Source organism: Bradyrhizobium forestalis (genome assembly GCF_002795245.1).
GTDB classification, from domain to species: domain Bacteria; phylum Pseudomonadota; class Alphaproteobacteria; order Rhizobiales; family Xanthobacteraceae; genus Bradyrhizobium; species Bradyrhizobium forestalis.
In genome coordinates, this window is the sequence record NZ_PGVG01000001.1 from 342194 (window position 1) to 399214 (window position 57021).

Sequence of the window (57021 nt, forward strand, 5' to 3'; positions counted from 1 at the left end):
GACGCCAGCGCTCGAGATCGTCAACAGCTGGCGAGCCGCGGCCTTGCCGGTCGGCATCGGTTTGATGCTGATCGCTGCCGTTCTGAGGCTCGTCCGCATCTCGGGCTTGCGCAGCCTGCTCGCGGCCGTGGCGCTCGTCGCCGGCGTCATTGCAGCGCTTGTCCTCATCGGGCCGGTCCTGAAGCCGCTCGGCAATCTGAATCTGCTGATCTTCTTCGTGATCATTGTCGGCGCGATGGTCCTGGCGGCGGTGCCGATCGCGTTCGCCTTCGGCCTTGCCACGGTCGGCTATCTGGCACTGACGACGAACACGCCGGATGTCGTCATCATCGGGCGCATGGACGAAGGCATGAGCCATCTGATCCTGCTGGCGGTTCCCCTCTTCGTATTCCTCGGCCTGCTCATCGAAATGACCGGCATGGCGCGGGCCATGGTCGGCTTCCTCGCCAGTCTGCTCGGGCACGTGCGCGGCGGCCTGCATTATGTGCTGGTCGGGGCGATGTATCTGGTGTCGGGCATCTCCGGTTCGAAGGCGGCCGATATGGCGGCCGTGGCGCCCGTGCTGTTTCCCGAAATGACCAAGCGCGGTGCCAAGCCCGGCGATCTCGTCGCGCTGCTTGCGGCGACCGGGGCCCAGACCGAGACCATTCCGCCGTCGCTCGTGCTGATCACAATCGGCTCGGTGACGGGCGTGTCGATCGCGGCGCTGTTCACCGGCGGCCTGCTGCCCGGCATCGTGCTGGCGATCGGCCTGTGCGCCGTTGTCTGGTGGCGATACCGCGGGGAAGACCTGTCGCATGTGGAACGTGCGACGGGGAGGGAGATCGGCCGCGCCTTCGTCATTGCCATTCCTGCGATGGCGCTGCCCTTCGTCATCCGCGCTGCGGTGGTCGAGGGCGTTGCGACCGCGACCGAGGTGTCGACGATCGGCATCGTCTACTCGGTTCTCACCGGGCTTCTGATCTATCGTCAGTTCTCCTGGCGCCGGCTTTATCCGATGCTGGTGGAGACCGCGTCACTGTCAGGCGCGATCCTGCTGATCATCGGCGCCGCGACCGGGATGGCGTGGGCCCTGACGCAATCGGGCTTCTCGGCCTCGCTCGCGAAGTTCATGACGGCGCTGCCGGGCGGAACGCCTGTCTTTCTCGGCGTGACGATCCTCGCCTTCGTCATTCTCGGCAGCGTGCTCGAGGGCATCCCGGCCATCGTGCTGTTCGGGCCGCTGCTTTTTCCGATCGCCCGCCAGGTCGGCGTGCACGAAGTGCACTACGCGATGGTCGTCGTTCTCGCGATGGGCATCGGCCTGTTCGCCCCGCCGTTCGGCGTCGGCTACTACGCGGCCTGCGCCATCAGCCGCATCAGTCCCGACGAGGGCATCAAGCCGATCGTCGGCTATATCGTCGCCTTGCTGATCGGCACGCTGATCGTCGCGGCGATCCCGTGGATTTCGACCGGCTTCCTGTGAGGCGGAGACGGGCGGCGCGTCAACGCTGCCCGTCGTGCACGGAGATCTCGGACGCCTTGAGGCCGCCGATGCGCGCGTGCGGGCGGCCGCCGGTTGCCATCACGAGGCCGAAGGCGATCTCGTCACGTCGCGGGGCATCCCACAGCGTCATCTCGGCGGTGCCGAAATGGCTGCGGACATAGGCGGCGTGGATATGACCAAGCGGCACCATCAGGCGCGTGCCGGCGCCGCCGATGGTCTTTGCGGCAGGCACGATCGCCTTGGGGTGACCGAGCACCTCGCGCATGCCGTGGCCGCCGGCCTCGTGCCAGACGGCGCCGTGCTCGAGCTCGCCGTCCTCGCCGACGATGATGCCCTTGCCATAGGCTTCGATGCGCTCGGCGCCGCCGAGCTGCGCGATCAAGCGTGTTGTCAGCTCGCGCCCGAGCTCACGCAAGGACGCCTGGAACGGCATCAGGTCAGGCTCATAGCGGCCGGCGAAGGGATTGCGGATCACTGCGATGGCCGTGCCCACCAGCAGCGGCTTCTCCAGCCGGGGCCCGCGCTCGTGCCAGATGGTTTCGACGCTGAGCGCGGTCTTGCGAATGTCGTGGGACATGCGGTGCTCTAGGCCTCGTCCACGACGGGATTAACGAGCACGCCGATGTTCTCGATCTCGACCTCGACCACGTCGCCGGCTTTAAGGAAGATCGGCGGCTTGCGGGTGAAGCCGACGCCGGCGGGCGTGCCAGTGGCGATGACGTCGCCGGGCACGAGGTCGAAGATGGTCGAGCAATATTCGATCAGCCGCGGGATCGAGAAGATCAACATCGACGTGTCGGAGGACTGCACGGTCGCGCCGTTGACGCGCGTCTCGAGCTTCAGCTTGGTGGGATCGCCGATCTCATCCGGCGTGACCAGCCATGGTCCGAACGGGCCGGTGCCGATGAAGTTCTTGCCCGAAGCAATCTGTTGCGCGTGGCGCTGCCAGTCGCGCACGCTGACGTCGTTGTAGATCGAGTAGCCCGCGACGTGATTCCAGGCATCGGCCTGGCTGATGTGACGGCCGCCCTTGCCGATGACGACGGCGAGTTCGCCCTCCCAGTCGAAATTGTCGGAGACCTTCGGCCGGATCACCGGTGCGTTGTGCGCGACCTGGGAGCGCCAGACCCGCAGGAAGATCGGCGGAAACTCCGTGATATCGCGTTTCATGCCGAACGCCACCGCCTCATTGTGGTGGTCGAGATAGTTGCGCACGGCGCAGATGATCTTCTCCGGGCGCGGGATCACGGGCAGGTATTTGATATCGCCAAGCGCCAGGGTGGGTTTTTGCGCGGCAACGAAGGCTTGGCGGTGCGCATAGTCGTCGCTGCCGAGGAAGTCGGCGAGGGTCGGGTACTGGGGCAGGGCGCGGCCGAGATCGACGACGGCATTTTCGACAACGGCGCCCCAGCTTTCCCGGTTTCCGTCCAAGAACGACAGCAGCTTCATGGTTTCGCCCCAAGGGTTTCGATTTTCGATGATGTGTATTATTTTCGAAAATCATCCGCGACGCAAGCCTGGCGAGATGAAAATGCCCGCACCGCTATTCGGCGTCGAGCAGATGGCCCGCGTATTTCGTCACGTTGTCGGAGGTCGAGCGGATATGCGCCTCAATCAGCTGCACGGCGAGATCGGCATTGCGCGAGATTGCCGCCTGCATGATCGCCTGGTGCTCGCCGGCCTTGTCGCGCGGCCGCGGCCGGAAATTGGCCGACAGGTGCCGGTAGCGCTCGGCGCGGTCGAACAGCTCGGCGCGGATCGCGAGCAGCGTCGCCGAGCCGCAGGCGGAGACCAGCGCCTGGTGGAACTGGCGATGGGCGATCTTCCATTCGGGGTCGCGCAAGGGATGCTCGGGATCGCGCTGCTCGATCCGCTTCAGGCGGTGCAGCGTCGAGATCACGGCGATTTCCCAGTCGTCGTCGCCGCGCTCGATCGAGCGGCGGATCAACTCCACCTCGATCAGCACCCGCGCATCGGTGACCTCCACCAGATCCTGGCGGCTGACCGGCGCGACGCGAAATCCGCGCTGCTCCTGCGCGTCGACCAGGCCTTCGGCGGCCAGCGCGGTTAGCGCCTCGCGCAGCGTCGTAAAGCTCGCGCCGAACCGCTCGCGCAACACGTCGAACCGCAGCGGCTCGCCGGGCGCAAGGCCGCAGGCGATGATCTCCTCGCGCAGGCGATGGGTGATGTCGGCGGCGATGGTCTTGCCGAATTCCTTGCGGGGGCGAATGGCGCTGTCGGACATGGCTCAGCCGATGAATCGATGCCTCAACATGCCGCGGCAACGACCATCTTGCAATAATTTTCGTAATCGGTATGATTTTCGAAAATATGGTCTGGGGAGCGTGAACTCATGAGGGCGGTGCTGGTACGTCAGCCGGGCGGGCCGGATGCACTTGAGGTGGTCGAGCTTCCGGTGCCCGTGCCGGGCGCAGGCGAGGTGCAGATCCGGGCCGAGGCGTTCGGGGTCGGACAGCCCGACGCGCTGATCCGGCGCGGCGTCTACAAATGGATGCCGCCGCTGCCGGCCAATCCCGGCAACGATGTCGCCGGCCGCGTCTCCGCGCTCGGGCTCGGTGTCGAGGGACTTGCCGTCGGCCAAAAGGTGCTGCTGAGCGCGCGCGATCTGTCCCAGCGCGGCGGCTGCTATGCCGACTATGTGGTCGCGCCCGCGGATGCCGTGCACGCGCTGCCCGACCATGTCGATCTGCAAGCCGCCGTGTGCCTGTCGAATTACCAGGTGGCCTACGCGCTGCTGCACGAGTGCCGCCATCCGCGCGCGCCCAAAAGCGTGCTGGTGATTGGCGCCGCCGGCGGCGTCGGCACCGCTCTGGTGCAGCTGGCGAAACTCGCCGGGATGACCGTGATCGGCACGGTCTCGACCGAGGAGAAAGCCGCGTTCGCGAAGGCGAACCGCGCCGATCACATCATCTTCTATCGGAGCGAGGATGTCGTGGCGCGGACGCGCGAGTTGACGAAGGGCGAGGGCGTCGGCCTCGTGCTCGATCATGTCTGCGGGCCTGAGTTTACCGCCTATCTCGGCGCGCTCGGTAAATGGGGCACGCTGCTGTCGTACAACGCCTTCGCAGGCCTTCCGGAAGAGAATCTGATGGCGGCGATGCGCAACCATCTCGACATCTGTCCGGCCGTGCGCTGCTTCTCCTTCCACATCTACGACCATGATCGCGACGGCCGCCGCGCCCTGATGCGCAGTGTGATCGAGGCGCTGAGCCGCAATGCGATCAAGCCGGCGATCTCGGCCGTGTTGAAGCTCGACGAGGTCAGGAAGGCCCATACGCTGCTGGAGCAGGGCTCCGCGCTCGGCAAGATCATCATGACGCCATGAGGGGGGGACCGCACGATGACACAAGCACCCATTGCACGCTTCACCCGGCTGCGGCACGCGACCTTCACCTCGCCCGATCCCGAGCGGCTGCTCGATTACTACCGCGGCGTGATCGGTCTCGGCCTCGTCGGCCGCGACGGAGGCCGCCTGTTCCTCGCCAACGACTCCGAGCAGCTCTCGCTGGTGATCGAGCCCGGTGACGCCGAGCTGAAGAGCATCGCCTTCGAGATATCTCCCGATGCCCAGCTGGAGTCGCTGGGCGCCGCGCTGAAGCAGGCGGATCTGCGGCCCGAGCTCCACAGCGATCCCCTGCCTGGCGTGTCCCGGCTGCTGTCCTTCAGCGATCCCGAAGGCACGCGCTTCGAATTGATCCAGGGCTGGACGCCGACCCCCGCGCAGGAGCGGATCGGAGGGTTCGCTGTCGCCAAGCTCGGCCATGTCGCGCTGCGCACGCCCGATCCGAAAGCCGCTTCGGAGTTCTATGCGAGCGTGATGGGCCTGCGGGTCTCCGACTGGATCGAGGACCGCTTCGTCTTCATGCGCAGCGGCTTCGAGCATCACACGCTGAATTTCGCCCGCGCGCCCGTGCGCGGTCTTCATCACTTCGCCTTCGAGCTGCGCGGGCCCGACCACATGCATCGCGCCTGCGATCACCTCGCGCGGCACAAGCTGCCCGTGCTCTGGGGGCCGGTGCGTCACGGCCCCGGCCACAACACTGCGATCTATCACCGCAATCCCGACGGTCATCTGGTCGAGCTGTTCTGCGATCTCGACCGCATGACCGACGAGGCGCTCGGCTATTTCGATCCGCGCCCGTGGCACCGCGATCGTCCGCAGCGGCCAAAGGTCTGGGTCGGCCTGCCGCGCGATGTCTGGGGCATGCCGCCTTCGCCTGAATGCACGGAGTTCGCGCGCTAGCGCACTGAGTACGGAAGAACGCCGCACGCGCGGCCAAAGACATAACAATCAAAGGGGAGAAGCATCCATGCTCTGGATGAAGCGGATTGCTGCGGCCACTTTTCTGCTGGGCGGTTGTCTTGCAACCACTCTTGCGGCGGCGGACAACTATCCGTCGCGCCCGATCCGCCTGCTGCACGGATTTGCCGCGGGCGGTGCGGCCGACACGCTGTCGCGCATCATCGCCGACGGGCTCTCGAAGAAGCTCGGGCAGCCCATCATCGTCGAGGCCAAGCCGGGCGCCGGCGGCAACATCGCCGCGGATGCGATCGCGAAGGCCGCGCCCGACGGCTACACGCTCGGGCTCGTCACCGGCGCCCACGCGATTTCCGCGGCGACCTACAAGAGCCTCGCCTATCAGCCCGCCGAGAGTTTCGAGATGATCTCGACGCTGGTCTATTACGCGCTCGTCATCGCCGTGCGCAACGATCATCCCGCAAAATCGCTCGGCGAGCTCATCGCCATCGCCAAGGAGAAGCCGGGCGCGCTCAGCTTCGGATCGGTCGGCTTCGGCTCTACGCATCATCTTGCGGGAGAATTGCTGAACGCGGCGGCCGGCATCGAGATCGTGCACGTGCCGTATCGCGGCGATTCGCAGTCCATCACCGCGCTGCTCGGCGGCGAAGTGCCCATCATCGTCGGCACGCCCGTCCTGCTCGCGCCGCAAATCCAGGGCGGCGCGATCCGCGGCCTTGCGGTGACCTCGCCGACGCGCACCGCGTTGTTGCCCGATGTCCCCACGGTTCAGGAAGCCGGCATCAAGGGCTACGACGTGCGCACCTGGGCGGGCCTCCTGGCTCCGAAGGGCACACCGCCCGCGATCATGGCCACGCTCAATGCAGCGACACTCGAGGTGCTCAGGGACCCCGACATCAAGCGGCGCCTGGAGATGGCCGTCGGCGGAGAGGTTCGCGGTAGCTCACCGGAGCAGATGAAGGCGCTGATCGAGACCGAGATCGTCAAATGGACCGGCGTGGTGGAGCGGGCGAAGCTCCCGAAGATCTGAGGTGAGGGAGCTCGCCCGCTGCCGGCTATGCGCCCGGATGCACCTCCGCAGTTCGGAGCATGCGTTGCTTCACCGTCCGCGCGATCGCCGTCGTTGATCTGCGCAACGCCTGGAATTGCGGTGCGTCAGGATCGAGCATGATGCGCGGGCCCGTGGTTCCACACGGAGCGTAAAATTCTTTGTGAGGACTCCGAGGGAGGTGCGAGTTGACAGCTCGGCTACCCCGGCTTCTACTCGGCTTGTCGGGGATGTGCGATCTCCCCGTGAGGCGACATGCCCAAGAATCGCGTCCTGATTTTCACCAGGGACGCAGCATGTCATCCAACACCCGATGTCATCCCACATCATTTTCGGCTTGTTGGTCCGGCGCGACGCGCCGGCCTTGTCGATGCGTAACCTTGCGAAACGGACTTCACCTGGGGCGGGGACACAGGAGAACGACCATGCGCACACGGACAATCCTTCAGGCTCTCCTCGTTCCGGCGCTGATTGGCGGCGCCTCGGCCGCACACGCGCTGACTGAGGAGGAGCTCGTCGCCAGGATCAAGGCGGCTGGCTACACCGAGGTCAGCGACATCAAGTCGACTGCGGAGGGGACGACCGCCAAGGCGATCAAGAACGGCAAGCAGGTACGGCTCGTTGTCGACAGCAGTGGCCAGATCAAGGAGCGGAACTGAGACGGCTCCAGAAACCGAATTCACGCTCAAGGGAGCAGATCAATGCGAAAGACAATCTCGGCGCTGATCGGCATCGGTGCCTGCTTCATCGCAAGCGCTCACGCGCAGGACGTCGATTGGCAGAAAGTCGACGACACGCTGGAGCGGAAGCCGGTCGTCACCGGCGACGTGCATCGCTACGGCTTTCCGCGCACCGATCTCACGGTGACGCTTGATGGCGTCACCATCAAGCCCGCGCTGGCGCTCGGCGGCTGGGTCGCGTTCAAGCCCGCGCATGGCGGCGTCATGGCGATGGGCGATCTGGTGCTGCTCGAATCCGAGATCAACCCGGTCATGGCGAAGATGATCGCGAACGGGCTGGAGATCACCGCCGTGCACAACCATCTGCTCGGCGCGAGCCCGGCGACGTTCTACATGCACGTGGCCGGCCACGGTGATCCCGCCAGAATCGCCGCGGCCATCAAGGACGCGCTTGCCGAAAGCAAGACGCCGCTGTCGGCGCCCGCTTCGACGGCCGCTCCGCCGGCCGTCGAACTCGACACTGCGCGGCTCGACAACATCATCGGCGTCAAGGGCCAGGCGAACGGCGGCGTCTACCAGTTCAACGTCCCCCGCCGCGATCCCGTCACCGAGCAAGGCATGCCGTTGAGCCCGGTCGGGCCGCTCGGCGTTGCAACCGCCGTCAACTTCCAGCCGACCGGCGGCGGCAAGGCCGCGATTACCGGCGACTTCGTGCTGACCGGCGACGAGGTGAACCCCGTGATCAAGACGTTGCGGTCGCATGGCATCGCCGTGACGGCCCTTCACAGCCACATGCTGGACGAACAGCCGCGCCTGTTCTTCATGCATTTCTGGGCCAACGACGATGCGATCAAGCTCGCGAGCGGCGTGCGTGCCGCACTCGACAAGACCGCCAGCACCAAGAGTTGAGTGAGGACCCAGCAAATGACTAGTGGCGACGGGAGGTAGGCCGGAGAAGCACGATATCATGCCAATGACGAGGTTGGCCGAAGGATGCCGAGCGATGAGTGTCCCGCAAATTGGAGTAAAGCCGCTCGCCACGCCGACAGACAGGATGTCGATGATGCGAAAATTGATGATCTGCCGAGCCGTCCTTCCGCCCCGACCTTCTGGGCGGGCGAGGCTTGCCTTGACGGTCATGCTGGTTTTGTTGACGGGAGGGAACGCCGTGGCCAAGACCCTGAATTTTGACAACGCTCCTGCCGGAATGCCGCCGGACGGGTGGACCTTGACGAAGACCGGTCAGGGACAACCGAAATGGACCATTGAGGCCGACGCCACGGCGCCAAGCCAGCCGAACGTGCTCAAGCAATCCGGCCGGGCGACCTTCCCAGTCGCCATCAAGAGCGATACCAGCATCGGTGACGGCTTCGTGGAGGTCAAATTCAAGGCCATCGCCGGCTCAGAGGATCGCGCCGCGGGGATCATCTGGCGCGCGAAGGACGCGGACAACTACTACGTCGTCCGGGCCAACGCGCTGGAGGACAACGTGGTGCTCTACAGGACGATCAAAGGCGTTCGAACGTCTTTGGAGATTGTCGGACGCAAGGGCGGCTATGGAGTCAGCGCGCCGGTAGCGTCCGCGCAATGGCACGCGCTGCGTTGCGACTTCGCGGGAAATCGGTTCAAGGTGACCTATGACGGAAAGCCGTTATTCGAGGTCGAGGACGCTACGATTACAGACGCGGGCATGATTGGCTTGTGGACCAAGGCGGATAGCGTGACCCTGTTCGATGATCTGACATATGGTGAGGTCAAATAGGCCTCTGTCCACTTCTGCCGGAGATAGTCATGAATGTTCGACCTCTGTCGTTGAGAAAGGCCCGTGGCAGTGGAATACGTTCATGATCGAGGCCGTCGGCAACCGCATCAGGGTGACGCTAAACGATGTGCTCGTGAACGACTTCATGGACCCCAAGCCGCGGTCTCTTCGCGGCCACATCGCCCTGCAAAACCATCACGATGGTTCGAAGGTGCAATTCCGCAACATTCGCATTAAATCGGTGGTGCCGGGGGTCGTCGACTTGCCTGTCCCGAGAGTCGCTTAAGTCTTCTCACTGCGGTCCTATCGAGCTTCGACCACTTCGCCGTCTTCCTTCACGAAGCGGCCGATCGGATTGTCCAGGAGATCGATCACGGCTTCCGACGGCCGGCACAAGCGCGTGCCTTTTGGCGTCACCACGATTGGACGGTTGATGAGAATGGGATGGGTGATCATGAAATCGAGGAGCTGGTCATCGGTCCATTTGGGATCGTCCAGGCCGAGCTCCTTGTACGGTGTTCCCTTCTCACGCAGCAGCGCGCGGACCGGAATGCCCATCGTCGCGATCAACTCCTTGAGCTTGTCGCGCGAGGGCGGCGTCTTGAGATATTCGATGACATCAGGCTCAGCGCCGCTCTGCCGGATCATCGCCAGCGTGTTGCGCGAGGTGCCGCAGGCGGGGTTGTGATAGATCGTGACGGTCATTGGGGTGTCTCCGCAATCGGAACAGGGCCGCGCGCTTGTGATTGGCCGAGCAGCCAGCTCATCAGCAGCATGCCGGCGACGGCGCCACAGAGCTCCGCAAGGATGAAGCCGGGCAGGTCAACGGGACGGATGCCGGCAAACGTGTTCGTCAGCGACCTTGCGATGGCGACGGCCGGATTGGCGAACGAGGTCGAGGCCGTGAACCAATAGGCCGCGGTGATGTAAAGGCCCACCAGCCAGGGAACCGCCGTCCGCTGGAAGCGGATGCCGGCCAGGATCGTCGCGACCAGCCCGAACGCCGCGACGGCTTCGGCAAACCATTGCGGCCCTCCGGTTCGAACTTTCGTCGAGAGGTCGAGCAGGGGCAGCCCGAACATCAGATGCGCCGCGATCGTTCCAGCGATGCCGCCGGCGATCTGCGCGATCACGTAGAGCGCGGCCTCGTTCACCGGCAATTCGCGCTTGCCGGTGAAGACGAGGGTGATGGCCGGATTGAAGTGCGCCCCCGAGATCGGACCAAGCACGGTGATCAGGACGACCAGGATGGCTCCGGTCGGCAAGGTGTTGCACAGCAGCGCAAGCGCCACATCCTTGGTCAGCGTTTCCGCCATGATGCCGGAGCCGACCACGGTGGCGACGAGAATGCCGGTGCCGAGCGCCTCGGCCGCAACGCGCCGCGAGAGATCAAACGCGTCCATCAGCCGGCCTTTGGTGTTGAATGCGTCGCACCTTCAGAGCGACCAATCTCACGCAGCTTGGTGCCGAGCGAGAGGTTGTCGATGCTCTTCAGCGGCAGGTTCACGAAGGTATCGATCCGGTTTCTCAGATAGCGGAATGCGGTGACGAATGCCGCCTGCTTTTCCAGATCCGTGCCTTCGGCGGCAGCAGGGTCCTCGATGCCCCAGTGCGCCGTCATCGGCTGACCCGGCCAGATCGGACAGGATTCGCCGGCGGCGTTGTCACAAACGGTGAAGACGAAATCCATCACCGGCGCATCGGGCGTGGCGAACTCGAGCCAGCTCTTCGAGCGCATTCCGTCGGTCGGATACTCCATGGTCTGAAGCGTGTGCAGCGCCAGCGGATGCACTGCGCCCTTCGGTGTGCTGCCGGCAGAGAACGCCCGAAACCGGCCCGCGCCATCCTTGCGGAGGATCGACTCGGCGAGGATCGAGCGCGCCGAATTGCCGGTGCAGAGGAACAAGACGTTAAACGTGTGATCGTGCACGGCTTTGCTCCTTTCGTTTGGGTGAGCAACAGGATTGCAGGGTTTGCACGACAGGCTCGCAAACTTCCGGCCGTCCGTCGCAGCAATCGCGCAGCAGGAAGACGGCAACGTCGCGGAATTCGCCGAGATTGGCGCGGTAGATGATCGAGCGGCTGTGCCGCTCGGAAGAGACGAGGCGCGCACGACTGAGAATCGACAGATGCGCCGACAGCGTGTTTTGCGGGACTTCCAGCAGCCGCGCGAGGTCGCCGGCTGCAAGACCGTCAGGCTCGTGCCTGACCAGCGTCCGGAACGCCTCCAGACGGGTCGGTTGAGACAGCGCGGCCAGCGCCAAGACGGCTTCTTCTTTTTCCATATATCCAGATTTACGGAATTTATCAGTCCGCGTCAATCCGAAATCCGGTCGTCCCGTGACTGAATATTTCGAATATTCTAGAAATAGCGTTTGACAATCGATGTGCATGGGCGCAGCGTGTCGCTCATGAAGATCGACGACGCAGCAGCACGGCTGGAAGCCCTCGGGAATCGGACTCGCCTGCAGATTTATCGGGCGCTGGTTCGGGCCGGGCACGCGGGCATGCCGGTCGGCCGCTTGCAGGACAAGCTGAAGATTCCGGCGTCAACGCTGTCGCACCACATCAAGACCTTGGTCTCGGTCGGACTGGTCAGTCAGATCAGGGAATCGACGACCCTGATTTGCCACGCCAACTTTGATGCCATGCGGGGCCTGGTCGACTTCCTGGTCGCAGAGTGCTGTGCGGACGAAGCCGGATGCAAGGATGCTCAGACGGCAGCCTGATTCATTTGACGATTTATTCCATAATTCTAGAAGGATCGGAGAATTCGGAATGAGCAAGAAGACGATAGCCATCATCGGAGCGGGGCCGGTCGGTCTCGCGGCCGCCGCGCACGTGCTCGAACGCGGCATGTCCCCCGTCGTGATCGAGGCCGGGCCCGAAGCCGGGCACGCGGTGCGGCAATGGCAACACGTCCAGCTCTTCTCGCCGTGGGAATACAATGTCGACAAGGCCGCGGCGCGCCTGCTCGCCCCGACCGGATGGAATTCGCCGGACCCTCAGTCCTATCCGACCGGCGGCGAACTGATCGAGCGCTACCTCGCGCCGCTCGCAACGCGAACGCCGCTGCGCGAGACGATCCGGACGTCGAGCCGCGTCACGGCCATCAGCCGCGTCGGCTTCGACAAAGCGAAGACCAGGGGCCGTGAGCAGGCGCCTTTCGAAATCCGCTATCAGAACGGCAAGGGTCCCGAGCTGCTGCGCGCCGATGCCGTGATCGACGTATCCGGCACGTGGTTCTCGCCCAATCCCGCCGGCAGCAATGGCCTGCCTGCGATCGGCGAACGCGAGCGCGCCGACCGCATCGCCTACGGCATGCCGGATGTGCGGGGCTCAGGTCGCGCCCGATATGCCGGCAAGACCGTGGCCGTGCTCGGTGCCGGCCATTCCGCGGTGGGCACGCTGATCGATCTCGCGCAGCTCGCCGAGGAGGAGCCCGGCACCAAGCCTGTTTGGCTGTTGCGCGGCGGCGATCCTGCAAAGGCCTTCGGCGGCGGCAGCAACGACAAGCTTGCCGCGCGCGGCGAACTGGGCTCCACCTTCGCCGCGCTCGTGACTGCCGGAAAGATTGCGGTCGAGACTGGCTTCGGTGTCACCCATATTTCGGAGTTCGAAGGCCGCCTCAGGATTTCGGCGGGCGCCGGCTGCGGTGCGCGGAGTGTGGTTGCGGATGAGCTGGTGGTGTCGACCGGCTTCCGTCCCGATCTCTCGTTCCTGTCCGAGCTGCGGCTGCGGCTCGATCCGGCGATCGAGGCGCCCCTCGCGCTCGCGCCGCTCATCGACCCCAACGAGCATAGCTGCGGAACGGTGCGGCCTCACGGCGCGCGCGAGCTGGCGCATGACGAGCCAGGCTTCTATCTCGCCGGCATGAAATCCTACGGCCGGGCGCCGACCTTCCTGGTGATGACCGGATACGAGCAGGTCCGCTCGATCGTCGCCGACATCGCCGGCGACAAGGAGGCCGCGGCACGCGTCGAGCTCGTGCTGCCGGAGACCGGCGTCTGCACACGTGCTGGTGTGGAGTCCGCCGGCGCAGCGGGATGTTGCGGCGGTCCAGCCCAGGACGAACCTTCGGCCTGCTGTGCAGCCGATGAATCGGCCAGGACGGCAGGTGGTGCGGGATGCGGTTGCTCATAATGGCGATCGACGCGATGGGAGGAGAGCATTCGTAGCTTGCACGGCTGGCCGCTGATTGCGGTGATGTGTATCGGCCAGCTCGGCAATCTGCTGCCGCACGTGGCGTTGTCCGCGAATCTGGCGCAGCATCTGATGCCGGCGTGGGGATTGTCCGCCGCCGAGGGCGGCTTGATGGCGAGTGGATATGCGTTCGGCTATATGCTCGCAGTGCCCGTGCTGACGACGTTGACCGATCGTATCGACGCGCGGCTCGTGCTCCTGGGCGGCTCTGTCGTCAGCGGACTCGCGACGGTGGCGTTTGGCATCTTCGCGCAAGGGTTCTGGTCGGGGACCATCATCTGGTCGCTGGCAGGATTGGGTTTTGCCGGTGCCTACATGCCGGGGCTCAAGGCGTTGACGGATCGCTTGCCTGCCGGCGATACCTCACGGGCGGTCACGCTCTACACGTCGAGCTTCTCGGTGGGCGTCGGCCTGTCGTTCCTGATCGCGCAAGTCCTCGCCGATGGCTGGGGGTGGCGGACCGCGTTCTACGTGACCGGCATCGGCCCCATCGCGATGGTGGTCGCGTGTCTTTTGATCGAGAGGCGCAGTCCCGCTCCGAGAGTGGGACGTCTATTGAACTTTGCACCCGTTTTCGCCAACCGCGAGGCCCTCGGTTACATCTTCGGTTACGGTGCGCACTGCTTCGAGCTCTACGGCATTCGCACCTGGCTGGTCGGATTCTGGACCTACGTCGTCGCGCATCAGGGCGCGCCCTCATGGCTGAGCCCGGTCCTGATGAGCTTCTGCTTCGCAGTGATCTCGATGCCGGCCAGCATCCTCGGCAACGAGGCCGCACTGAAGTTCGGGCGACATCGGGCGATCACGGTGGTGATGATCGCTTCGGCCTGCGTTGCGCTCGTCATCGGCCTTAATGCGACGGCTCCGGCATGGGTGCTGGCGTTGCTGCTGATGATTTATGGCCTGACGGTGCCGGCGGATTCTGGTGCGTTGACGGCCGGCATGTCGGCTGCAGCTGTCTCGGAGCATCGCGGGGCGACCCTGGCTCTGCACTCAACCGTCGGGTTCGGCCTGTCGGCGATCGGAGCGTGGGGGACCGGAGTTGCGCTCGATGCTGCTGGCGGTCCGCAGAGTGCCAGGGGCTGGTCGCTCGTTTTCATCGTGCTCGCGGCCGGTATCGCATTGGGCCCGCTCGCGCTGCTATGGGCGCGGATTTCTGGGCCCGGGAAGCATGTCTCGACGCCAAGGTAAACAATCCAAGAGAGCTGAGCCGAGGGGCGGTTGATCGTCGCGACATGCATCGGAGCCTCGGTCACGAATGCTTGACCCGGATCAAAGAATGCTTTCGGCAGCTGAATATGTTAGTAACGTCGCGCTGCGGCTCGAAAAGGTATCCAAAAGGTAAAAGCACATTTGATGCGGATCGTTCGTACCATCCTGGCACTCGCCATCGCCATTTCCTTGGCGATGTTGCCGGCTGGCGCGTCCGCTTCCAGCCTCGCCATGTCGCCAGATGACATGCAGGCGGCCATGCAGATGGGCGGCGTCGGCGATATGTCGATGGACGATTGTTGTCCCGACATGAAGGGAACGGGGTCCGACACAGGTTACAAGTGCGGGATGGGCTTCTGCTGTGTCAGCGGCACCGTTGCGCTTGCGGACGTTCGGCCCCTGGCTTTCGAATTCCTTGCCGCAGCGGCAGGGAAGACCGCTATCCCCGCCGATCAGGTCGTCGCCTTCCGCGGCGGCAGTCCGCCTTTCCGGCCTCCTCGAATCTGATCTCGCCAAGCCAAAGACGCGCGCGGGCACGCCTGTGCGCGACGATGACTGACGTGCGCGCTTCCTGCGTCACGGCGGAAGATCAATTCATGAGGACAGGACAATGCTTCCCAAATTCAGCGCCGCGGCTGTTGCCGCCACCCTTTCGCTCGCCGCAACGGCCGCGATGGCGGGTGCCGGCGATTACGCTTTCGAGCCGGTCAATCCCGAGATGAAGAAGGGCGACGACGTCACGCTCGCCGTTCGCTTGACCAACAAGCAGACCGGCAAGCCGGTGTCGGACGCGGTCATCTTCAAGACCCGTGTCGATATGGCCCCGGACGGCATGGCCGAGATGGAATCGGCCGTCGCACCGCTGCCGTCCAAGGAGCCGGGCGTCTACGCCTTCAAGACGGACCTGCCGATGGCCGGCCGCTACCAGGTCACGCTCTCGGCGAAGGTGCAGGGCGAGCCTGACACGGTCACCGGCAAGGTCATCGTCAAGGCGACGAAGTGAGCCTTCGGGCGCCGCCTGATGGCGCCCGAACTTCCCTTTCCCATTCACATGGACGCGCGCCCAAGGCGCGCAATATCTGGCGATGAACACGCTCCGTCTTCTCACCGCACTCGCGCTCACCGGCAGCCTGGTCCTGGGCGCCACCTGGTCCATGAACGATGGACGCTGGTCCGTTCATGCCGAGGTCGCCTCGGCCACGGCAGCGGCGGATCGAGCTCCGCTCTATTACCGCGATCCGAGCGGTGCGCCGCTTTGGTCGGCCGTTCCAAAGAAGGATGACCGCGGGCGGGACTATCTGCCGGTCTACGATGACGATCAGACGCGTGCGGCGGCAACGAAGCCACCGCAGGCGGCTTCATCGCGAAAAATCCTCTACTACCGCAATCCCATGGGGTTGCCTGACACCTCGCCCGTGCCGAAGAAGGATCCGATGGGGATGAGCTACGTCCCCGTTTACGAAGGCGACGATGTCGACGATGGGACGGTGAAGCTGTCGCCCGGCAAGATCCAGCGCAGCGGCGTGAGGTCCGAGCCGGTCGCGCGACGATCGATCCGCGTCCCGGTGAAGGCACCCGGCACGATCCAGCTGGACGAGCGCCGCGTCTCGGTGATCGCGATGCGCGCCGAAAGCTTCGTGCAGAAGATCGCGGACGTCACCACCGGCACCCGCGTGAAGGCGGGCCAGCCGCTGATGGAGATCTACAGCTCGGCGGTCGCATCCGCGGCGGCCGAATATCTCGCGACGATCACCTCCAAGACGGTCGGCGGTGTCGAGGTCTACGGTCGCGGCTCGCGGCAGCGGCTGGTCAATCTCGACGTCCCCGAGCGGGTCATCGCCGAGATGGAGAGAACACACGTCGCGCCCGTCACCATCCATTGGTCGGCGCCGCGCGACGGGATCGTGCTCGAGCGCAATGCGATCGAAGGCATGCGCGCCAATCCCGGCGACGTGCTGTTCCGCATTGCCGACATTTCGCTTGTCTGGGCGTTGGTCGACGTCGCCGAGCGCGACCTCGGCAACATCGCGGTGGGGCAGTCCGTTGCGGTACGCGCGCGCAGCTTTCCCGGCCGCACCTTCACCGGCAAGATCGCCGTGATCTATCCGCAGGTGAATCGCGATACAAGGACGGTTCGCGTCCGCATCGAGCTCGCCAATCCCGACGCGGTGCTGCTGCCGGACATGTATGTCGATGCCGATGTCGACACGGCTGATGGCGCGCCCGTCCTCGCGATCCAGGACAGCGCTGTGCTCGACACCGGCACGCGGCAGGCCGTCCTCGTCGACAAGGGCGACGGGCGTTTCGAGCCGCGTGAGGTGAAGCTCGGCCGGCGCGGCGGCGGTTACATCGAAGTACGGGACGGACTTGCCGACGGCGAGGCCGTGGTCACATCCGCGAACTTCCTGATCGATGCGGAAAGCAATCTGAAGGCCGCGCTCAAAGGCTTCGCCGATGCTGCTCCTCAGGCTTCCGAACCGGGCCATGCGATGGGAGAGCACAAATGATCGCCCGCGTCATCGCCTGGTCGGCGCGCAACCTGCTGCTGGTGCTGTTCGGCACCGGCTTTGCGGCCGCCGCCGGCCTCTACGCGCTGCTTCATTTGCCGCTGGACGCGATCCCGGACCTCTCGGACACGCAGGTGATCGTCTACACCGAGTATCCCGGCCAGGCGCCGCAGGTGATCGAGGACCAGGTCACCTATCCCTTGACGACGGCGATGCTGACCGTGCCGAAATCGAAGGTGGTGCGCGGCTTCTCCTTCTTCGGCGTGTCGTTCGTCTACGTGATCTTCGAGGACGGCACCGACATCTATTGGGCGCGCTCGCGCGTCATGGAATTCCTGAACAGCGCGACGTCGCGCCTTCCCGCCGGCGTCACCCCGACCATCGGGCCCGACGCGACCGGCGTCGGCTGGGTCTATCAGTATGCCGTGATGTCGAGGGAGTTGAACCTCGCGGACACGCGCACGATCCAGGACTGGAATCTGAAATTCGCGTTGGCCAAGGCCGAAGGCGTCGCCGAGGTCGCCAGCATCGGCGGCTTCGTCAAGCAATACAACGTGGTGCTCGATCCGCAGCGGATGCGGGATCGCGGCATCAGCATGCAGAAGATCCGGGAGGCGATCCGCGCCAGCAACGCCGACGTCGGCGGCCGCACGGTCGAGCTGTCGGAATTCGAATACGTCATTCGCGGCAAGGGCTACGTCAAGAGCATCAACGATCTCGGCAACATCGTGCTGAAGACGAGCAACGGCACGCCGGTGCTGCTCCGGGACGTCGCCAATGTCGAGCTCGGGCCCGACGAGCGGCGCGGCATCGCCGAGTTGAACGGCGAGGGCGAGGTCGCAAGCGGCATCGTGCTGCAGCGCTTCGGCGTCAACGCCCTCGACGTGATCGAGAGCGTCAAGAAGCGCTTCAAGCAGATCGCGAGCAGCCTGCCGAAGTCGGTCGAGATCGTCCCGGTCTACGATCGCTCGGGCCTGATCTACGCGGCCATCGACACGCTCAAGCACACGCTGTTCGAGGAGAGCGTCGTGGTCGCGCTGGTCTGCATGGTGTTCCTGCTCCATGTCCGCAGCGCGCTGGTCGCGATCCTGATGCTGCCGGTCGGCGTGCTGATGGCGTTCGGCGCCATGAAGCTGCTCGGCCTCGGATCGAACATCATGAGTCTCGGGGGCATCGCAATCGCGATCGGCGCCATGGTGGATGCCGCGATCGTCATGATCGAGAACGCCCACAAGCACCTCGAGCGGGCCAGGCCCGATCAGTCGCGCGTCCAGATCCTGATCGACGCGGCATCCGAAGTCGGCCCGGCGCTGTTCTTCAGCCTGCTGATCATCACCGTCTCGTTCATGCCGATCTTCACGCTGGAATCGCAGGAAGGGCGGCTGTTCAGCCCGCTGGCGTTCACGAAGACCTTCTCGATGGCTGCTGCGGCCCTGCTGTCCGTCACCCTGGTGCCGGCGCTGATGGTGATCTTCGTCCGCGGCAGGATCGTTCCCGAGGGCAAGAACGTCATCAACCGCTTCCTGATCTGGATCTACCGGCCGGTCATCAACGGCGTTCTGCGCGCCAAGACGCTGGTGATCCTGGCCTCGCTCGTCGTGCTCGCCGTCACGATCTGGCCGGCCCGACAACTCGGCACCGAGTTCATGCCGACGCTGAACGAGGGCACGCTGCTCTACATGCCGACGACGCTGCCCGGCATCTCGGTCACCAAGGCGGCCGAGCTGATGCAGACGCAGGACCGCATCATCAAGTCGTTCCCGGAGGTCGCCTCGGTCTACGGCAAGGCGGGACGGGCGGCGACCGCGACCGATCCGGCGCCGACCGAGATGTTCGAGACTGTGGTCAACCTGAAGCCGAAGGAGCAGTGGCGCCCCGGCGTCACCGTCGACAGCCTGATTGCGGAAATGGACAAGGCGCTGCAGTTCCCGGGCGTCTCGAACGCCTGGACCATGCCGATCAAGGCGCGCATCGACATGCTGTCCACCGGCATCCGCACGCCTGTCGGCGTCAAGGTGATGGGGAGTGATCTCGTCGAGATCGACCGGCTGGCGCGGCAGGTCGAGCGCGTGATCAAGACCGTCCCGGGCACGTCTTCGGCCTACGCCGAGCGCGGCATCGGCGGCTACTATCTCGAGATCGTCCCGGACCGCGAGGCGCTCGCCCGCTATGGCATCCTGATCCAGGACGTGCAGGACACCATCGCGGCCGCGCTCGGTGGTCAGGCGGTGACGACGACGGTGGAGGGACGGCAGCGGTTCACGGTGAACATGCGCTATCCGCGCGACCTGCGCGACAATCCCGAGGCGATCGCCAGCGATATCCTGGTGCCGATGCCCGCGGGCGGCGCGGTGCCGCTCGGCGAGATCGCGAAGGTCGAGCCGGCGCGGGGGCCGACGTCGATCCGGACGGAGAACGGGCAACTGGCGACATACATCTACGTCGACATCCGCGATCGCGACATCGGCAGCTACGTCGCTGAGGCGCAACGCGCCGTGGCGGAGAGCATCCAGTTTCCCGCCGGCACCTATGTGGTCTGGAGCGGCCAGTACGAATATCTCCAGCGCGCCGCAGCGCGCCTGAAGATCGTGGTCCCCCTGACGCTGACGATCATCTTCCTGCTGCTGTACCTGAACTTCAGGGCCCTGACCGAGACCCTCATCGTCATGCTCTCGCTGCCGTTCGCGCTGGTCGGCGGCATCTGGATGATGTGGTGGCTCGGCTTCAACCTGTCGGTCGCGGTCGCCGTCGGCTTCATCGCGCTCGCCGGGGTCGCCGCCGAGACCGGCGTCGTGATGCTGATCTACCTCGAGCAAGCTCTCGCAGAGATCAAGGCGAAGTGCAGCGCGGCCGGCCGCGTTCTCACGCGTCAGGATCTGCACGAGGCCATCATGGAAGGCGCCGTCGAGCGCGTCCGTCCCAAGATGATGACGGTGGTCGCCATCATGGCGGGCCTGCTGCCGATCATGTGGAGCACCGGAACCGGGTCGGAGATCATGCAGCGCATCGCGGTGCCGATGATCGGCGGCATGATCTCTTCGACGCTGCTGACGCTGATCGTGATCCCGGCGATCTTCGGGCTGGTGAAAGGGTTCCGCTTGCCTCCCAAGGACAAGGACAAAGGACAACCAACCGAAATGTCGCAGCCGATCAGTGTGAAATTGCGGGTGCTGGAGCCTGCCGAATGAGGTGAGCCATGATGCACGACATGATGCCGGAAATGTTCGGGACGATGGGGTTGATCTCCGCACTGATCGTCATCGTTCTCGTATTGGGGGCGGCCGCGCTGATCAAATATCTCTTCAAGGGAGATTGAAGATGCATCGCTTCTATCTGGTCGGGTTGGCTGCCGTCCTGGCGTCCTCGCCGGGTCTCGCGCAGCAGGATGCCGCAGTCCGCGGCCAGCGGGGTTTCCGGGCCTGCATGCCGTGTCACTCGCTCGAGCCAGACCGCAACATGACTGGCCCGAGCCTCGCAGGACTGTGGGGCCGAAAGGCCGGCAGCCTGGAAAGCTTCGAACGCTATTCCGATGCCCTCAAATCGTCTGGGATCATTTGGGACGAACGCTCGCTCGATGCCTGGATCACGGACCCAGATCGCATGGTGCCGGGCAACGAAATGCCGTTCGACGGTATCAAGGATAATCGCGCTCGCGCCGATCTACTTGCGTTCTTGAAGCAGGCCACCAAGCCGGGCGCTCCTCCGCAGTCTGGTACCGAAGGTCGAACGGGAGGGATGATGGGCGGAATGATGGGTGGCGGCGGGCGCGACCCCAATTTGAAAAGTCTGGAGGCGGCTATGCAGGTAAAAGGCATCACCTATTGTCACGATACCTATCGCGTTACCACCGCGGACGGCAAGACGCGCGCCTTCTGGGAGCGCAATCTGCGCTTGAAGACGGATTCCGGCAAAGATGGTCCACAAGGTAGCGCACCGGCCCTGGTCCCCGCTGGCATGATGGGCGACCGCGCGGACGTGATTTTTGCCGCACCTGAAGAGATCAGCAAGACCATTGAGCGGCGGTGCTAGGAGATGCGCGCATGGGTTTCTACAACGACGTCATTCTTCCACGGCTTTGCGACCTTGCCATGCGCAACAAGGACCTTGCGCCTTACCGGGAACGCGCGATCCGTGCGGCTCAGGGCCGGGTGCTCGAGATCGGCATCGGGTCCGGCCGCAACCTGCCGTTCTACGGAGCCATGGTGAAGCAGGTTGTGGGGCTTGAACCCGCTCCAAAGCTTCTCGAGATGGCGCGACACGCCCCGCATCCCGACACTCCGGTCGAGTTTGTTGAAGCTTCGGCCGAGGCGATCCCGATCGAGGACCGCAGCATCGACACGGTCGTGACGACCTGGACCATGTGCAGCATTCCGGACGTCGATCGCGCGATGATGGAGGCGCGACGCGTGCTGAAACCGGGAGGGAAGCTGGTCTTCGTCGAGCACGGCCGGGCGCCGGAGCCGCGCGTGCGCTGGTGGCAGGATCGCCTGACCCCGGCGTGGGTGCGCATCTCGGGCGGTTGTCATCTCAATCGGGACATTGCCGACATCCTGACCCGGAGCGGCTTTCGCATCGACGAGATGCGCACCGGATACATGAATGGCCTGAAGCCCATGACCTTCATGTACGAGGGCCAAGCGAGCCCTCGTTGATCGCTGTGGCGCACCGACCCTGAGATCCAACGATGAAAGAAAGGAAGCCGAAGATGAAGCAACGCGCACATGTGATGACCCGTCGGTCGCTTGTAGGGCTGATGGCCGCGGCAGTGCTTGCCGGGCCTGCCGTCGCGGCGCGGGCCGAAGAAGCCACCATCACGGTGCATCGGGATCCAAGCTGCGGCTGCTGTGCCGGCTGGGTGCAGCATCTCCGAGACGCAGGATTTGCCGTCCAGGTGGAGGAGACTGCCGATCTCGACGCGGTGCGGACTCGTCTCGGCGTCCCCTCGGACCTGGTCGCGTGTCACACGGCAGAGGTCGCGGGTTATGTCGTCGAGGGGCACGTGCCGGCTGCGGCGGTGCGGCGCCTCCTCTCGGAGCGTCCCATTGCGAAAGGGCTCGCCGTGCCGGGCATGCCAGTCGGATCGCCCGGGATGGAAGGCGGCAAGCCGCAGCCTTACACGGTCGTGCTGTTCGGTGCCGATGGTCAAAGGCCATTCATGCGCTTTGTCGGCTCGCAGGCGATCGGCTGAGCGTCCTTGATGGAGTGGAAAGTCATGAAGATCGTCGTCTTGATCATCGCGTTGCTCGCGCCGGCGGCTGCTTGGGCGCAGACACCGTATGCCGGTATGCAGTCCCGCCCCATCAAGGCGCTCTCGGACCAGCAAATCGGCGATCTGCGGGCCGGACGCGGCATGGGGCTCGCGCTCGCGGCCGAGCTCAATGGATATCCCGGGCCCTCCCACGTGCTTGAACTCGCAGATCAGCTCGGATTGAACCAGGAGCAGCGGAGCAAGGTCGATGAGATGTTCTCCGAGATGAAGGCCGAGACCACTCCCATCGGCAACAGATTGATCGAGAAGGAGGCGGATCTGGATCGGCAGTTCGCCAACCGCATGATCACCGTCGAGAGTCTGGGATCTGCCACAGCAGCCATCGCGAAGACGCAGGGCGAGCTGCGCCAAGCCCATCTCAGATATCACCTGCGCACCGCAGCGGTTCTCGATCAAGCGCAATTGGCAAGATACGCCGAGCTGCGCGGGTACACGTCCGGTGGCGCTACGCAGCGCCACCATCGATGATTCATCCCAATCTCATCGCGCTTTGGTATCAGATTGGACCGTGAATTCAGGCTTCCGCGGACGCATCGCTTCTCCCGTCCTCGTCGGCCTGGAGGATGGTTTCCGACAGAAGTTCCGCGGCCTTCTGAAGCGGGCCTATGAATCGATCCAGCTCGACGAAGCTCACCCGCGCCACGGGAACGGACACGCCCAGGCACGCGATCAGTTCGCGATCCGGGGACAGGATGGGAACGGCGCAGCCGACGACGCCCCTCACATACTCCTCGTTGGTCTTGGCCCAGCCCCGTTTGCGGGTTTCATCGAGCACCTTCATCAGGCTCTCGACATCCACGATCGTCGTCTCAGTATATCGGGTCAGAGCAAGGGCGCCGCACAGCTTCTCGCGTGCTCGCTCCGGCAAGCGGCTCATGTAGATCTTGCCGGTCGACGTGCAGTGGAGTGGCGCCGCTTCTCCCGGATTGAATTGAAGACCTTGAGGTTGCGACACGCGGACGCTGTCGACGTAAGCAACGACATTGTCCCGCACGATCCCGATCTCGCATTGCTCGCCGATTTCGGCCGCGACGGCGCGGAGCACCGCGTGCCGGCGCGCGGTGCGGAAAGCTGCGCCGATCACCCGTGCCGACAGCGTGACCAGTTGATTGCCGACCACGTAGCGCTTCGTTCCCACGGCTTTCTGAAGCAGCCCGCGCTGCTCCAGATTCCCGATGAGCCGGTGTGCCGTCGGCAGCGGCAGGGACAGCGCGGCGGCGATCTCCGCCACCGAGGCTGCTCTGGTCTGGCTCGCGACATAGCCAACGATCGCGAAAGCGCGGTCCAGTGGTCCGTCGGTGCTCTGGTGCTGCATCCGTCCCTGTTCTCCTTTCGCGCTATAAGAAATTATCATTTTCCGGAATTAAAGCTATTGAAATATGAAAATTAGTGTAGGCGCTTTTGCGCCTTGCCCATATCGTTGGCGTTGCCGGGTGGTGAACAGGATTTGTGCAGGTGCGAGCCGCCGTGGGCAGGCTCAGGAGATTGGGATGTCAGGCCACTACGACGTCGAAGCCGTGCGGAAGGAGTTTCCGGCTGCAGAGCGGATCACCTATCTCGACTCCGGCTTCCAGACGCCGCTCGCGCGTCCCGTCAAGGCCGCGATCGATCGTTTCCTGAGCGAAGGTCTCGAGACCGCAGGCCCCAAGAGCGTGTGGCTCGATCGCGTCGAGCAGACCCGCGAGCAGCTGGCGCGGTTTCTCGGCGTATCGGCCGACGAGATCGCCTTCACCAAGAACACCTCGGAGAGCATGAACATCGCCGCGAATGCGCTGCCGCTGCGCGCCGGCGACAAGGTTCTGATGATCCATGGCGATCATCCGAACAACGCCTACGCATTCCTCAATCTGCGGCGCAAGGGCGTCGCGGTCGAGTTTGTGCCGATGACCGAGGTCGTGAACGCCGAGAGCCTTCGTCCGCACGTCGATGCCGGCACGCGGGCGATCTCGATGTCGCAAGTGACGTTCCACGCCGGCCATCGCTTCGACGTCGAAAGCATCGGCGCGCTCTGCGCGGAGAAGGGCCTCTATTTCGTCGTCGACGTGATGCAGGCGATCGGCGTCGTGCCGATCGCCGCCAGGGCGATGCGCGCGACCTTCATCGGTTCGGGCAGCCATAAGGGGCTGCTGGTGCCGCAAGGGCTGGGCCTGCTCTATTGGGACAAGTCCAGGACCGAGCTCGAGCCGGCCTATCTTGCGGCTGCGAGCCTGGCGGAGATACCGGCCGATCTCATCGCCCGCGCCGACAAGCTCGATCCGGCTCCGAATGCGCGCCGCTTCGAGCTCGGCAATTTCAATCTGCCGGCGATCCATGCGCTCAGTGCCTCGCTCGACATGATCGAGGCGCTGGGCGTTGAGAACATCCAGAACCATTGCTTCGATCTCGGCGATCATCTCATCGCCCGGCTCGACGCGCTGGGCGTTCGTCTCGTCGGTCCCCGCGAGCGACAGCATCGCGCGCCGCACATCTACGTCATCGCGCTGCCTGCCGCCGAATGGCTCGGCCATTTCGAGGAGAATGGGGTTCGCGTGTCGCCGGAGCGGGATGGCATTCGCGTGTCGTTCGGGATGTTCAACACGATTGCCGATGTCGACCGCCTGATCGAGGTCATCCGGCGGCGCGGCGTGAAGCCATCATCGAGGGCCGCATAGGCTGTTCATCAAGGAGACGTACATGACGAACTTTGCGCGTGTCTTGAGCATTCTGTCCGGCCTCGCGGTTCTCGGCGCCAGTGGACCCTCGGCTGCCGCCGACAGTCCCACGCTCGCCAGGATCAAATCGAACGGCGCCATCACCATTGGCCACCGCGAGGCCTCCATACCGTTCTCCTATCTCGGTCCCGACCAGAAGCCGATCGGGTTCTCGCTCGATCTCTGCGCGGCCATCGTCGAGCGCATCAAGGCGGAGACCGGCCTGCCCAATCTTAGGATCAATTACGTTCCGGTGAACTCGTCCAACCGCATCCCGCTGATCCAGAGCGGCACCGTCGATATCGAGTGCGGCGGAACGGCAAATGACAGGAAGCGGCAGGAGCAGGTCTCGTTCTCCGTCGCCACCTTCGTGAGCCAGCCGCGCTGGCTGGTCAAGGCGGACAGCGGCCTGAAGACGGCCGGCGATCTCAAGGGCAAGACCATCGTCGTGACCCAGGGCTCCAATGCCGTCGGCTTCGCGCAAGGCGTGAATGCGAAGGAGCAGCTCGGCTTCAACATCGTCCAGGCCAAGGACCATGCCGAGTCCTTCCTGATGCTGAACACCGGCCGTGCGGCCGCCTTCATGGAGGACGACATCCTCCTCGCCGGCCTCAAGGCCGCAGCTCCGAAACCGGACGCGCTGATATTCCTCCCCGAGGGCTACGCGAAGATCTATTATGGCCTGATGTTCACGAAGGGCGATACTGGCTTCAAGACGCTGGTCGACGACGTTCTGTCGAAGCAGATGGCATCGGGTCAGTTCGAGAAGACCTACGCAAAATGGTTCACGAAGCCAATTCCGCCCAAGAATGAGAATCTCGCGTTTCCGCTGACGGTCGAGCTCACGGAACGGATCGCGCATCCCAGCGACGCCGTCGACTAATCGCGGCAAGGCGGAGAGTGTCCCGCAAACCGAGCCCTGAGGTTCGCCATGTTTGCAGTGCTTCTTGAACAGACGGCGGATGGCCAGCGCTATATCGATTGGCTTCTGTCGGGACTCGGCTGGACCTTGACCCTGGCGTTCTTCGGCTGGTGGATTGCCTTCATCGTCGGGGTGGTCGTCGGCATCGGCCGCACCGTGCAGAACCGGGCTGTCGCGGTGCTCGCCCGCCTGTATGTGGAGATCTTCCGCAACATCCCCGTCCTGGTGCAGATGTTCCTCTGGTATTTCGTCCTGCCGGAGCTTCTTCCCGCCTCGCTCGGAAACGCCATCAAGCAGATTCCTCCGCCCTGGGGATCGTTCTTTCCGGCGCTCGTGTGCCTCGGTCTCTACACCGCCGCCCGGATCGCCGAACAGGTGCGTGCCGGCATCGAGGCCCTGCCGAAAGGACAGATCGAAGCGGCCAGCGCGCTCGGGCTGAGCGGATATCGGACCTACCGCCATGTCATCGTGCCGCAGGCGCTGCGCCTGATCATCCCGAGCCTGACCAGCGAGGTGATGGGCATCTACAAGAACACGTCGGTCGCGCTCACGATCGGGCTGATGGAGCTGACGGCGCAGGCCCGCCAGATCAGCGAAGCGACATTCCAGACCTTCACCGCTTTCGGCGCCGCGACGCTCGTTTATCTCGCGCTGGCGCTCATCGCCTATCAGGGGATGGCGCTGATCGACAGGGCCGTGCGCATTCCCGGCACAGGGCGTGCGGAGGATGTCAAGCCAGCTGCGACGCGCGACGCCCAACAGCTCGACTCTCTGCCCGACGCGATGGAGATCGTGAAATGAACAGCCTCGATTTCTCCATTGTTCTTCAGGCGTGGCCTTACCTCTGGTCGGGCTTGCTGTTCTCGCTGGCGCTGACCGCTGTTGCTTTCGTGGTCGGCCTGGTGCTCGGCACCGGTCTCGCCCTGGTGCAGCACTTCGAAATGCCCGTGATCGGCAAGCTCGTGCGCGGCTATGTCGCGCTGATGCGCTCGATCCCGCTGATCCTGGTCCTGTTCTGGTTCTTCTTTCTGGTGCCGATCGTGCTTGGCCATCTCGGCGGAAGCGGACGGCCGGTCCCGATCGGCGCCACCTGGACGGCGTTCATCACCTTCGGCCTGTTCGAGGCGGCCTATTACTCGGAGATCATCCGCGTCGGATTGCGCGCCGTGAACCGGGGACAGTTCGAGGCCTGCCAGGCGCTCGCACTGTCCACCTTCGACACGTATCGCTCTGTGATCCTGCCGCAGGTGCTTCGCGTTGCCAGCCCGATCATCCTGAGCCAGACCATCATCCTGTTCCAGGACACCTCGCTGGTCTACGTCCTGTCGCTCACCGATCTGCTTGGCGCAGCCTCGAAGCTCGCGCAGCTCAATGGCCGTCTCGTCGAGATGTATCTGGTCATCGCGGTGGTCTACCTCGCCATCAGCTCGGCGGCATCGCAAGGCGTCGCCTTGTTGCGTAAGCGCTATGCGATCGCGCGTCGCTAGGGAATAGCAACGGAAGCGCTGCTTTGGGAGATGAAGATGGTTCAAGAGATCGCCGTGAATGAGATGGCCCGACCACCGGCCATCGTTGCCGTGGAAGGCCTTGTAAAGCGGTTCGGTCATTTCACGGCCCTGAGCGACGTCAACCTCAGCGTTGCGGCCGGCGAGAAGATCGTGCTGTGTGGTCCATCGGGCTCCGGCAAGTCGACGCTGATCCGCTGCATCAACCACATCGAGAAGCACGATGGCGGGCGGATCGTCGTCGATGGCGTCGAGCTGACGGGCCGGATGGACGACATCAACGGCGTCCGTCGCGAGGTCGGCATGGTGTTCCAGAGCTTCAATCTGTTTCCGCATCTCTCCGTCGTCGAGAACTGTATGCTGGCGCCGATGAAGGTGCGGGGTCTGTCCCGCACTGATGCGCATGAGCGGGCGATCGGCTTGTTGCGCAAGGTGCGCATCCACGACCAGGCGAACAAATATCCGAGCCAGCTCTCCGGCGGCCAGCAGCAGCGCGTCGCCATCGCGAGAGCGCTGTGCATGCAGCCGAAGATCATGCTGTTCGACGAGCCGACCTCCGCGCTCGACCCGGAGATGGTCAAGGAAGTGCTCGACACCATGGTGGAGCTCGCGACGGACGGCATGACCATGATTTGCGTGACGCACGAGATGGGCTTTGCCCGCGAGATTGCGGACCGGGTGGTGTTCATGGACCGCGGCGCGATCGTCGAGGAAGCCGATCCGGAAACCTTCTTCCGCGCGCCCAGGACCGAGCGGGCGAGGGATTTCCTCGGCCAGATCATTCACTAGATCATGATGTGATCAGGTTTGATTGCGACAACGGAGGTGCACTCCCTCTCCCGCTTGCGGGAGAGGGTTGGGGAGAGGGTGTTTCCACAATGGGACAATCCCCAAGAGGAGAAAGCCCTCACCCGGCGCTTCGCGCCGACCTCTCCCGCAAGCGGGAGAGGTGAACAACCCACCGCGGAATCGATTCAACCTAAAGCCATTCCGCTTTAGGTCGAACGACGTCAGGTCCCGGTCTCCGGCTTTGCATGCGCCTCGCAGTCCGCGCTCCAAATGAAAACACCCGCGCCGGATGGCTCCGCGCGGGTGTGACGAACTCTCGATGATGCCAGTATGCCGGTGTTTTGCCCGACGAGTCAAAGGTGCCTGCACGTCCGTCCGGTAGCTTCGTCATCGCCGACCGAAGAACGTAATGATTTCAAGGCCCCCGCTACTGTGCATGGGGTTGTTTTCGCACTTTTTGTTTGGCGCTGCCGATATGGCCGCACTCAACGCCGGCCGCGCGGCGCCTCGGCCTTGGCTGGCGGCTCGGTCTGAGGCCCGCAGCTCGCAGCTGCAAGCGTCGCCTGCGCCTGCTGCATCAGACCGGGCTCGGGGGCGAGGGCCTTCATCAGGATCAGGCCGGTGGTAGCAGGGGAATCAATGATCAGGCGGTCGGCCGCGGTGACCTCCTCGTCCTCGGGCAGCTCGTTGTGCTGCGCTTCCGTCATCAGGTCGAGCTCGATCACCTTGCGGCCCGCCGAGCGGTCGTTGATGGCGTAATAGGCGATCTCGTTGCGGGTGTAGAACGACACCGAGGTGTAGGCCTGGCTTACCGGCACGGCCAGCTTGATCGGACCGCCCGACAGGTCGTAGCGACAGATCGCCAGCGCAAAGGCCGGGTCCATGAACGGCATCGGCGAATTGTTGGGATCGGCGAGGGGAAGCTGGGTGACGGCGTTCACCTTCGTCATCGGCGTTAGCCGCGAATAGGCATCCTGCGTCGCGATCCGCGGCAGCCCCAGCACGCTGACGAGATGGACCACGAGGCCCAGCACCACGCCGGCAATGACGGTGAATGCGAGCCGGATCATGAGCAGCCCACCGTGGTGATGCTCGGCATCGGCGCGTCGCGTTGGGTGCGCGTCGCGACCCCGACCGGCGTGTCGTAGAGGCGCAGCATCAATGCGTAGCGCTCGATGCCGCCGGTCGGCAGCCAGTTGCCGGCGCGCGAGCGCGAGGCGATGCGGATCTCGAATGTGCCGTCGGACGACCGCACGATCTCCTGGCTGGTGAAGCCGTAGCGGGCAAGCGAATTGGCGACGAGATGGCCCTTGCGGTCGTACAGCGTCAGCGTCCAGAACCGCGCCGGCGGCGTCACGCCGGAGACCACGACGTCGCAGCGGCCGTCGAGCGCCTTCTTCTTGTCGTCGGTGGTCGCGGTGAAGGCGACGCCGTCGCCGGTGCCGATCGGCAGCTCGCCGTTGCGCACGATGGTGGCGCGCGAATAGGGGTCGACATCGGCGGTGCCGGTGCGCGGCCGGGCGGTCCAGGCGCCGATGGTCAGCGCGCCGATCTCGGTGCCGCGCGTCGTCGTCATCCAGGTCGCACCTAAGCCGACCACCGTCGCGAGAAGAAGCGCCGTCAATGTGATCAGGATCAGCCGCACGGGTTTCGATCAATTCTTGCGCGGGGCGGATGCGTTCGCATTCTCTTCCGCATAGTTCTGCGGGAAGGCGAGCGCGCTCGTCGACGAGGACGGCCTGGCCGCCTTGGTGTCGTTGCTGGTCGATTTGTTCGCGGTCTTGGCCGCATCATCCAGTAGCTTCTCGACGCGCACCAGGATGTCGGCGCCGCGCTTGGTCAGCACCGGCGGCGGGCCGGGCTTGGTCTCCAGCACCTTCGGCGCCGCATTGGCGTGCGCGGCCATCGGCTGCGGCGGCAGCTTCTGGCCCATGCCGATGCCGGGGATCTCCCGGACCTCGACGCCCTGATGCGCCGCGATCATGATGTCGTGCCAGGTCTGCGCCGGCAGCGAGCCGCCGGTCATGCGGTTGGTCGGCGAATAGTCGTCGTTGCCGTACCACACCGCGCAGGTGAAATTGCCGGTGTAGCCGACGAACCAGGCGTCGCGATACGCATTGGTCGTGCCGGTCTTGCCCGCGGTCGGAATGCCGTCGAGCGCGGCGCGGCGCGCGGTGCCTTCGCTGACGACGTGGCTCATCATGCCCGCCATGTCGGCGGCGATGTTCGGCGGAATGGCCTGCTTCGGCTTCGGCCCGTCGCGGTCCCAGCGCCAGACCAGATCGCCGGCGCCGGTGCGCACCTCCAGCACCGCATGCGGCGTCACCGCCTTGCCGCGGTTCGGGAAGGTCGCGTAGGCGACGGCGTGCTCGAGCACGGTGACTTCGTCCGAGCCGATCGGCAGCGACGGCGTGTCGGGCAGCGGCGCCTTGAGGCCGAAGCGGCGCGCGACCTCGACGATCTTGGCGCGACCGATCTTGGCCGGGTTCGGCGCCTTCGGCTGCTCCTTCTGGCCGATCGCGATCGAGAGCTTCACCGGCACGACGTTGATCGAGCGCGTGATCGCCTGGGTCAGCGTCACCGAGCCGGAATAGGAATGGCCATAGTTCTGCGGACACCAATTGCCGATGCAGACCGGGCCGTCGACCACGATCGAGTTCGGCGTGAAGCCGTTGAGGAGCGCCGTGGTGTAGACGTAAGGCTTGAACGAGGAGCCGGGCTGGCGATAGGCGTCGGTGGCGCGGTTGAACTGGCTGGCGCCATAGTCGCGGCCGCCGACCATGGCGCGGATGCCGCCGTCGAGATCGGCGACGACGGTCGCCGCCTGCGTCGCGTGATAATCGCGGCCGAACTGGCGCAGCTGGTTCTCGATCGCGTCTTCGGCCGCCTTCTGCACGTTGGTGTCGATGGCGAGGCGCACCACGAAGACGCGCTCGGTGTACGACTTCGGGAAAGTGTCGACCAGCTTGCGCATCTCGTCGAAGGCGTAATCGAGATAGTAGTTCGGCGACGCCTCGTCGCGGCGATCGACCGCGAAGGCCGGGTTGCGGCGGGCGCCGAACACCTGGCCCTCGGTCATGAAGCCGGCATCGACGAGGTTGTCGAGCACGACGTTGGCGCGGGCGCGGGCGGCGGGCAGGTTGATGTGAGGCGCGTACTTCGTCGGCGCCTTGAACAGGCCGGCGAGCATCGCGGCTTCCGACAGCGTCACGTCGCGCGCAGATTTATTGAAGTAGAAATGCGCCGCGCCGTCGACGCCGAAGGTGCCGCCGCCCATATAGGCGCGGTCCAGATACAGCTTGAGGATCTCGTTCTTGGTCAGGCGCCATTCCAGCCAGATCGCGAGGAAGGCTTCGTTGACCTTGCGCTCGATGGTGCGCTCGTTGCTCAGGAACAGGTTCTTGGCGAGCTGCTGGGTGATCGAGGAGCCGCCCTGGCGGACGCCACCGGCCTGGGCGTTGGTGACCAGCGCGCGCGCCGTGCCGGCGATGTCGATGCCGAAATGCTCGTAGAAGCGGCGGTCTTCGGTCGCCAGCGTCGCCTTGATCAGGACATCAGGAAAATCTTCCAGCGGGATCGAATCGTTGTGCTTGATGCCACGGCTGCCGATCGGATTGCCGTAGCGGTCGAGGAAGCTCACTGCGAGATCGGACTTCTTCAGCCAGTCCTCGTCCGCGGTCTCGCGGAAGGCGGGAATGGCGAGGGTGAGCATCACGACCAGGCCGCCGAGCCCGAGGGTTGCGGCCTCCGACAGCGGCTCGATGAACACCCAGCGCTTCCACCGCCCGACATAGAAGCGGTCCATGAAGGTCGAGTAGCGCTCGTAGAGCTCGCGGATGCCCTTGGCCGAGGAGAACAGCGAGGAGTCGATGCGCGCATCGAGGTCGAGGAAGAAATTCCGGACCCTCTGCTTCCAATGCGGTGGTATGATCTGGCGCACCTAGAACCCTTGAGGCTTGCTTCCAAAGCGTTCAAGCACCCGGCCGGGGGCGGCATCGAGACGTCTTGCGGGAATGTTGCGGCAAACCCAAGGCGCCCGGCCAGCATCCGAGGGACTTGCTGTTCCTTCTAGCCGAGCGGGACCCATAAACCAATGGTCACGCTCGGGATTTTGAACAACAGGCCTAATTGACCCCGGGTCATTACGGGCCTCAAAGGGGCCTCGCTTGCACCCTTGCCGCCCCACGCCCTAGATGGCGTTGCCGTAGCTCTTTCGAATTGTTGTTGAGGCGCATGACCGCAGCTCCCAAACGACCTTCCGGCCAGGAAGGATTCTTCTGGAAAACCAAGACGTTGGAAGAGATGTCGGGGGCCGAATGGGAGAGCCTGTGCGACGGCTGCGGCCGCTGCTGCCTGAACAAGCTCGAAGACGAGGACACCGGGCACATCTATTTCACCCATATCGGCTGCAAGCTGCTCGATGGCGCCAGCTGCGCCTGCAAGGACTATCCGAATCGGTCCGACAAGGTTCCGGATTGCGTCCGCCTGACCCCGGCCAATGTTCGCACCCTGAACTGGCTGCCGCCGAGCTGCGGCTACAAGCTCGTCGCCGAGGGGCGTGACCTCTATTGGTGGCATCCGCTGGTTTCGGGCGACCCTAACACCGTCCATGAAGCCGGCGTCTCCGTGCGCGGCCGGGTGGAGGGCAGTGAGGAGGAGGTCCCGGACGAGGAGCTCGAGGACCACATCGTGCAATGGCCGGCCGTGCTGCCGAAACGGGCCCGCCTGAAGCGACGCCCGAAGGATTGAGCCGTCGCTTCGCGCTCTCGGCTATCACGTCTTCGGGATGACCCGGGGGTGGGATGCACCCATGCGCCGCGATGCCTGCCTGGGAAGAACATTCCTCTCTACATTGGCTGCATAGAACGAATCCTTCGCGGCGTTGCGCCGCCACATGACGTCCGATCGAGATGAACAAGTTCGACCGGCAGAGCAGTTCTGCCGACATCCAGGCATTGCCCGACGACATCGCCGAAGAGCTGTCGCGCCTTCCCAGCGAGGTGTTGAGCGTCGATGACGCGCCGTCGATCGCGCCGCCGGTGCCGCTGTCACAGGACGAGGTCCGCACCATCGTGATCAGCCTGATGCTGACCATGTTCCTGGCGGCGCTCGACCAGACCATCGTGGCGACCGCGCTGCCGACCATCGGACGCCAGTTCCAGGACGTCTCCAATCTCTCCTGGGTGATCACCGCCTATCTGCTCGCCTCGACTGCGGTCGCGCCGGTGTTCGGCACGCTCAGCGACATCTACGGCCGCCGCGTCATGATCATCATCTCGCTCAGCCTGTTCGTGGCGGGCTCGGTGCTGTGCGCGATCGCGCCGAACATGCCGATGCTGATCCTGGCGCGCGGGCTTCAGGGCCTCGGTGGCGGCGGCATCATGCCGGTGGTGCAGACCGTGATCTCCGACGTCGTCAGCCCGCGCGAGCGCGGCCAGTACCAGGCCTATTTCTCCAGCGTCTGGATGGTCGGCGGCATTCTCGGCCCGGTCATCGGCGGCGTGTTCGCCGAGCATCTGCACTGGTCGATGATTTTCTGGATCAACCTGCCGCTTGCGGCCGCAGCGCTCGCACTGCTGCTGCCCAAGATGAGCAAGATCCCGGTGTTCCACCGCAAGCGCAAGGTCGACTGGCTCGGCGGCGTCTTGCTGATGGCCTCAGCCGTGGTCTTCATGCTGGTGCTGACCTGGGGCGGCACGCGCTACGCCTGGCTGTCGCCGACCGTGCTGGCGATGGTGGGCGGCGCCGTCGCGCTCGCGATGACCTTCGTCTGGCACGCCCGGCGGGCCGACGAGCCGTTCCTGCCACTGCCGTTGCTGACGGGATCGGTGGCGCCTTTCGCGCTGACGGCCGGCGGCTGCGGCTTGGGGGCGATCACCGGCCTCACTGTGCAGCTGCCGCTCTATTACGAGCAGGTCTACCATCTCACCGCCAGCGAGGCGGGGCTTGCGCTGATTCCGCTCGCGGCGGTCTCGACCTGCGGCGCGGCGATCGCCGGCCGCACCATGGCGCGGGCCAAGCACTACAAGCGCGTCGCCATCATCGGCACGTCCTGGGCCGCACTGTGTGGATTGGGCCTCACGGTCACCACCTTGCCGCTCTGGGGCCTGCTGTTGCTGATGGCCGCGTTCGCGCTTGGGCTCGGCACGACTTTCCCGGTCTGCGTGGTCTCGCTGCAGAACTCGGTCGCGCGTCCGCAAGTCGGCACCATCACCGGCGCGATGAACTTCTTCCGCTCGCTGATGTCCTCGTTCACGGTCGCGGCCTTCGCGGCGATCCTTCTGATCGCGCTCGGCACCGACATCCCGCTCGCCGGCGAGCATCACGCCGCGGGCGCCGTCGCGATACCTGCCGACGACATGCGGCACGCGTTCCGCTACGTGTTCGGCGCCGCCACCGCGCTGATGACCATCGCTGCGCTGTGCCTGATCGCGATGGAGGAGCGGCCGCTGGCCGGGCCCTCGGCGCAGCAACCCGTCGAGATGGCCGAGTAGGGCTCAGCGGCCTGCGCCCGGGAAGCTGCTCTTCCGCGGTAGCCGGATCGTGAACTCCGTGAACGCACCAAGCTCCGTCGCGACGTCGATCGTGCCGCCGTGCTGCTTCACGATGATGTCGTGGCTCATCGACAGCCCGAGCCCGGTGCCTTCGCCGGCCGGCTTGGTGGTGAAGAACGGATTGAACATCTTCTCCTTCACCTCGTCCGGAATGCCGGTGCCGTTGTCGCGGATGGTGATCTCGATGTCGTTGCCGCGATCTCGCGTCGCGGCGACCAGCGTCGGCTCGTAGCCGGCGGCGCCATCGGCCTTGCGCCTGGTGACCGCGTGAAAGCCGTTCGAGATCAGGTTCAGCAGCACCCGGGTGATCTCCTGCGGAAACACTTCGGCTTGTCCCGCCGCCGGATCGAGCTCGCGCTTCAGCGTGACGTGGAATCCGGGCCTCTCGGCGCGTGCGCCGTGATAGGCGAGGTTGAGGCTTTCCTCGACCAGCGCGTTGATGTCGCTCAGTCCGTGCTCGCCGCCGCCCTCGCGCGAATGCAGCAGCATGTTCTTGACGATGGAATCGGCGCGGCGGCCGTGCTGCACGACCTTGCCGAGGTTGTCCTTCAGAAGCCCCGTGAGCTCGTCGACCTCCGCGCGGAGATCGTCTGCGAGGGGGACCGGCGCGAGCGCCTCGTTCAGCTCCTCGGTCAGCTCGGCGGAGAGCGAGGCGAAATTGTTGACGAAGTTGAGCGGGTTCTTGATCTCATGGGCGATGCCGGCGGTGAGCTGGCCGAGCGAAGCCAGCTTCTCGGTCTGAATCAGCCGGTCTTGCGCTGCGCGCAGATCATCGAGCGATTTGGCAAGCTCGCTGGTGCGGTCCTGCACCTCGTTGAACAAGCGCGTGTTCTCGACCGCGATCACGGCCTGGTCGGCAAAGGTCTTGAGCAGGTTGATCGCCTTGTCAGGAAAATGACCGGGCTCCCGCCGCGTGACGGCGATCGTGCCGATCGCAATGCCGTCGCGCAGCATCGGCACCACCAGGATGCTGCGATAGCCGCGTGTTCGCGCCAGCTCCTTCATGGCCTCGGTAAGATCAGGCTCGTTCTGCATGTCGCTGCGGAAGGCATACTCTCCGCTTCTCGCCACCCGGCTGTGAATGCCTGACGACGACAGCGGCGTCGGGAAGGAGCTGAGCAGGTCCGCATTGCCGGCCTCATTGTCGGTGGTGAAGGCGGCCAGATGCAGCATGTCGTCGATGACGCGGGTGACGGTCGAGGAGTGCCCGCCGATCAGCGCCTTGGCGCTGTCGGAGATGGCCTGGAACACCGGCGTGACATCCGATGGCGAGGCCGCGATCACCTTGAGGATGTCGGCGGTCGCGGTCTGACGTTCCAGTGCTTCCCTGATCGCGTTGAACAGGCTGACATTCTTGATCGCGATCACGGCCTGATCGGCGAAAGTCTGCAGCAGCCGCACATGATGCTCGGCGAAGCTGCCGGTCGCGCGGCGCGTGGCGATGATGATGCCGATAGTCTCGCCCTCGCTCATCAAGGGCGTGAACAGCATGCTGCGATAGCCCCGCGCACGCGCGATGTCGCGCGCGGCCGGCTCGAGCTCGGTGTCGGGCAGTTGCGCGGCGGCACCATTGGCAACGAGCTGGTAGGGCGGGAACTGTGCGAACGGCACCGGAAAGGAAGCCTGGAGCACGCGATCGCCGGCCGGATCGGTCGGCGTGAATGCCGCAAGATGCGCGGCGCCGTCGATATAGCGCAGCACCGCGGTGGAGAAGCCGCCGATCAGCCGGTTGGCGTTGGTGGCGATGGCCTCGAACACCGGCTGCACGTCGGACGGGGAGGCCGCCATCACCTTCAGGATGTCGGCGGTCGCGGTCTGGCGTTCGAGCGCCTCTTTGGTCTCGTTGAACAGCCGCGCATTCTCGATGGCGATCACGGCCTGGTCGGCGAAGGTCTGGAGCAGCTCTACGAGGTCGGGCGCGAATGCGCCCGGCTCGGCCCGCGTGACGCTGATCATGCCGACCGGCGCGCCCCGGTTCATCAGCGGCATGAACAGCACACTGCGGAAGCCGCGCAGCCGCGCCAACTGCCGGTTCAGCTCGGGGACGTCGGCGGCCTCGCTGTCGGGAAACTGGATCGTCTCACCGCTGCGCACGAGGGCAAAGGTCGGGAAGTCCGCGATCTTGCGCGGGAACGACGCCTTGAGCCCTTCGTCCGCCTCCGGGCTGGTCGGCGTAAATGCCACGAGGTGCAGTTCGTCGCCGATGAACTGAAGCACGGTGGCGGAGAAGCCGCCGAGCAGGCGCTTCGAGCTGGACGCGATCGCCGCGAACACCGGCCGCGCGTCGGAGGGCGAGGCCGCGATGGTGCGCAAAATCTCCGCGCTGGCGCTCTGGCGATCGCGCGCAATCGCAAGCTCTCCGCGCAGCTGCGCGTTCTCGGCTGCGGCCGATTGCAATCGGCGCTCCAGTTCCTCGATTTCGTTGGAAGGGGTCGTCATTCCTGATCCGGCCTGATGCAGCGACATGCGCGGCACCAGGCCGGATTATCACATCTTCTGCGGCCGGAGCCAGCGCTTGCGGCCTTGCCACTGAGGCCCGGCCGGGCTCACGTGCCGGGGCGCGACACTTCGGTTTCCTTGCCGGTGACGAACTCCAGCAGCACCGGCACGCCTTCCTGCGTCTTCTGGATACCCCGCTTGATTGCGGGCACGATGTCCTCCGGCCTCGTCACCCGCTCGCCATAGCCGCCGAAGGCGCGCGCCATCGCGGCGTAGTCGCCGGAAATGTCGGTCGAGCGATACTTTTCGGTCGAGACCGGCATCACCTTCAGTTCGATCGCCATCGAGAAATTGTTGAGCAGGATCGACATGATTGGGATGCGCTCGCGCACGGCGGTCTCGAAATCCATCCCGGTGAAACCAATCGCCGCATCGCCCCAGACGTTGATGCAGAGCTTGTCGGGTCTTGCGAGCTTTGCGCCCATCGCAAGCCCCAGGCCGTAGCCGAGCTGCGTCGTCTTGCCCCAGCCGAGATAGCTGAGGGGTTTTACCGCCTTCCAGAACGGCGAGAGCTGGTCGCGCGGACTGCCGGCATCATGCGTGATGATGGTGTTCTCGATGTCCACGGTGTGCTGGAGGTCCCACAGCACGCGATAGGGGCTGAGCGGCGCGTCGTTGCTGGTCAGCTTCGGCATCCATTTCGCCAGCCATTCCTTGTGCGAGGTCGCGATCTCGGCTGCGACCGCGGAGGCATCGCGATCCGCGGTGACGGTCTTGTCGATTTCCTCGAGCAACGCATCGAGCACGAGCCCGGCATCGCCGACGAGGCCGATTCTAGCTTCCACATCCTTGTTGAGGTGGTTGGGATCGAGCGTGGAATGAATGATGGTCTTGCCCTTCGGCATCGCGACGCCGAAATTGGTCTCGGTGAAGGAGCAGCCGATGCCAAAGATGACGTCGGCCTCGCTCAGAAACTTCGGGACCGCGCGCGGCACCGCGAGCCCGCCGGAGCCGAGCGACAGCGGATGCGTCTCTGGAAACGATGATTTTCCGCCGAGGCTGGTGGTCACGGGGATCGCCAGCCGCTCGGCCAGCCGTTTCAATTGTGGCCATGCCTGCGCGTAATGCACGCCCTGGCCGGCATAGATCACCGGCCGTTTTGCATTCACGAGCAGGCTGGCTGCTTCCTTCACGTGCACAGGGTCGGCGCCGTAGCGGGTGCGCAGCACCGGCGTGTAGTCGAGCGGCTCCGGCACTTCCTCGTTCCACATGTCCGCGGGGATCTCGACGATGACAGGCCCGCCGCGCCCGTTCTTCAGCTTGGTGAAGGCGCGGCGGAAGATATTGACGACCTCGGTCGCGAGGATGATCGGCTCGGACGATTTCGCAAAAGGCTTCATCGCCTCGCTGGAATTGAAGTTCGGCTCGATATGCGACAGCCTGCGTTGATAGCCCATCGGCAGCACCAGCACGGGCACGGATTCGCCAAAGCACTGCGCGACGCCGCCCATCGCATTCTCGGCGCCCGGCCCGTGCTGCATGCAGAACGCGCCGATGCTGCGCCCCGACGTCACCCGCGAGATCGCATCTGCCATGTGGATGCCGACGCGCTCCTGCCGCACCATCACGGGACGGATCTCGGCCTTGGCCGCATGCTCGATCAGATGGTTGACGGGATAGCCGCAGAGGATCTCGATCCCCTCGCGCCTCATGATTTCCGCGATCGCGGTCCCGAGCTTCATGGCGTCTCTCCCTGGCAAGGCCGGTTGATCCGGCTTGTTGGAGAGAGGATCAGGAAATCGGAGAGGCGTAAAGCGCAGTTGATCGCGCCTGCAGGTAGGTCAGCCATGCAGGCGCGCGATCGCTAGTCTGCAGGTCGCAAGTGCCCGGTCGATAGTGATCAAACTGTCGCGCGACGAGAAGGCGCACGTCATGCGATGCGGTGCTGAAGCAACAGGCAGCGTCGCACATGCAGCCTGCCCCGGCTGAGACCCGCAATCTTTGTCGTGCGAATTCGAAACTCAGCGCCAGTGTTGCAGGGTTTGGGTTTGACAGTTTTGAAGCTGCGAAGGCACGGTAGCCCTCGACATTGCGAAGGGACACATCGACATGATCGAGCTCACCGTCAATGGGACCAAGCGCCAGGTCGACGTCGTTGCTGAGATGCCTCTGCTCTGGGTGCTGCGCGACGAGCTCGGCATCACCAGTCCCAAATACGGCTGCGGGGTCGCGCAATGCGGCGCCTGCACCGTCCAGATCGACGGCATGGCCGTGCGGTCCTGCCAATCGCATATCGGCGAAGTCGCGGGCAAGTCGGTCGTCACGCTCGAAGGGCTGGAGAAGAAGGAGCAGCATCCGGTCTTGCAGGCCTGGATCGAGCATCAGGTCCCGCAATGCGGCTACTGTCAGACCGGCCAGATCATGCAGGCCATCTCGCTTCTCGATCTGATCTCCAATCCGACGGACGACGAGATCAACCAGGTGATGTCCGGCAATCTCTGCCGCTGTGGCACCTATCCGCGCATCCGTGCGGCGATCCACGCGGCGGCCGCGAAGAAGATGGCGGAGAAGTGAGATGGGCCACATGCAGACCCTTTCGCGTCGGGCTTTCGTCTTTGGCTCCGCCGCAATCGCTGGCGGCATCGCCTTCGGCGCCTACGGCAGTGCAGAAGCGGCCACCGGCACCGCCGGTGACAATCCGCTGGCCGCTCGCCTCGGACCGAACTCGGTGACCTTCAATCCCTGGGTCGAGATCAGCCCGGACAAGATCACGCTGATCGCGCAGCACGCCGACATCGGCCAGGGCGTCGGCTCGGTGCAGCCGATCATGATCGCCGAGGAGATGGACCTCGATCCCGGCCAGTTCGAAATCCGCTTCGCCGGTCCCAGTCCCGCCTATTTCAACACCGGCTTTGCCGACGAGTTCGCGCCGTTCGTGGCCGCGGACCAAAGCCCGGCCGCCGAGGAGGCGCGCGCCAAGACGCTCGAATGGCTGAGACAAGCCGGCCTGCAGATGACCGGTGGGTCGAGCACGCTGCCGGACACCTACGACAAGCTGCGTGTCGCCGGCGCGGTTGCGCGCGAGACGCTGAAGGCCGCCGCCGCCAAACGGTCGGGCGTCGCCATGGCCGACCTGCGCACCCAATCGGGCCATGTGATCCTGCCCAACGGAACCAAGATCGCCTATGTCGATCTGTCCGCGGACGCCGCGAAAATTCCGCCGGTGCTCGACGCCAAGCCGCGCGATCCCTCGAAATGGCGCATGCTGGGCAAGCCGATGATGCGCCTCGACGTTCGCGAGAAGGTCATGGGCGAGTTGAAGTTCGGCATCGATATGAAGATGGACGGCATGCTCTACGCCTCCGTCAAGCTCAACCCCAACAAGGGGCAGCCGCTGAAATCATACGACGCCGGCAAGGCGCGCGCGATGCCGGGGGTCAAGAAGATCCTCGAGATCAAGAACGGCGTCGCGGTGATCGCGACCAACAGCTGGTACGCCATGAAGGCGGTCGACGCCATCGCTTGCGAGTGGGCGCCCTCGGCCTATCCCGCCGAGCAGGCCGACCATTGGAAGGTGCTGGAATCCTCGTTCAAGCCAGAATTCCTCGGCAAGGAATGGCGGAAGATCGGCGATATCGAAGCCGGGCTGAAGACGGGCAAGCTCGTCGAGGCCGAATATCGCGCACCCTATGTAGCGCACCAGCCGCTCGAGCCGCTGAACGGGATCGGCCTTGTCACCGACAAGGGGATGGAAATCTGGGTTGGCCATCAGAGTCCCCGATTCGTGCAATGGGTTGCAGCGACGGCGATCGGCCTCAAGCCGGAACAGGTCACCTTCCATAATCAGTGGAGTGGTGGAAGTTTCGGCCATCGTCTGGAGTATGAGAACGTCCGCGTTCTCGCCGAGATCGCCAATCAGATGAAGGGCACGCCGATCAAGCTCGTGTTCTCGCGCGAGGAGGATTTCCTCCAGGACATTCCGCGGCAGATTGCGATCGCCCGGCACCGCGGCAGCATCGACAAGGGCAAGATCCTCGCCGCCGATCTGCAACTGGCCTCGACGACTCCGCTCAAGGGGCTGCTCGAGCGTTCGGGCACACCCTCGAAGGATCCCGATGGGCAATTGGCCGCCGGCCTGTGGAACGTCTACTACGACATCCCCAATTTCCGGGCGGCGAGCTACGAGGCGCAGGGGCTGTCGCCGAGCACCACGTGGCGCTCGGTCGGCGCCTCGACATCAGGCTTCTTCACCGAAAGCTTCATCGACGAGCTGATCCATGCGGCGGGTCTCGATCCGATGCAGGCGCGCATCGCGATGTGCACCGTGCCGCACTATCGCAAGGTGCTGGAGACCGTCGCGGAGATGTCGGACTGGAAGGGACCGCTCGGCAACGGTCGGGGCCGTGGCGTCGCCTTCGTCGAGTCCTTCGGAACACCGACCGCCGAAGTCGTCGAGGTGACGGCGACGGACCGCGGTATCAGAATTGACAAGGTCTGGGTCGCGGTCGATGTCGGCAAGGTCGTCGATCCCGTCAATTTCGAGAACCAGGTGCAGGGCGGAGTCGTCTGGGGACTCGGCCACGCCATCAATTGCGAGCTCACTTACGCAAACGGCGCGGTGCAGCAGACCAATTACAATCACCACGAAGCCATGAGGATCTACCAATGCCCGGTCATAGAGGTTCGCGGGCTCGAGAACGATCCGAAGGTGAGGGGCGTTGGCGAGCCGCCGGTGCCGCCCGCCGCGCCTGCGCTTGCGAACGCGATCTTCGCGGCGACCGGAAAGCGCATCCGTGAAATGCCCTTCAACAAGTTCATCGATTTCGTGTGAGGCAGGCCGTGAAGAGATCTCTGATTGCGCTCGTCCTCGCAGGCTCGGCCATGGCCGCTCTCACGGGGATCGTCGTGGCCAAGGACGAGGCCGCCAAGGATACCTTCAAGGACGTGCTGCCGCCCGGCAGCGTCAGCCGGGCGGAGGGGCTGGAGGCCTGGAAGCGGATTGAAGCCGTCGTGACCCATCCACGGTGTGCCAACTGCCATGTTGATGCCAAGGCCATACCGATCTGGACGCCGGCCGGCGAAACCAAGCCCCGCCCGCATGGCATGAACATCCACGGCGGCGAGAGCCGCATCGGCGCGGAAGCGATCCCTTGCTCGACCTGCCACATGACCTCGACCCAGGCAAACGAGCCGGCACCGTCGCCGCCGCGCGCCGGCATCGACTGGCAACTCGCGCCGGTGGCCTTCATCTGGTTCGGCAGGAGCGGCACCGAGATCTGCGCGCAGCTGAAGGATCCCAAGCGCAACGGCGGCCGCGACGCCGCCGGTCTCGTCGAGCACTTGCGGCACGATGCATCCTTGAGCGGCTTCATCCCGCGGGGCTGGGCGCCCGGAGCAGGCCGCTCGACGCCGCCGGGCACCTTCGAGGATCACGTCAAGGACATGGCGATGTGGGGAGCGGCCGGGCAGCCTTGTCCAAATTGATGCGTTCGCTGGCCGACGAATCTCCTATTTGCAGTTCTGGCAGATCATCAGCTTTCGCTTCAACGCCCCATCTTCCTGATCGAGGCCATCTGCATCCGGATTGGACCGGCTGTCCCTTGCGGCGCGCGACCTCACAGGCGGCACCCGGCTCGAGGTGTCATCGTTATCGAAGGTGCCTACGATGAAACCGTCGTAGTCGGCGGCCGGGTTCGGCATCGGCGCCCCAGCCGGGGATGTCAAATTCTCCCTGCCGGCCGCCGCCGGTGGAGCTCTATCTGACACCCGTGCGGGCTGGCTCCTGGGATTGGAATTCTTCGCATTCGCGCGTGGCGGAGATGCATCGGACGGAGCAAGGGAAACCGGCGGCGCGACCGAAGTCTGGCCTCGCGCGCTGTGGTGCGACCAGGCGCCGACAAACGCGAGGCTGAGAGCCAGGAGCATCACGCTTCTCATCCGCATCCTCTCGGCAGCTTTGGTTCAACGATTGATCGCATGGCGCGCCGAACCACGACTTGGTGCAGAGTATCAGGCCTCACGTGGCCGTCAAAGCGTCATAGCCCGGATGGAGCGCCGCCCCACCCGGGCTACGATCGGTTGCCTTGCCCGGCAGGCAGAACGCGCCATCGCGGGGCGAAGCGCGACCATCGGTTCAGACCAGCGTGCCCGCGTGGAAGCTTGCCTGGGCGAGCAACGACTGGATCACGATGTTGTTGCCGGGCCCTCCGTCCAGCACGTCGATGCCGCCGCCACCGATCAGCACATCGTCGCCGAGCCCGCCGAGCAGCGTGTCGCTGCCGGCACTGCCGATGAGCACGTCGTCGCCGGTGCCGCCGTCGAAAACGAGGTGCGGCCCGCCGGGACCGACGCCTGACGCTTCGATGACGTCGTCGCCGCCGAGGCCGTTGATGGTGATGGTGTCGTTGAAGTCGAAGTTATCGATCACGACCTGGCTTGCCAGGCCGTCGATCACCAGCGCGCCGTTGCCGTTGAGCGACAGCGTGATGACGTCGTCCCCGCCGGTGCCGTTGATGGTGATGTTGTCGACCGCGCCGTCGCCACCTTGGGTGCCGGGGACGCCGCCAAGGTCGATCTTCACCTGCGTCATGTCGGTGCCGCTCATGTCACCGACAGTGATCTTGTCGGCGCCGCCGCGGGCGTTGAACGCGATCGTCTCGACGCCGCCCGTGTCCATCGTGACCGAGGCGACGTCCCGCGACAGCTCGGCGCGCGCGCCGTTCGCGAAGATGTTGATGGTTTCGGCGATGTTGGCGCCGTTGAACAGCAGGGTGTCGGTGCCGCCCTGACCCTCGACCGTGTCGTTGTCGTCGCCCGGATTCCAGACGAAGGTGTCGTTGCCCGCGCCCATCAGCGCGACGTCGTTGCCGTCGCCGCCGTTGATGAGGTCGTCGCCCTGGCTGCCGCGGATGGTGTCGTTGCCGATTCCTCCGTTGACCGTCAGCTGCAGCACGCCGGCAGCGAGCCCGCTCGCGTCGATAACGTCGTCGCCGGCGAGGCCGTTGAGCGTGAGCTGATCGGTGGCGTCCATGGAGGTCAGGTGGGTCGCCGCATGCAGGCCGAACACGGTCACGCCGCCGGCATTGCCGCTGACACCGAACGTGTCGGCGCCCTGGGTGGCATCGACCGAGACGGTATCGACGGCGCCGTCTGGCGTTCCGGTTGAACCGCCGAGGTCAATGTTCACCCGCGTCACGTCGGTTCCGCTCAGATCGCCTACCGCGATATGGTCGGTGCTGCCCAACGCGTGGATATCGACGTGCTCGACCCCGTGCAGGTCCATCGTGATGTTGGCGACGTCGCGCGTCAGTAGCGCGCGGTCGCCGTTCGCCACAACGGCCATGGTCTCGGCAATGTTGGCGCCGAAGAACCGCAGCGTGTCGACGCCCGTGCCGCCCTCGATGGTGTCGCTGCCGTCGCCCGGATTCCACTGGAAGATATCGTTGCCGGCGCCCAGCAGGGCGACGTCGTTGCCCTGGTTGCCGTCGATGAAATCATTGCCGTCGCCGCCGATCAGGGTGTCGCTGCCGGCGCTGCCGAGGATCGTATCGTTGCCGGCGCCGCCGTCGATCGTCAGGTGCACGATCCCGGCGGCAAGCGCGGCCGCCGAGATCGTGTCGTTGCCGCCGAGGCCTTCGATAACGAGGGCGTCGTTCGCGCCTTCCGCATTGGTGATGGCGACAGCGGCGGGCAATCCTGCGACCGAAACCGACGTGCCCGAGCCGGACACCTGGATCGTATCGGCGTAGCGCGTGCCCTCGAGCGTCACCGTATCGGCCGCACCGTCGCCGGTCCCGGCCGATCCGAGATCGACATTGACCTGCCTGACATCGGTTGCAGCCAGGTTGTTGACGACGATGTTGTCGCTGCCGCCCTGCGCGTTGATGGTGATGGTCTCGATGCCGTCGAGGTCCATCGTGATGTTGCCGACGTTGCGGGTGAGCAGCGCGCGTCCGCCATTGGCAGCGGAAAGGTCGATCTCCTCGCCGATGTTCGAGCCGTTGAACAGCAGGGTGTCGGTTCCGGCCTGTCCGTCGACCTTGTCGCTGCCGTCGCCGGGGTCCCACTGAAAGGTGTCGTTACCGGCGCCCAGCAGGGCGGTGTCGTTGCCCTGGTTGCCGTCGATGAAGTCGTTGCCGTCGCCGCCCAGCAGGCGGTCGGCGCCATTGCCGCCACGGATCGTGTCGTTGCCGGCCCCGCCGTCGATCGTCAGCTTGATGAGCGCGGCGAGATTGCCGGTCGCGGTGATGATGTCGTCGCCGCCATTGGCGTTGACCACGAGGTCTTCGGTGGTGCCGATGTCCAGCGAGAATGGCGCCGGGTCGACGCGGTCGAAGCGCACGCGCGTGCCATTGGCCGTGATGGTGAAGGTCTCGCCGCCGTTGCCGCCGTTCACCTCGGCGGTATCGATGCCTTCGCCGCCCTCCATCAGGTCGCTGTCGTCGCCCGGGTTCCAGATCATGCGGTCGTTGCCGGCTTCGCCGAACATCTGATCGTTGCCGTCACCGCCGATCAACACGTCGTTGCCGGCGCCACCGAACAGCAAGTCATTGCCGCCCTTGCCGAGCAGCGTGTCATGGCCGGACTGGCCGAACAGCATGTCGCCGCCGGACCCGCCGGTCAGCGTATCGTTGCCGGCGCCGCCGAACAGATTCGCAGCCGGCATCGCGCCGTTGCTCTCGTCGATCGTGATGATGTCGTTGCCGTCCTGGCCGAAGGCCTGGATCAATTTGGTGTTGGCCACCGTCGCCGGTCCGCCCTTGATCGCGACGGCGCCGCCGTTGACGACAATCGTCCCGGCCGCATTGCGGCCCAACGCGATCGTGTTGTTCGAGCCGTTGCCAAAGACGGTGAGAATTCCGGCGGAAAAACTTGCTGTGACAGCCATGTGCGCTTCTCGCTCTACGTGATCGAAATAGGCCGTGCGGCGGTATCGTGACGCTTTTCGCGATGCCGAGGCGAACGGCAGACGATCTCGTCTGTAGGCCGAGAAGCTACTGCTGGCTTGGCGGATATCTTCCGAGGGGCTCCTGTTTTTCTTGAGAACAGCTTGATTTTCGGGAAGGCGGCCGCGAAACGGCAGTTCACGCAGTCGTGTTTCGCGGCAGCTCGGCCGATGCCACCGACAACCCGTTGTGTTGTCCGACGGGCAAAACACGCCAGCGCTGGGTCGAGAGCCGTCTGCAAAAATATTCGAATTTACAGAAGTTCGGTTTTGCCGTACAAGCCGAAACATCCCGCCCGCCACAAGGGGCGTTTCGCGATCGTCACGAGACGCGGGCCGGGATGCGGTGGCCGCGACGGCGTCGGCGCGCGATGTTGGCTGCAGGGCGGGAAACCGTGAGCAGCGACAGACGCGGTACGACACGGCGCTGACAGTGTCCTTGTTCGGTCCCGATGGTGAGCGCACGCCAGCCGTCGGGAATGCGGATGAGGATGTGCGCGGACGGAGAAGTCGTGTGGTCCCGACGCCCGGGGTCTGTGCGTCAAGGCTTGCGGTGATGTGGCGGCCAACCGGCGCGCGCATCAATCATCTGCAAGGCGACGGGGGCAATAGTGCATCGCTCCCCGGGGAGCACGAAGGACACCGTTCAAACCACCGCGCAGGGAAGGCCGGGCGTCCGGCTCACCTGTCGTCCACCCCGTGCGCGCTTCGTTAGCACACGCGGGACTTCGGGTGCCAGCCGGCGCCCGGCCTTCCCTGCGCCCTTGCTTCAGATAAGGGCGGAAGAAGACAGCAAAGCTCGGGCAAGATACGCCGCGAGAACGCGATGGTATGTCTGCTGTCCCAAAAATTGAATAGAGATGTCCGTGCCCCGGACGCAGCGCAACGTCCTCTTCGACGGTGCGCTGCTGAGCCGGGGCCCATATCGCAGGGCGCGTCGGCCGGAATATGGGTCCCGGCTCTGCGCCGCAACGTGAAGGACGTTGCAGCGCGTCCGGGACACCATACTGGGCGTACTGTCGCTGATGATGAGTTCGCTGCGACCGATCTCTCGCTATGCGTTCTCTTCCAATGCCCGCCGCAGCCTTCGGATGATGACGCCGCGGGCGCGGTCGTCGGCGGCGGCTGCGACACGATCGTTGATGTCGAGCATGAGCTCGGACATCTCGTTGTGCCAGTCGAGACGGGTCACGGCCTCCGGCGCGAGGCGCCGGCGGCGATCCGCGTCGAGCACGCGCGGTTCGGGTGCGGCGAGCTCATAGATATCGTCCAGCATCGGCTGGTAGATCTTGGCCGCGGGAATGATGCGTTCGGCCACGCGCTCGGCCAGCCCGGCGATCGCCCCTTCCTCGCCGTGGACCAGGAACAGACCGCGGGCGATGGGACGGCGCGCCGCGATCCAGCTGGCCATGCCGGCGCCGTCGGCATGGCCCGAATATTCGTCGATCATGCGGATGCGCGCCGCGACCTTGATCTCGTCGCCCTGGATCCGCACGGCCTTGGCCCCATCCTGGAGGAAACGGCCGAGCGTGCCGTTGGCCTGGAAGCCGGCGAGAAGCACGGTCGCGCGCTCGTTCCACAGCCAGCGCTTCAGGTGATGGCGGATGCGGCCGGCGTCGCACATGCCGCTCGCGGCGATGATGATGTGGAATCCGGACAGACGCATGATTGCCTTGCTCTCGTCCGCGGTTTCGGTGAATTTGAGATGTGGCGAGTTGAGCAGGCGCGTAGCATCGACGGATGGGTCGAGGCTCTCGGCATGCCGGCGGAAAACTTCGGTCGCGCGGATCGCGAGCGGCGAATCCAGGAAGATCGGGGCCGTCGGAATCTCGCCGTGCTCCATGAGGTCGACGAGGTCGACGATCAGCTCCTGGGTGCGTTCGACCGCGAAGGCGGGCAGCAGCAGTGCGCCGCCGGCCGCCGCGGCTTCGCGCACCTCGGCCGCGAGGTGCTTGCGGCGGAGCGGAGGTGTCGTGGCCTCGCGCAGGCGGTCACCATAGGTCGATTCCGAGATGACGTAATCGAAATCGGTCGGCGCTTCGGGATCGGGTTGGAGCAGCTTGGCCTCCGGTCCGACGTCGCCGGAGATGAGCACGCGCAGCGGGCGCATCGAACCTTGCTCGGCGATTTCGAGCTCGATCGAGGCGGAGCCGAGCAAATGGCCGGCGTTCCAGTAGCGCGTGCGGACGCCCGGGATCACGTCGGTCCAGCATTCATAATCGACGGCGCGAAACGACTGCAGCGATGCGATCGCATCGGCCTGCGTGTAGATCGGCGCTACCTGCTTGCGCCCGCGCGAGGCGTTACGCCGGTTGAGCTGGGTGACTTCGGATTCCTGGATGCTGCCGGCGTCGGGCAGCATGTAGGAGCAGAGGTCGATCGTGCCGCGCGTCGCCAGGATCGGTCCTTCGAATCCCGCGCGAACGAGTTTCGGCAACAGACCGCTGTGATCGATGTGAGCATGCGTGAGCAGCACGGCATCGATATCGGCAGGGCGAAACGGAAAGGCGCCGTAGTTGAGCTCCTTCAGCGTCTTCTGGCCCTGAAACAGGCCACAATCGACCAGAAGGCGGCCCGTCGCGGTCTGGAACAGATAGCTCGAACCCGTCACGGTGCGGGCGGCACCGCAAAATCGTACGGTGATGCTCATGTCGTCGTCTCCGGAAGCTGTGTCGTCGGCAGTTCGCGCCGCAAGGCGGGCGCGAGAATCTCGTCGAGCAAAATCGCATTGGTCGGATGCGGCACGCTGTCGGTCGAACGAATCGACCGGATGCCGGCCTCGGTGAAGGCAGCGATCATCGCGGGTGGAAACAGCGCGTGCGTCACGACCGCATCGACGGCGGTCGCGCCCATCGCCGTCAGGGCCTTCGCCGCGGCGATCAGCGTCGTCCCGGAGGAGACGATGTCGTCTACCAGGAGCGCCGGCCGTCCGGCGAGCAGGCCCGGGTCGGCAAAGCTGATCGCCACGGAACGATCACCGTGCCGCGTCTTCCGCGCCGTCGTGTGCTGCAATCGCAATCGGCCAGCGACATCGTCCACCCAGGGCTCGGACTCCATGTCGGGCCCGATCACGACGGTCGCTGGATCGATGCCGCCCGTCGCCAGCGCGTTCGCGATCGCCGGCATGGCGGACAGGTTTTCTGCTTCGATAGCCGGAAAGACGGACCTGATGTCCGGGGTGCGATGCAAGTGCGCATCCACGGTGACGACGCGGTCCACGGTCGCAGCAAGCAGATTGCCGATGGCGCGCTGGCTGATGGCCTCGCCCGCATGAAACGCAGCATCCTGCCGCATGTAGCAGAGATAGGGCGCGACCAGGACCAGCCGCTTCGCGCCGTTGCGTCGCAGGGCCTCCGCAGCGAAGAGCAGGGTGATCAGCTTGTCGTTGGGTTGATCGAGCGAGGCATAGAGAATCGTGGTGTCGGTCGCCGGCGCGACTGCGACGCGCAGTTCGGCGTCCGGAAAGCGATGCACGGCGATCTCGCCGCAGGCAAGCCCAAGCCGCGTTGCGAGGCGCTTCGCCGCATCGGCGCCGCACGGCAATGTCTGGAGCGCGACGGTGCTCACGGCGCCGTCTTGGCTTGCGGCGCCTCGTGACCGTTGACGAGGTAGCCGGTCTCTTCGGCAGCAGCGGCGGCAACCAGATCATGCTCGGGGCGGTCGAACGTGTAGACACGATAGAGTGGCTCGCCCTGCTCGACGCGGTCGCCGATCTTCTTGAACAGGCGGATGCCGGCGCCCTTGTCGAGCGGCGCGCCAGCGGTGCGGGCGAGGCGGTTGAGGCGCAGGCAGTCGATCGCGGACACGATGCCGTCATGCGCCGCCTTGACGTCGAAGCTGAGCGGTCCGAGCCCGTTGCTGCATGTCGAGGGACCCTGTGCATCGATGATCTTCTGCATCTGCTTCAGCGCCGCGCCGCTGTCGAGCAGTTCGCGCGCCCGGGCATAGCCGGCGCCGCCGCGCAGCTTGGGATCGTATTCCAGGAGATGGGCGGCGAGCCGGAGCGACTTCTCGCGCAGATCACGCGGCGCCGCCGGCTCGTTGCCGAGCACCGCCATGACGTCGTTGGCTTCGAGCATCGGCCCGATGCCGTTGCCGATCGGCTGGCTTCCGTCGGTCGTGATCACCTCAACCGAGCGGCCGAAGCGGTCGCCGACGAATTCGAACAGCTTTCGCAGCCGCATCGCCTCGACGCCGCCGGTGACCTTCGCGGTCGGTCCGACCGGAATGTCGATCAAGAGATGGGTCGAGCCTGCCGCGATCTTCTTGGACATGATGGAGGCGACCATCTGCTCGCGGGTGTCGAGGCTCAGGGGGCGCCCGACCGAGATCAGGACGTCATCGGCCGGCGACAGATTCACGTGCCCGCCCCAGATCAGGCAGCCGTTGCAGGAGGAGACGATCGCCTTCATCTCCTCGACGCCGATATTCACCCGCGCCAGCACCTCCATCGTGTCGGCGGTGCCGGCGGGCGAGGTGATGGCGCGCGAGGAGGTTTTCGGGATCGGCAGGCCATGGGCGGCGACGATCGGCACTACGACCATCGAGGTGCGGTTGCCGGGGATGCCCCCGATGCAATGCTTGTCGACGACGACCGGGGCCGGCCAGACCAATTGCGTGCCGGCCTGCGCCATGGCCCCCGTGAGGGCGAGAAGCTCGTCGCTGGTGATGAAGCTCGCCGACCCGATCAGGAAGGCGGCGATCTCCATGTCGGAGTAGCGATAATGTGCAAGGTCGCTGATGATCGCGCCGATCTCGGCCTGGCTCAAGATTCGCCCGCGGATCTTCGCACGCACCGCTTCCAGGCTCTCCGGAGGCGGGGCGGGCCTGACCGTGACCAGCGTGCCGACGGCTTCCGCGAAGCGCCGGAACGCAGGTTCGGAAAGTCCGATCTCGTCAGGAGACGCCAGCGTATCGTCGTCCGTGATCAGCAAGGTCGCCAGCAGAACCTTGCCGCCCTGACGAAGCTCGACGCGGCTGAAGCCGCGGAAGATCTCCGCGCGCAGCGCCTTGGAGTGCCTGGAGACGACGACGACGTTCTCACGGCCGGTATCGAGACGAACGCGGCGGATCTTCAGTTGGGAGTGCGGAAGGTCTGGATGCATGGACAGGCCGGCAGCAAGGAGTTGGACCTCCATGCTTAGACGTCGCAGTCCCGATGCTGTTGACCCAGATCATGGTCCGGACATCTGGGAGACACGGGCGAGGCGTGCGGCGCGCCGCCGCGCAAGCCAAGGCCGGTCGTTACTTCATCGCCGAGCTGATCGAATTGAACTTGTTGTTGAGCAGCGCGCCGCCCGTGCTGTTCACGATGGTCACGATTGCGAGAGCGATCCCGGCGGCGATCAGGCCATACTCGATTGCGGTTGCGCCATTCTCATCGGCAAGGAAGGACTCAAGCAGACGCATTGCCAACTCCTGTTCATCCGATCCGATGGATGGTCGCGTCGTTATCGGACTTGCAAATCGATCGAATAAGTGTTCGTGCGCGCCAAAAGAATTAAGCCCGGGCGATCGCGCCTTCGCTCATACGACGGCATTCATTAAATTAAGGTTCCGCCGGTCCGTCCAAATGGAGTCAAATCGGCAGCCCCAGGGGGCGGGCAGCCCGGCCGCAGTGCCCGCCAAGGCGTGATCGTGCGGCGCTTAACCGATTGTTGAGCCTGTTCGTCAATGGGTCGGGGGGAGGACCCTCATTCGCGCTCATCCGCGCCCTCCGTCCGCATTCAGCGCCCGCAACATGGCGATGCGGGCGAACATCACCCAGCCGCCGCCCGTCTCGGCCGCATTGATCAAAGTCTCGATGGCGGTCTGCCAATGCGCCTCGTGTTGGGCGTCGTCGGGCAGCTGCATGATGTAGTCCGCAGCATCTTGAAGCGTGAGCAGCTTGCGCTTGTTGCTCACGCGAACGGGATCGTCGAACGCCGTCGACCAGGGCATGTCAGGCCGGCCGACCGGCGGGGAGAGGCATCACGGCGCGATCGCGGGGTGTGATGCTGCTAGCCGGCTTTCTTCGCCCGTACCGGCTTGTCGGCCTTCTTCGTGGCCTCCTTGGGGGCGGTCTTTGCCGCGGCGTCCTTGCCGCCCTTGCCCGATATCGGCAGCAGCATCTCGCGCTGGCCCTCGACGCGCTTCTTCGGCTTCTTGCCCTTGGCGGTCTCCCTGGCGACCTTCGCCGCAGGTGCCGCTTCCTTCTCGCTCGCGAGGCTCTTCTTCAGCGCGTCCATCAGGTTGATGACGTTGCCGCCCGTCTTCGGTGCGGCCTTCGCAGTGATCGGCATGCCGCTGCGCTTCTTGTTGATGAGATCGATCAGAGCGGTCTCGTAATGATCCTCGAACAGCTCGGGCTCGAACGCACCGGACTTCTTCTCGACGATATGCTTGGCGAGGTCGAGCATGTCCTTGGTGAGCTTCACGTCCTGGATGTCGTCGAAATATTCCGTTTCGCTGCGGACCTCGTAGGGGTAGCGCAGCAGCGTGCCCATCAGCCCGCTCTCGAGCGGCTCCAGCGCGATGATGTGCTCGCGGTTGGTCAGCACCACGCGGCCGATCGCGACCTTGTCCATGCTGCGGATGGTCTCGCGGATCACGGCGTAGGCGTCGTGGCCGACCTTGCCGTCCGGCACGAGATAATAGGGGCGGATCAGATAGCGGTTGTCGATGTCGGTCTTGGGCACGAACTCGTCGATCTCGATCGTGTGGGTGGAGTCGAGCGCGATGTCGTCCAGCTCGTCCTTGGTGACCTCGATATAGGTGTCAGTGTCGACCTTGTAGCCCTTGACGATGTCCTCGGAGGTCACCTCGTCGCCGGTCTCGGCATCGACCTTGAGGTACTTGATGCGGTGGCCGGTCTTGCGGTTGATCTGGTTGAACGAGACCTTCTCGGTATCCGAAGTGGCCGGATAGAGCGCGACCGGGCAGGTCACGAGCGACAGACGCAGAAAACCCTTCCAATTGGCGCGGGGGGCCATGGGCTACTCCAAACGCAACGGGGACAGACGATCAGGATACCATTGGGGAACAACGAATCATAGCAAGGCGGGCTGCTGAATCTTGCAACTGCGTTAACCGGACGCGGGGCCCTTGGTTGCTGCCTGATCAGAGCGCAAAAGCCGGAACATCGTATCCCATCACGCGTTGGCTCAGGACATCGGCTGCGAGGAGGTCGCGGCTATCAAGGGCGACGTCCAGAGATTGAGGGCATCATGGCAACCACGCGAGAGCAGCATCAGATCGTGGAAACTCCGACCGAGGCGCGCCAAGGCGAACCCGGGCCTTCGGTGGCGGCGCTTCTCGCCATCTCGACCGGGCTTGCGATCCTGATCCTTGCCGTCGTCTGGTTCGTGTTCTTCCGAACCTGACGGCCCGAACCGGCCGGCCCGCCGCGTAACGGGCCGCTTTGCGCCCGCCATGCCGTCGGCTCGTCCGGCTGCGCGGCGGGCGCACTCGCATCAGTGCATGAGAAATCGTATGAGAAATCGTATATGACCAAAAAGTAACGCGGCCGGTTCCCGGCGTTCATATTCAGTTCACGCCGGAATTGCTCATCTGGAGCGGTGTTCATGCGGTCTATTTCTGGAGAGAAGCGTGCGCCTGCTCGTTGTTGAGGACGACCCCGATCTCAATCGCCAGCTCACCAAGGCGCTGACCGACGCCGGCTATGTCGTCGATCGGGCCTTCGACGGGGAGGAGGGGCATTATCTCGGCGACAACGAGCCCTATGACGCCGTGGTGCTCGACATCGGCCTGCCGAAGAAGGACGGCATCTCCGTGCTGGAGGCCTGGCGCCGCAACGGCCGCACCATGCCGGTCCTGATCCTTACCGCGCGCGACCGCTGGAGCGACAAGGTGCAGGGCTTCGATGCCGGCGCCGACGACTATGTCGCAAAGCCGTTCCACCTGGAGGAGGTGCTGGCGCGCATCCGCGCGCTGCTGCGCCGCGCGACCGGCCATGCCCAGAGCGAGCTCAGCTGCGGTCCCGTCACGCTCGACACCCGGACCGGGCGGGTCAGCGTGTCAGGCAATCCCGTCAAGATGACCTCGCACGAATATCGGCTTCTGGCCTATCTGATGCACCATTCCGGGCGGGTGGTCTCGCGCACCGAGCTGGTCGAGCATCTCTACGACCAGGATTTCGACCGCGACTCCAACACCATCGAGGTCTTTGTCGGCCGCATCCGCAAGAAGCTCGATGTCGACATCATCCAGACCGTCCGCGGCCTCGGCTATCTCCTGACGCCGCCGCCTGCGCCGGGCGCTTGAAGCCTCGACTTCGAGCGGTCCGGGCTTGACGACCGCCCTGACACGGGCCTTGGTCGGTCCATGACGTCCGACGACCTGACTTCCAGCCCCTGCCGGGACCGTTCCGATGGCCGCTAGCTCGCTTGCGAACCGACTGTTCTTGTCGGCGACCGCCTGGCTCGTGGTGATCCTGGCCATCACCGGCGTGGTGCTGTCGTCGGTCTACAAGAACGCCACCGAGCGCGCGTTCGATCGCCGGCTCAATCTCTATCTGCGCACCCTGATCGCCGAGGTCGCGACCCCCGACGAGCCGCCGGACCGCCAGTTCCAGTCGCTTGGCGAGCCCCTGTTCGAGCTGCCGCTGTCCGGCTGGTACTGGCAGATCACCCGGACCGACACCGAGAAGCCGGAGGTGCGCTCCTCGCGCTCGCTCTGGGACAAGAAGCTGCCGAAGCTGGAGGAGCAGGGCGCCGAGCTCACCGCCGCCGGCATCCGCCTCGCTTATGTCGACGGCCCGGAAGGGCAGAATCTGCGCATGGTGGAACGGCCGGTCGATCTCGGCGCCGACGGCAAATTTCTGGTCAGCGTCGCCGGGGACGACACCGAGATCTTCGACGAGACGCGGAGCTTCGACTACTATCTCGGCGGCACCTTCACCGCGCTCGGCATCGTGCTGCTGCTGACGACTGTGTTCCAGGTCCGCTTCGGCCTTGCCCCGCTCAAGCGCATCTCTGAATCGATCGCCGACATCCGCTCCGGGCGGGCGGAACGGCTCGAGGGCGAATTCCCGGTCGAGATCGCGCCGCTGGCGCGCGAGACCAACGCGCTGATCGACGCCAATCGCGAGATCGTCGAGCGCGCGCGCACCCATGTCGGCAATCTCGCCCACGCGATCAAGACGCCGCTCTCGGTCATCGTCAACGAGGCCGGCGCGCACCCGGCCGATCCGTTCGCGGAAAAGGTGATGGAGCAGGCGGACGTGATGCGTGACCAGGTTGCCCATCATCTGGAGCGTGCGCGCATTGCGGCGCGGGTCTCGGTGGTCGCGACCGTGACGGAGGTGGCGCCTGCCATCGAGGCGCTGCGGCGGACCATGGAGAAGATCCATCGCGACCGCGGCATCATGGTCGAGGCCAAGGCCGATCCATCCGCAAAGTTCCGGGGCGAGCGGCAGGATCTGGAGGAGATGGTCGGCAATCTCGTCGACAATGCCTGCAAATGGGCGGCCTCGCGCGTCTTCATCGAGGTTCTGGTCGAGACACCGCACCAAGCCGGCGCCGGCCCGCGCTTGCGGATCATCGTCGACGACGATGGCCGCGGCCTGTCGGAGGCCGAGCGTGCCCAGGTCTCCCGGCGCGGCCAGCGGCTGGACGAGTCCAAACCCGGATCGGGCCTCGGCCTGTCCATCGTGACCGATCTCGCCGCGCTCTATGGCGGCAGCCTTTCGCTCGGCGCTGCGCCGACCGGCGGCCTGCGAGCCGAATTGGTCCTTCCGGGACTTTAGCCCTTGTTTCGATGTGGTTTTTCGTCCTCATCGATTCCCCTCTGGAGGAAGCCGGGGGCATTCGGACCCACTTCCTAAACGGCTTCTTAAGTGGCGACCTCCTATGATCGCGCCGGACCCGTCCCATTGTCCGCCATTTTACCGTGCATTACCCGGGCGCATGAGCCAGACATCGATCGAGCGGCTGAGGGAATATCTCGCGCAGCTCCCGCCGCAGTCGCAGGCGCTGCTGATGCGGGAGTTCGAGCGTGCGCTCGAGCGCGGGCAGGACACGGCCGTGGCAACCCTCGTGCTCGCGCAATTGCGCAAGATCGTTCGCAAGACCGAGGCCGACGAGGCTCCGCCGCCGCGTGCGGACGATCTGTCGCGGCTGCTGTTCCAGGTGTTGGAACCGTTCCTGGTCGAGACGGGCACTCCGATCCGGGTCGGCCAGATTCGCCGCTCCTCGCTGCAGCCGATCTGGCAGTGGCTCGGCCGTGACGGCGCACCGGACAAGGTGAACGAATTCGAGGCGGCGCTGTCGCGCATGCCGGCGGACAGTGCAGGTCAGGTCGAGGCCTTGGCGCAGAAGCTCCAGGCGGTGGCCGCGGATGCGATTTTCGAGCTGACGGGCCCTGGCGGCGGAGACAAGACGCGCGCGCTGGCCCGGGTCGGCCCGCCCAATGTCATCGAGGACCTCTATTCAATCGGAGCGGTGCTTCAGGTCCGGGAAGCCATCGCCAGCCTGAGCGAGAAGCTGCCGCGCTTCCTGCGCGCCTTCGGCGATTCACAGATCGCCTCGGTCTCGTCGGCGCTCAACATTCCAGTGCTCCAGACGCCGCAGATGCTGCCCTTCGCGCTCTCGATGGTCGTGCAGCGGATGACCGCCCCCTGGCAGATCATCCGCCTCGCCATCAAGATTGCCGCGTCGGATGACGAGATCCGCGTCGCGGCGACGCCTTACGGCGTCGCCGTCACGATCGCCCTGCACGATCTGTCCTGCGTTGC

At 65.0% G+C, this 57021-nt stretch carries 54 protein-coding genes (2 of these 54 only partly in view); 33 read left to right on the forward strand and 21 right to left on the reverse strand.

The window, feature by feature from the left end; translation table 11 throughout:
• Nucleotides 1–1465 carry the 3' portion of a TRAP transporter large permease gene (locus CVM73_RS01540; protein WP_100230246.1) on the forward strand. 428 nt of this gene lie to the left of the window's left edge, so the window shows 1465 of its 1893 coding nt (coding positions 429–1893); its start codon lies off the left edge, out of view; the stop codon is at nt 1463–1465.
• Between the two features lie 19 nt (nt 1466–1484).
• On the opposite strand, the gene CVM73_RS01545 is transcribed toward CVM73_RS01540, so the two are convergent.
• The 3 genes from CVM73_RS01545 to CVM73_RS01555 all read right to left on the reverse strand — a co-directional run bounded on the left by CVM73_RS01545 (nt 1485) and on the right by CVM73_RS01555 (nt 3731).
• Complete coding sequence (locus tag CVM73_RS01545) at nt 1485–2063, reverse strand: amino acid synthesis family protein (RefSeq protein WP_100230247.1); 579 nt, start codon at nt 2061–2063, stop codon at nt 1485–1487.
• A gap of 8 nt (nt 2064–2071) precedes the next feature.
• The gene (locus CVM73_RS01550) at nt 2072–2935 is read right to left on the reverse strand and encodes a fumarylacetoacetate hydrolase family protein (protein WP_100230248.1); all 864 of its coding nucleotides are present in this window, start codon (nt 2933–2935) and stop codon (nt 2072–2074) included.
• Between the two features lie 94 nt (nt 2936–3029).
• Nucleotides 3030–3731 (reverse strand): FCD domain-containing protein, encoded by a 702-nt coding sequence (locus CVM73_RS01555; RefSeq protein ID WP_100230249.1) that lies wholly within the window; start codon nt 3729–3731, stop codon nt 3030–3032.
• 108 nt (nt 3732–3839) lie between these two features.
• On the opposite strand from CVM73_RS01555, the gene CVM73_RS01560 reads away from it, so the two are divergent.
• From CVM73_RS01560 to CVM73_RS01590, 7 genes are all read left to right on the forward strand, one after another.
• Nucleotides 3840–4832, forward strand: a complete 993-nt coding sequence (locus tag CVM73_RS01560) for a zinc-dependent alcohol dehydrogenase family protein (RefSeq protein ID WP_100230250.1) — start codon at nt 3840–3842, stop codon at nt 4830–4832.
• 15 nt (nt 4833–4847) lie between these two features.
• Nucleotides 4848–5750, forward strand: a complete 903-nt coding sequence (locus CVM73_RS01565; RefSeq protein WP_100230251.1) for a VOC family protein — start codon at nt 4848–4850, stop codon at nt 5748–5750.
• Nucleotides 5751–5817: 67 nt separating this feature from the next.
• Nucleotides 5818–6795 (forward strand): tripartite tricarboxylate transporter substrate binding protein, encoded by a 978-nt coding sequence (locus CVM73_RS01570; RefSeq protein ID WP_100230252.1) that lies wholly within the window; start codon nt 5818–5820, stop codon nt 6793–6795.
• Nucleotides 6796–7238: 443 nt separating this feature from the next.
• On the forward strand, nt 7239–7472 hold the full coding sequence (locus CVM73_RS01575; protein WP_167406550.1) for a hypothetical protein: 234 nt from the start codon (nt 7239–7241) through the stop codon (nt 7470–7472).
• A gap of 42 nt (nt 7473–7514) precedes the next feature.
• Complete coding sequence (locus tag CVM73_RS01580; protein ID WP_100230253.1) at nt 7515–8402, forward strand: DUF1259 domain-containing protein; 888 nt, start codon at nt 7515–7517, stop codon at nt 8400–8402.
• 259 nt (nt 8403–8661) lie between these two features.
• Nucleotides 8662–9255, forward strand: coding sequence for a hypothetical protein (locus CVM73_RS01585; RefSeq protein WP_245452184.1), 594 nt, complete (start codon nt 8662–8664; stop codon nt 9253–9255).
• Complete coding sequence (locus CVM73_RS01590; RefSeq protein WP_100230254.1) at nt 9239–9541, forward strand: 3-keto-disaccharide hydrolase; 303 nt, start codon at nt 9239–9241, stop codon at nt 9539–9541. The genes CVM73_RS01585 and CVM73_RS01590 overlap by 17 nt, the downstream gene beginning before the upstream one ends.
• Nucleotides 9542–9558: 17 nt before the next feature.
• Here CVM73_RS01590 and arsC read toward each other — a convergent pair whose 3' ends face one another.
• The 4 genes from arsC to CVM73_RS01610 are packed head-to-tail and all read right to left on the reverse strand — an operon-like array spanning nt 9559 to nt 11540.
• The gene (gene arsC, locus CVM73_RS01595) at nt 9559–9960 is read right to left on the reverse strand and encodes an arsenate reductase (glutaredoxin) (protein WP_100230255.1); all 402 of its coding nucleotides are present in this window, start codon (nt 9958–9960) and stop codon (nt 9559–9561) included.
• Nucleotides 9957–10658, reverse strand: coding sequence for an aquaporin (locus CVM73_RS01600; protein WP_100230256.1), 702 nt, complete (start codon nt 10656–10658; stop codon nt 9957–9959). The genes arsC and CVM73_RS01600 overlap by 4 nt, the downstream gene beginning before the upstream one ends.
• Nucleotides 10658–11185: an arsenate reductase ArsC gene (locus tag CVM73_RS01605; RefSeq protein ID WP_100230257.1), complete on the reverse strand. Its 528-nt coding sequence runs from the start codon at nt 11183–11185 to the stop codon at nt 10658–10660. Before CVM73_RS01605 ends, CVM73_RS01600 begins: the two co-directional genes overlap by 1 nt.
• Entirely contained in the window at nt 11166–11540 is a 375-nt protein-coding gene (locus CVM73_RS01610) for an ArsR/SmtB family transcription factor (protein ID WP_100230258.1), read from the reverse strand. The genes CVM73_RS01605 and CVM73_RS01610 overlap by 20 nt, the downstream gene beginning before the upstream one ends.
• 126 nt (nt 11541–11666) lie before the next feature.
• Here CVM73_RS01610 and CVM73_RS01615 point away from each other — a divergent pair, with 126 nt between their 5' ends.
• From CVM73_RS01615 to CVM73_RS01665, 11 genes are all read left to right on the forward strand, one after another.
• Entirely contained in the window at nt 11667–11984 is a 318-nt protein-coding gene (locus tag CVM73_RS01615) for an ArsR/SmtB family transcription factor (protein ID WP_100230259.1), read from the forward strand.
• Between the two features lie 49 nt (nt 11985–12033).
• A complete protein-coding gene (locus CVM73_RS01620; protein WP_100230260.1) occupies nt 12034–13398 on the forward strand; it encodes an NAD(P)-binding domain-containing protein in 1365 nt (454 codons plus the stop codon).
• Nucleotides 13399–13461: 63 nt separating this feature from the next.
• On the forward strand, nt 13462–14649 hold the full coding sequence (locus tag CVM73_RS01625; RefSeq protein ID WP_100230400.1) for an MFS transporter: 1188 nt from the start codon (nt 13462–13464) through the stop codon (nt 14647–14649).
• Nucleotides 14650–14814: 165 nt separating this feature from the next.
• Nucleotides 14815–15177, forward strand: a complete 363-nt coding sequence (locus tag CVM73_RS01630) for a hypothetical protein (protein ID WP_100230261.1) — start codon at nt 14815–14817, stop codon at nt 15175–15177.
• 103 nt (nt 15178–15280) lie between these two features.
• Nucleotides 15281–15673, forward strand: coding sequence for a FixH family protein (locus CVM73_RS01635; RefSeq protein WP_100230262.1), 393 nt, complete (start codon nt 15281–15283; stop codon nt 15671–15673).
• An 82-nt stretch (nt 15674–15755) separates the two neighbouring features.
• Nucleotides 15756–17177 (forward strand): efflux RND transporter periplasmic adaptor subunit, encoded by a 1422-nt coding sequence (locus CVM73_RS01640; protein ID WP_100230263.1) that lies wholly within the window; start codon nt 15756–15758, stop codon nt 17175–17177.
• Nucleotides 17174–20365 carry an efflux RND transporter permease subunit gene (locus CVM73_RS01645; RefSeq protein WP_100230264.1) on the forward strand — a complete coding sequence of 1064 codons (3192 nt, stop codon included), beginning with the start codon at nt 17174–17176 and terminating at the stop codon, nt 20363–20365. The genes CVM73_RS01640 and CVM73_RS01645 overlap by 4 nt, the downstream gene beginning before the upstream one ends.
• A 130-nt stretch (nt 20366–20495) precedes the next feature.
• Nucleotides 20496–21206, forward strand: a complete 711-nt coding sequence (locus CVM73_RS01650) for a c-type cytochrome (RefSeq protein WP_100230265.1) — start codon at nt 20496–20498, stop codon at nt 21204–21206.
• Nucleotides 21207–21217: 11 nt separating this feature from the next.
• The gene (locus CVM73_RS01655; RefSeq protein ID WP_100230266.1) at nt 21218–21829 is read left to right on the forward strand and encodes a class I SAM-dependent methyltransferase; all 612 of its coding nucleotides are present in this window, start codon (nt 21218–21220) and stop codon (nt 21827–21829) included.
• A 53-nt stretch (nt 21830–21882) separates the two neighbouring features.
• Nucleotides 21883–22365, forward strand: a complete 483-nt coding sequence (locus CVM73_RS01660; protein ID WP_100230401.1) for a DUF411 domain-containing protein — start codon at nt 21883–21885, stop codon at nt 22363–22365.
• 24 nt (nt 22366–22389) lie between these two features.
• On the forward strand, nt 22390–22914 hold the full coding sequence (locus CVM73_RS01665; RefSeq protein WP_100230267.1) for a hypothetical protein: 525 nt from the start codon (nt 22390–22392) through the stop codon (nt 22912–22914).
• 46 nt (nt 22915–22960) lie between these two features.
• Here the strand turns inward: CVM73_RS01665 and CVM73_RS01670 are convergent, their stop codons facing one another.
• Entirely contained in the window at nt 22961–23761 is an 801-nt protein-coding gene (locus CVM73_RS01670; RefSeq protein WP_100230268.1) for an IclR family transcriptional regulator, read from the reverse strand.
• A gap of 175 nt (nt 23762–23936) precedes the next feature.
• Between CVM73_RS01670 and CVM73_RS01675 the strand changes: the two genes are divergently transcribed.
• Genes CVM73_RS01675 through CVM73_RS01695 form a run of 5 tightly spaced genes read left to right on the forward strand, consistent with a single transcriptional unit; the run spans nt 23937 to nt 28352 of the window.
• Complete coding sequence (locus CVM73_RS01675) at nt 23937–25097, forward strand: aminotransferase class V-fold PLP-dependent enzyme (RefSeq protein ID WP_100230269.1); 1161 nt, start codon at nt 23937–23939, stop codon at nt 25095–25097.
• A gap of 22 nt (nt 25098–25119) precedes the next feature.
• Entirely contained in the window at nt 25120–26019 is a 900-nt protein-coding gene (locus CVM73_RS01680) for an amino acid ABC transporter substrate-binding protein (protein ID WP_100230270.1), read from the forward strand.
• Between the two features lie 48 nt (nt 26020–26067).
• On the forward strand, nt 26068–26859 hold the full coding sequence (locus CVM73_RS01685) for an amino acid ABC transporter permease (RefSeq protein WP_100230271.1): 792 nt from the start codon (nt 26068–26070) through the stop codon (nt 26857–26859).
• On the forward strand, nt 26856–27545 hold the full coding sequence (locus CVM73_RS01690) for an amino acid ABC transporter permease (protein WP_100230272.1): 690 nt from the start codon (nt 26856–26858) through the stop codon (nt 27543–27545). Before CVM73_RS01685 ends, CVM73_RS01690 begins: the two co-directional genes overlap by 4 nt.
• A gap of 36 nt (nt 27546–27581) precedes the next feature.
• Complete coding sequence (locus CVM73_RS01695; RefSeq protein ID WP_283809882.1) at nt 27582–28352, forward strand: amino acid ABC transporter ATP-binding protein; 771 nt, start codon at nt 27582–27584, stop codon at nt 28350–28352.
• A gap of 485 nt (nt 28353–28837) precedes the next feature.
• Here CVM73_RS01695 and CVM73_RS01700 read toward each other — a convergent pair whose 3' ends face one another.
• Genes CVM73_RS01700 through CVM73_RS01710 form a run of 3 tightly spaced genes read right to left on the reverse strand, consistent with a single transcriptional unit; the run spans nt 28838 to nt 32292 of the window.
• Complete coding sequence (locus tag CVM73_RS01700) at nt 28838–29422, reverse strand: DUF1254 domain-containing protein (RefSeq protein ID WP_100230274.1); 585 nt, start codon at nt 29420–29422, stop codon at nt 28838–28840.
• Nucleotides 29419–29997, reverse strand: a complete 579-nt coding sequence (locus tag CVM73_RS01705; protein WP_100230275.1) for a DUF1214 domain-containing protein — start codon at nt 29995–29997, stop codon at nt 29419–29421. The genes CVM73_RS01700 and CVM73_RS01705 overlap by 4 nt, the downstream gene beginning before the upstream one ends.
• 9 nt (nt 29998–30006) lie before the next feature.
• Nucleotides 30007–32292, reverse strand: coding sequence for a transglycosylase domain-containing protein (locus CVM73_RS01710; protein ID WP_100230276.1), 2286 nt, complete (start codon nt 32290–32292; stop codon nt 30007–30009).
• A gap of 293 nt (nt 32293–32585) precedes the next feature.
• Here CVM73_RS01710 and CVM73_RS01715 point away from each other — a divergent pair, with 293 nt between their 5' ends.
• Nucleotides 32586–33101 carry a YcgN family cysteine cluster protein gene (locus CVM73_RS01715; protein ID WP_100230277.1) on the forward strand — a complete coding sequence of 172 codons (516 nt, stop codon included), beginning with the start codon at nt 32586–32588 and terminating at the stop codon, nt 33099–33101.
• Between the two features lie 161 nt (nt 33102–33262).
• On the forward strand, nt 33263–34846 hold the full coding sequence (locus CVM73_RS01720) for an MDR family MFS transporter (protein ID WP_100230278.1): 1584 nt from the start codon (nt 33263–33265) through the stop codon (nt 34844–34846).
• A gap of 3 nt (nt 34847–34849) precedes the next feature.
• Here CVM73_RS01720 and CVM73_RS01725 read toward each other — a convergent pair whose 3' ends face one another.
• A complete protein-coding gene (locus CVM73_RS01725) occupies nt 34850–37345 on the reverse strand; it encodes a GAF domain-containing sensor histidine kinase (protein WP_167406551.1) in 2496 nt (831 codons plus the stop codon).
• A gap of 107 nt (nt 37346–37452) precedes the next feature.
• Complete coding sequence (locus CVM73_RS01730; RefSeq protein ID WP_283809883.1) at nt 37453–39105, reverse strand: thiamine pyrophosphate-requiring protein; 1653 nt, start codon at nt 39103–39105, stop codon at nt 37453–37455.
• A 349-nt stretch (nt 39106–39454) separates the two neighbouring features.
• On the opposite strand from CVM73_RS01730, the gene CVM73_RS01735 reads away from it, so the two are divergent.
• Genes CVM73_RS01735 through CVM73_RS01745 form a run of 3 tightly spaced genes read left to right on the forward strand, consistent with a single transcriptional unit; the run spans nt 39455 to nt 42829 of the window.
• Nucleotides 39455–39919 (forward strand): (2Fe-2S)-binding protein, encoded by a 465-nt coding sequence (locus CVM73_RS01735; RefSeq protein WP_167406552.1) that lies wholly within the window; start codon nt 39455–39457, stop codon nt 39917–39919.
• Between the two features lies 1 nt (nt 39920).
• On the forward strand, nt 39921–42176 hold the full coding sequence (locus CVM73_RS01740) for a xanthine dehydrogenase family protein molybdopterin-binding subunit (protein WP_100230281.1): 2256 nt from the start codon (nt 39921–39923) through the stop codon (nt 42174–42176).
• Between the two features lie 8 nt (nt 42177–42184).
• A complete protein-coding gene (locus tag CVM73_RS01745) occupies nt 42185–42829 on the forward strand; it encodes a hypothetical protein (protein ID WP_100230403.1) in 645 nt (214 codons plus the stop codon).
• A 24-nt stretch (nt 42830–42853) separates the two neighbouring features.
• Here the strand turns inward: CVM73_RS01745 and CVM73_RS41595 are convergent, their stop codons facing one another.
• The 8 genes from CVM73_RS41595 to ku all read right to left on the reverse strand — a co-directional run bounded on the left by CVM73_RS41595 (nt 42854) and on the right by ku (nt 53260).
• Complete coding sequence (locus tag CVM73_RS41595) at nt 42854–43045, reverse strand: hypothetical protein (protein ID WP_347338451.1); 192 nt, start codon at nt 43043–43045, stop codon at nt 42854–42856.
• A gap of 433 nt (nt 43046–43478) precedes the next feature.
• On the reverse strand, nt 43479–46232 hold the full coding sequence (locus tag CVM73_RS01755; RefSeq protein ID WP_100230282.1) for a beta strand repeat-containing protein: 2754 nt from the start codon (nt 46230–46232) through the stop codon (nt 43479–43481).
• 1111 nt (nt 46233–47343) lie between these two features.
• Nucleotides 47344–48939 carry an MBL fold metallo-hydrolase gene (locus tag CVM73_RS01765; protein WP_100230284.1) on the reverse strand — a complete coding sequence of 532 codons (1596 nt, stop codon included), beginning with the start codon at nt 48937–48939 and terminating at the stop codon, nt 47344–47346.
• Nucleotides 48936–49856, reverse strand: a complete 921-nt coding sequence (locus CVM73_RS01770; protein WP_100230285.1) for a ribose-phosphate pyrophosphokinase — start codon at nt 49854–49856, stop codon at nt 48936–48938. Before CVM73_RS01770 ends, CVM73_RS01765 begins: the two co-directional genes overlap by 4 nt.
• Complete coding sequence (locus tag CVM73_RS01775; protein WP_100230405.1) at nt 49853–51394, reverse strand: thymidine phosphorylase family protein; 1542 nt, start codon at nt 51392–51394, stop codon at nt 49853–49855. The genes CVM73_RS01770 and CVM73_RS01775 overlap by 4 nt, the downstream gene beginning before the upstream one ends.
• Nucleotides 51395–51533: 139 nt before the next feature.
• Nucleotides 51534–51698 (reverse strand): Flp family type IVb pilin, encoded by a 165-nt coding sequence (locus tag CVM73_RS01780; RefSeq protein WP_100230286.1) that lies wholly within the window; start codon nt 51696–51698, stop codon nt 51534–51536.
• Between the two features lie 294 nt (nt 51699–51992).
• Nucleotides 51993–52229: a hypothetical protein gene (locus CVM73_RS01785; protein ID WP_100230287.1), complete on the reverse strand. Its 237-nt coding sequence runs from the start codon at nt 52227–52229 to the stop codon at nt 51993–51995.
• A 59-nt stretch (nt 52230–52288) separates the two neighbouring features.
• Nucleotides 52289–53260 carry a non-homologous end joining protein Ku gene (gene ku, locus CVM73_RS01790; protein WP_100230288.1) on the reverse strand — a complete coding sequence of 324 codons (972 nt, stop codon included), beginning with the start codon at nt 53258–53260 and terminating at the stop codon, nt 52289–52291.
• 234 nt (nt 53261–53494) lie between these two features.
• Between ku and CVM73_RS39930 the strand changes: the two genes are divergently transcribed.
• The 4 genes from CVM73_RS39930 to CVM73_RS01805 all read left to right on the forward strand — a co-directional run.
• On the forward strand, nt 53495–53650 hold the full coding sequence (locus CVM73_RS39930; RefSeq protein ID WP_167406553.1) for a hypothetical protein: 156 nt from the start codon (nt 53495–53497) through the stop codon (nt 53648–53650).
• A gap of 226 nt (nt 53651–53876) precedes the next feature.
• Nucleotides 53877–54551, forward strand: coding sequence for a response regulator transcription factor (locus CVM73_RS01795; RefSeq protein WP_100230289.1), 675 nt, complete (start codon nt 53877–53879; stop codon nt 54549–54551).
• 106 nt (nt 54552–54657) lie between these two features.
• Nucleotides 54658–56034 carry a sensor histidine kinase gene (locus CVM73_RS01800; RefSeq protein WP_100230290.1) on the forward strand — a complete coding sequence of 459 codons (1377 nt, stop codon included), beginning with the start codon at nt 54658–54660 and terminating at the stop codon, nt 56032–56034.
• A gap of 160 nt (nt 56035–56194) precedes the next feature.
• On the forward strand, nt 56195–57021 hold the 5' portion of the coding sequence (locus tag CVM73_RS01805; protein WP_100230291.1) for a hypothetical protein. Its footprint extends 574 nt past the window's final position; 827 of the gene's 1401 nt are visible here — the first part of the coding sequence; the start codon lies at nt 56195–56197; the stop codon falls past the right edge of the window.

Coding starts and splice junctions, on each gene's coding strand:
- CVM73_RS01545 (WP_100230247.1), bottom strand. CDS start 2,063: ATGTCCCACGACATTCGCAAGACCGCGCTCAGCGTCGAAACCATCTGG.
- CVM73_RS01550 (WP_100230248.1), bottom strand. CDS start 2,935: ATGAAGCTGCTGTCGTTCTTGGACGGAAACCGGGAAAGCTGGGGCGCC.
- CVM73_RS01555 (WP_100230249.1), bottom strand. CDS start 3,731: ATGTCCGACAGCGCCATTCGCCCCCGCAAGGAATTCGGCAAGACCATC.
- CVM73_RS01560 (WP_100230250.1), top strand. CDS start 3,840: ATGAGGGCGGTGCTGGTACGTCAGCCGGGCGGGCCGGATGCACTTGAG.
- CVM73_RS01565 (WP_100230251.1), top strand. CDS start 4,848: ATGACACAAGCACCCATTGCACGCTTCACCCGGCTGCGGCACGCGACC.
- CVM73_RS01570 (WP_100230252.1), top strand. CDS start 5,818: ATGCTCTGGATGAAGCGGATTGCTGCGGCCACTTTTCTGCTGGGCGGT.
- CVM73_RS01575 (WP_167406550.1), top strand. CDS start 7,239: ATGCGCACACGGACAATCCTTCAGGCTCTCCTCGTTCCGGCGCTGATT.
- CVM73_RS01580 (WP_100230253.1), top strand. CDS start 7,515: ATGCGAAAGACAATCTCGGCGCTGATCGGCATCGGTGCCTGCTTCATC.
- CVM73_RS01590 (WP_100230254.1), top strand. CDS start 9,239: ATGGTGAGGTCAAATAGGCCTCTGTCCACTTCTGCCGGAGATAGTCAT.
- arsC (WP_100230255.1), bottom strand. CDS start 9,960: ATGACCGTCACGATCTATCACAACCCCGCCTGCGGCACCTCGCGCAAC.
- CVM73_RS01600 (WP_100230256.1), bottom strand. CDS start 10,658: ATGGACGCGTTTGATCTCTCGCGGCGCGTTGCGGCCGAGGCGCTCGGC.
- CVM73_RS01610 (WP_100230258.1), bottom strand. CDS start 11,540: ATGGAAAAAGAAGAAGCCGTCTTGGCGCTGGCCGCGCTGTCTCAACCG.
- CVM73_RS01615 (WP_100230259.1), top strand. CDS start 11,667: ATGAAGATCGACGACGCAGCAGCACGGCTGGAAGCCCTCGGGAATCGG.
- CVM73_RS01620 (WP_100230260.1), top strand. CDS start 12,034: ATGAGCAAGAAGACGATAGCCATCATCGGAGCGGGGCCGGTCGGTCTC.
- CVM73_RS01625 (WP_100230400.1), top strand. CDS start 13,462: ATGTGTATCGGCCAGCTCGGCAATCTGCTGCCGCACGTGGCGTTGTCC.
- CVM73_RS01630 (WP_100230261.1), top strand. CDS start 14,815: ATGCGGATCGTTCGTACCATCCTGGCACTCGCCATCGCCATTTCCTTG.
- CVM73_RS01635 (WP_100230262.1), top strand. CDS start 15,281: ATGCTTCCCAAATTCAGCGCCGCGGCTGTTGCCGCCACCCTTTCGCTC.
- CVM73_RS01640 (WP_100230263.1), top strand. CDS start 15,756: ATGAACACGCTCCGTCTTCTCACCGCACTCGCGCTCACCGGCAGCCTG.
- CVM73_RS01645 (WP_100230264.1), top strand. CDS start 17,174: ATGATCGCCCGCGTCATCGCCTGGTCGGCGCGCAACCTGCTGCTGGTG.
- CVM73_RS01650 (WP_100230265.1), top strand. CDS start 20,496: ATGCATCGCTTCTATCTGGTCGGGTTGGCTGCCGTCCTGGCGTCCTCG.
- CVM73_RS01655 (WP_100230266.1), top strand. CDS start 21,218: ATGGGTTTCTACAACGACGTCATTCTTCCACGGCTTTGCGACCTTGCC.
- CVM73_RS01660 (WP_100230401.1), top strand. CDS start 21,883: ATGAAGCAACGCGCACATGTGATGACCCGTCGGTCGCTTGTAGGGCTG.
- CVM73_RS01665 (WP_100230267.1), top strand. CDS start 22,390: ATGAAGATCGTCGTCTTGATCATCGCGTTGCTCGCGCCGGCGGCTGCT.
- CVM73_RS01670 (WP_100230268.1), bottom strand. CDS start 23,761: ATGCAGCACCAGAGCACCGACGGACCACTGGACCGCGCTTTCGCGATC.
- CVM73_RS01675 (WP_100230269.1), top strand. CDS start 23,937: ATGTCAGGCCACTACGACGTCGAAGCCGTGCGGAAGGAGTTTCCGGCT.
- CVM73_RS01680 (WP_100230270.1), top strand. CDS start 25,120: ATGACGAACTTTGCGCGTGTCTTGAGCATTCTGTCCGGCCTCGCGGTT.
- CVM73_RS01685 (WP_100230271.1), top strand. CDS start 26,068: ATGTTTGCAGTGCTTCTTGAACAGACGGCGGATGGCCAGCGCTATATC.
- CVM73_RS01690 (WP_100230272.1), top strand. CDS start 26,856: ATGAACAGCCTCGATTTCTCCATTGTTCTTCAGGCGTGGCCTTACCTC.
- CVM73_RS01695 (WP_283809882.1), top strand. CDS start 27,582: ATGGTTCAAGAGATCGCCGTGAATGAGATGGCCCGACCACCGGCCATC.
- CVM73_RS01700 (WP_100230274.1), bottom strand. CDS start 29,422: ATGATCCGGCTCGCATTCACCGTCATTGCCGGCGTGGTGCTGGGCCTC.
- CVM73_RS01715 (WP_100230277.1), top strand. CDS start 32,586: ATGACCGCAGCTCCCAAACGACCTTCCGGCCAGGAAGGATTCTTCTGG.
- CVM73_RS01720 (WP_100230278.1), top strand. CDS start 33,263: ATGAACAAGTTCGACCGGCAGAGCAGTTCTGCCGACATCCAGGCATTG.
- CVM73_RS01725 (WP_167406551.1), bottom strand. CDS start 37,345: ATGACGACCCCTTCCAACGAAATCGAGGAACTGGAGCGCCGATTGCAA.
- CVM73_RS01735 (WP_167406552.1), top strand. CDS start 39,455: ATGATCGAGCTCACCGTCAATGGGACCAAGCGCCAGGTCGACGTCGTT.
- CVM73_RS01740 (WP_100230281.1), top strand. CDS start 39,921: ATGGGCCACATGCAGACCCTTTCGCGTCGGGCTTTCGTCTTTGGCTCC.
- CVM73_RS41595 (WP_347338451.1), bottom strand. CDS start 43,045: ATGCCGAACCCGGCCGCCGACTACGACGGTTTCATCGTAGGCACCTTC.
- CVM73_RS01755 (WP_100230282.1), bottom strand. CDS start 46,232: ATGGCTGTCACAGCAAGTTTTTCCGCCGGAATTCTCACCGTCTTTGGC.
- CVM73_RS01765 (WP_100230284.1), bottom strand. CDS start 48,939: ATGAGCATCACCGTACGATTTTGCGGTGCCGCCCGCACCGTGACGGGT.
- CVM73_RS01775 (WP_100230405.1), bottom strand. CDS start 51,394: ATGCATCCAGACCTTCCGCACTCCCAACTGAAGATCCGCCGCGTTCGT.
- CVM73_RS01780 (WP_100230286.1), bottom strand. CDS start 51,698: ATGCGTCTGCTTGAGTCCTTCCTTGCCGATGAGAATGGCGCAACCGCA.
- CVM73_RS01785 (WP_100230287.1), bottom strand. CDS start 52,229: ATGCCCTGGTCGACGGCGTTCGACGATCCCGTTCGCGTGAGCAACAAG.
- ku (WP_100230288.1), bottom strand. CDS start 53,260: ATGGCCCCCCGCGCCAATTGGAAGGGTTTTCTGCGTCTGTCGCTCGTG.
- CVM73_RS39930 (WP_167406553.1), top strand. CDS start 53,495: ATGGCAACCACGCGAGAGCAGCATCAGATCGTGGAAACTCCGACCGAG.
- CVM73_RS01800 (WP_100230290.1), top strand. CDS start 54,658: ATGGCCGCTAGCTCGCTTGCGAACCGACTGTTCTTGTCGGCGACCGCC.